General features: G+C 44.7%; 44 protein-coding genes and 1 pseudogene (1 of these 45 running past the window's edge). 18 read left to right on the plus strand and 27 right to left on the minus strand.

What is annotated here, in order from left to right:
* The 5 genes and pseudogenes from ACESPU_RS19995 to ACESPU_RS20015 form a co-directional block, all read right to left on the minus strand.
* Positions 1 to 143, minus strand: a pseudogene (locus tag ACESPU_RS19995) (polysaccharide export protein); the annotation flags it as partial.
* A gap of 49 nt (positions 144 to 192) precedes the next feature.
* Positions 193 to 621 (minus strand): BT0820 family HAD-type phosphatase, encoded by a 429-nt coding sequence (locus ACESPU_RS20000; protein WP_259010889.1) that lies wholly within the window; start codon positions 619 to 621, stop codon positions 193 to 195.
* Positions 622 to 645: 24 nt separating this feature from the next.
* Entirely contained in the window at positions 646 to 2,598 is a 1,953-nt protein-coding gene (locus ACESPU_RS20005) for a polysaccharide biosynthesis protein (protein ID WP_373133619.1), read from the minus strand.
* Between the two features lie 212 nt (positions 2,599 to 2,810).
* Positions 2,811 to 3,014: a hypothetical protein gene (locus tag ACESPU_RS20010; RefSeq protein ID WP_121961493.1), complete on the minus strand. Its 204-nt coding sequence runs from the start codon at positions 3,012 to 3,014 to the stop codon at positions 2,811 to 2,813.
* 131 nt (positions 3,015 to 3,145) lie between these two features.
* Positions 3,146 to 3,577 carry a hypothetical protein gene (locus tag ACESPU_RS20015; protein WP_005859229.1) on the minus strand — a complete coding sequence of 144 codons (432 nt, stop codon included), beginning with the start codon at positions 3,575 to 3,577 and terminating at the stop codon, positions 3,146 to 3,148.
* A gap of 132 nt (positions 3,578 to 3,709) precedes the next feature.
* Here ACESPU_RS20015 and ACESPU_RS20020 point away from each other — a divergent pair, with 132 nt between their 5' ends.
* Both ACESPU_RS20020 and ACESPU_RS20025 read left to right on the plus strand, forming a co-directional pair.
* Entirely contained in the window at positions 3,710 to 4,198 is a 489-nt protein-coding gene (locus ACESPU_RS20020; protein ID WP_005859232.1) for a hypothetical protein, read from the plus strand.
* 172 nt (positions 4,199 to 4,370) lie between these two features.
* Positions 4,371 to 4,781 (plus strand): N-acetylmuramoyl-L-alanine amidase, encoded by a 411-nt coding sequence (locus tag ACESPU_RS20025; RefSeq protein WP_121961494.1) that lies wholly within the window; start codon positions 4,371 to 4,373, stop codon positions 4,779 to 4,781.
* Here ACESPU_RS20025 and ACESPU_RS20030 read toward each other — a convergent pair.
* The 4 genes from ACESPU_RS20030 to secDF all read right to left on the minus strand — a co-directional run bounded on the left by ACESPU_RS20030 (position 4,778) and on the right by secDF (position 10,810).
* On the minus strand, positions 4,778 to 5,167 hold the full coding sequence (locus ACESPU_RS20030; RefSeq protein ID WP_121961495.1) for a hypothetical protein: 390 nt from the start codon (positions 5,165 to 5,167) through the stop codon (positions 4,778 to 4,780). The genes ACESPU_RS20025 and ACESPU_RS20030 overlap by 4 nt on opposite strands.
* A 13-nt stretch (positions 5,168 to 5,180) precedes the next feature.
* Positions 5,181 to 6,278: a transcriptional regulator gene (locus ACESPU_RS20035; RefSeq protein ID WP_121961496.1), complete on the minus strand. Its 1,098-nt coding sequence runs from the start codon at positions 6,276 to 6,278 to the stop codon at positions 5,181 to 5,183.
* A gap of 501 nt (positions 6,279 to 6,779) precedes the next feature.
* Entirely contained in the window at positions 6,780 to 7,712 is a 933-nt protein-coding gene (locus ACESPU_RS20040; RefSeq protein ID WP_121961497.1) for a site-specific integrase, read from the minus strand.
* A 98-nt stretch (positions 7,713 to 7,810) separates the two neighbouring features.
* Positions 7,811 to 10,810, minus strand: a complete 3,000-nt coding sequence (gene secDF / locus ACESPU_RS20045) for a protein translocase subunit SecDF (protein WP_005867669.1) — start codon at positions 10,808 to 10,810, stop codon at positions 7,811 to 7,813.
* Positions 10,811 to 10,982: 172 nt separating this feature from the next.
* Here secDF and ACESPU_RS20050 point away from each other — a divergent pair, with 172 nt between their 5' ends.
* Both ACESPU_RS20050 and ACESPU_RS20055 read left to right on the plus strand, forming a co-directional pair.
* Positions 10,983 to 11,957, plus strand: a complete 975-nt coding sequence (locus tag ACESPU_RS20050) for a DUF4468 domain-containing protein (protein ID WP_373133620.1) — start codon at positions 10,983 to 10,985, stop codon at positions 11,955 to 11,957.
* A gap of 20 nt (positions 11,958 to 11,977) precedes the next feature.
* Complete coding sequence (locus ACESPU_RS20055; RefSeq protein WP_005859247.1) at positions 11,978 to 12,532, plus strand: DUF4468 domain-containing protein; 555 nt, start codon at positions 11,978 to 11,980, stop codon at positions 12,530 to 12,532.
* A gap of 10 nt (positions 12,533 to 12,542) precedes the next feature.
* On the opposite strand, the gene ACESPU_RS20060 is transcribed toward ACESPU_RS20055, so the two are convergent.
* The 3 genes from ACESPU_RS20060 to ACESPU_RS20070 are packed head-to-tail and all read right to left on the minus strand — an operon-like array spanning position 12,543 to position 15,231.
* Positions 12,543 to 13,640 (minus strand): endonuclease/exonuclease/phosphatase family protein, encoded by a 1,098-nt coding sequence (locus ACESPU_RS20060; RefSeq protein WP_008779258.1) that lies wholly within the window; start codon positions 13,638 to 13,640, stop codon positions 12,543 to 12,545.
* 9 nt (positions 13,641 to 13,649) lie between these two features.
* Complete coding sequence (locus ACESPU_RS20065; RefSeq protein ID WP_234078348.1) at positions 13,650 to 14,528, minus strand: rhomboid family intramembrane serine protease; 879 nt, start codon at positions 14,526 to 14,528, stop codon at positions 13,650 to 13,652.
* Complete coding sequence (locus ACESPU_RS20070) at positions 14,509 to 15,231, minus strand: rhomboid family intramembrane serine protease (RefSeq protein ID WP_005867662.1); 723 nt, start codon at positions 15,229 to 15,231, stop codon at positions 14,509 to 14,511. Before ACESPU_RS20070 ends, ACESPU_RS20065 begins: the two co-directional genes overlap by 20 nt.
* Before the next feature lie 186 nt (positions 15,232 to 15,417).
* Here ACESPU_RS20070 and ACESPU_RS20075 point away from each other — a divergent pair, with 186 nt between their 5' ends.
* The 3 genes from ACESPU_RS20075 (at position 15,418) to ACESPU_RS20085 (ending at position 18,475) form a co-directional block, all read left to right on the plus strand.
* A complete protein-coding gene (locus tag ACESPU_RS20075; protein WP_005859256.1) occupies positions 15,418 to 15,690 on the plus strand; it encodes an HU family DNA-binding protein in 273 nt (90 codons plus the stop codon).
* A 103-nt stretch (positions 15,691 to 15,793) separates the two neighbouring features.
* A complete protein-coding gene (argS, locus tag ACESPU_RS20080; RefSeq protein WP_373133621.1) occupies positions 15,794 to 17,587 on the plus strand; it encodes an arginine--tRNA ligase in 1,794 nt (597 codons plus the stop codon).
* A 9-nt stretch (positions 17,588 to 17,596) separates the two neighbouring features.
* Entirely contained in the window at positions 17,597 to 18,475 is an 879-nt protein-coding gene (locus ACESPU_RS20085) for a VIT1/CCC1 transporter family protein (RefSeq protein ID WP_005867660.1), read from the plus strand.
* A gap of 77 nt (positions 18,476 to 18,552) precedes the next feature.
* Here the strand turns inward: ACESPU_RS20085 and topA are convergent, their stop codons facing one another.
* Positions 18,553 to 20,901 carry a type I DNA topoisomerase gene (gene topA / locus ACESPU_RS20090; protein WP_008777893.1) on the minus strand — a complete coding sequence of 783 codons (2,349 nt, stop codon included), beginning with the start codon at positions 20,899 to 20,901 and terminating at the stop codon, positions 18,553 to 18,555.
* Between the two features lie 161 nt (positions 20,902 to 21,062).
* Here topA and ACESPU_RS20095 point away from each other — a divergent pair, with 161 nt between their 5' ends.
* Complete coding sequence (locus tag ACESPU_RS20095) at positions 21,063 to 21,326, plus strand: tetratricopeptide repeat protein (RefSeq protein WP_005859264.1); 264 nt, start codon at positions 21,063 to 21,065, stop codon at positions 21,324 to 21,326.
* 284 nt (positions 21,327 to 21,610) lie between these two features.
* On the opposite strand, the gene ACESPU_RS20100 is transcribed toward ACESPU_RS20095, so the two are convergent.
* The 13 genes from ACESPU_RS20100 to ACESPU_RS20160 all read right to left on the minus strand — a co-directional run bounded on the left by ACESPU_RS20100 (position 21,611) and on the right by ACESPU_RS20160 (position 39,544).
* On the minus strand, positions 21,611 to 21,982 hold the full coding sequence (locus tag ACESPU_RS20100) for a hypothetical protein (protein ID WP_022192002.1): 372 nt from the start codon (positions 21,980 to 21,982) through the stop codon (positions 21,611 to 21,613).
* A gap of 37 nt (positions 21,983 to 22,019) precedes the next feature.
* Entirely contained in the window at positions 22,020 to 23,183 is a 1,164-nt protein-coding gene (locus ACESPU_RS20105) for a PP2C family protein-serine/threonine phosphatase (protein WP_022192001.1), read from the minus strand.
* An 11-nt stretch (positions 23,184 to 23,194) separates the two neighbouring features.
* The gene (locus ACESPU_RS20110) at positions 23,195 to 24,046 is read right to left on the minus strand and encodes a sensor histidine kinase (RefSeq protein ID WP_005859269.1); all 852 of its coding nucleotides are present in this window, start codon (positions 24,044 to 24,046) and stop codon (positions 23,195 to 23,197) included.
* 2 nt (positions 24,047 to 24,048) lie between these two features.
* Positions 24,049 to 25,179 carry a sensor histidine kinase gene (locus tag ACESPU_RS20115; RefSeq protein WP_008779247.1) on the minus strand — a complete coding sequence of 377 codons (1,131 nt, stop codon included), beginning with the start codon at positions 25,177 to 25,179 and terminating at the stop codon, positions 24,049 to 24,051.
* Between the two features lie 15 nt (positions 25,180 to 25,194).
* The gene (locus ACESPU_RS20120) at positions 25,195 to 26,295 is read right to left on the minus strand and encodes a sensor histidine kinase (protein WP_005867656.1); all 1,101 of its coding nucleotides are present in this window, start codon (positions 26,293 to 26,295) and stop codon (positions 25,195 to 25,197) included.
* 17 nt (positions 26,296 to 26,312) lie between these two features.
* Positions 26,313 to 28,112, minus strand: a complete 1,800-nt coding sequence (locus ACESPU_RS20125; protein ID WP_122368998.1) for a TonB-dependent receptor — start codon at positions 28,110 to 28,112, stop codon at positions 26,313 to 26,315.
* A 9-nt stretch (positions 28,113 to 28,121) separates the two neighbouring features.
* A complete protein-coding gene (locus ACESPU_RS20130) occupies positions 28,122 to 31,121 on the minus strand; it encodes a tetratricopeptide repeat protein (RefSeq protein ID WP_122368997.1) in 3,000 nt (999 codons plus the stop codon).
* A gap of 96 nt (positions 31,122 to 31,217) precedes the next feature.
* Positions 31,218 to 31,739 carry an NUDIX domain-containing protein gene (locus ACESPU_RS20135; protein ID WP_008772740.1) on the minus strand — a complete coding sequence of 174 codons (522 nt, stop codon included), beginning with the start codon at positions 31,737 to 31,739 and terminating at the stop codon, positions 31,218 to 31,220.
* 103 nt (positions 31,740 to 31,842) lie between these two features.
* A complete protein-coding gene (locus ACESPU_RS20140) occupies positions 31,843 to 32,829 on the minus strand; it encodes an ROK family protein (protein ID WP_005867650.1) in 987 nt (328 codons plus the stop codon).
* 168 nt (positions 32,830 to 32,997) lie between these two features.
* On the minus strand, positions 32,998 to 33,375 hold the full coding sequence (locus ACESPU_RS20145; protein WP_005867648.1) for a VOC family protein: 378 nt from the start codon (positions 33,373 to 33,375) through the stop codon (positions 32,998 to 33,000).
* Positions 33,376 to 33,423: 48 nt separating this feature from the next.
* Complete coding sequence (locus ACESPU_RS20150; RefSeq protein ID WP_057326178.1) at positions 33,424 to 34,146, minus strand: MBL fold metallo-hydrolase; 723 nt, start codon at positions 34,144 to 34,146, stop codon at positions 33,424 to 33,426.
* A 125-nt stretch (positions 34,147 to 34,271) separates the two neighbouring features.
* Positions 34,272 to 36,119 carry a RagB/SusD family nutrient uptake outer membrane protein gene (locus ACESPU_RS20155; RefSeq protein ID WP_057326179.1) on the minus strand — a complete coding sequence of 616 codons (1,848 nt, stop codon included), beginning with the start codon at positions 36,117 to 36,119 and terminating at the stop codon, positions 34,272 to 34,274.
* A gap of 44 nt (positions 36,120 to 36,163) precedes the next feature.
* Positions 36,164 to 39,544 carry a SusC/RagA family TonB-linked outer membrane protein gene (locus ACESPU_RS20160; protein ID WP_373133622.1) on the minus strand — a complete coding sequence of 1,127 codons (3,381 nt, stop codon included), beginning with the start codon at positions 39,542 to 39,544 and terminating at the stop codon, positions 36,164 to 36,166.
* A gap of 558 nt (positions 39,545 to 40,102) precedes the next feature.
* Here ACESPU_RS20160 and ACESPU_RS20165 point away from each other — a divergent pair.
* The 6 genes from ACESPU_RS20165 (at position 40,103) to ACESPU_RS20190 (ending at position 52,072) form a co-directional block, all read left to right on the plus strand.
* Positions 40,103 to 43,507, plus strand: coding sequence for a TonB-dependent receptor (locus tag ACESPU_RS20165; protein WP_270645558.1), 3,405 nt, complete (start codon positions 40,103 to 40,105; stop codon positions 43,505 to 43,507).
* A gap of 44 nt (positions 43,508 to 43,551) precedes the next feature.
* A complete protein-coding gene (locus tag ACESPU_RS20170) occupies positions 43,552 to 45,405 on the plus strand; it encodes a RagB/SusD family nutrient uptake outer membrane protein (protein ID WP_270645557.1) in 1,854 nt (617 codons plus the stop codon).
* Positions 45,406 to 45,558: 153 nt separating this feature from the next.
* Positions 45,559 to 47,298 (plus strand): DUF6057 family protein, encoded by a 1,740-nt coding sequence (locus tag ACESPU_RS20175; protein ID WP_048927180.1) that lies wholly within the window; start codon positions 45,559 to 45,561, stop codon positions 47,296 to 47,298.
* Between the two features lie 9 nt (positions 47,299 to 47,307).
* On the plus strand, positions 47,308 to 48,777 hold the full coding sequence (locus ACESPU_RS20180; RefSeq protein WP_036650643.1) for a PD40 domain-containing protein: 1,470 nt from the start codon (positions 47,308 to 47,310) through the stop codon (positions 48,775 to 48,777).
* Between the two features lie 36 nt (positions 48,778 to 48,813).
* Positions 48,814 to 50,586: a DUF6057 family protein gene (locus ACESPU_RS20185; RefSeq protein ID WP_373133623.1), complete on the plus strand. Its 1,773-nt coding sequence runs from the start codon at positions 48,814 to 48,816 to the stop codon at positions 50,584 to 50,586.
* 7 nt (positions 50,587 to 50,593) lie between these two features.
* Positions 50,594 to 52,072, plus strand: coding sequence for a hypothetical protein (locus ACESPU_RS20190; protein WP_373133624.1), 1,479 nt, complete (start codon positions 50,594 to 50,596; stop codon positions 52,070 to 52,072).
* Between the two features lie 354 nt (positions 52,073 to 52,426).
* On the opposite strand, the gene purT is transcribed toward ACESPU_RS20190, so the two are convergent.
* The gene (gene purT, locus ACESPU_RS20195) at positions 52,427 to 53,608 is read right to left on the minus strand and encodes a formate-dependent phosphoribosylglycinamide formyltransferase (RefSeq protein WP_195602735.1); all 1,182 of its coding nucleotides are present in this window, start codon (positions 53,606 to 53,608) and stop codon (positions 52,427 to 52,429) included.
* Between the two features lie 431 nt (positions 53,609 to 54,039).
* On the opposite strand from purT, the gene ACESPU_RS20200 reads away from it, so the two are divergent.
* The 4 genes in view from ACESPU_RS20200 to ACESPU_RS20215 are tightly spaced (at most 33 nt apart) and all read left to right on the plus strand, a layout consistent with a single transcriptional unit that may run on beyond the window.
* Positions 54,040 to 54,723, plus strand: a complete 684-nt coding sequence (locus tag ACESPU_RS20200; RefSeq protein WP_005867634.1) for an ABC transporter ATP-binding protein — start codon at positions 54,040 to 54,042, stop codon at positions 54,721 to 54,723.
* Positions 54,716 to 55,990: an ABC transporter permease gene (locus ACESPU_RS20205; protein ID WP_005867632.1), complete on the plus strand. Its 1,275-nt coding sequence runs from the start codon at positions 54,716 to 54,718 to the stop codon at positions 55,988 to 55,990. Before ACESPU_RS20200 ends, ACESPU_RS20205 begins: the two co-directional genes overlap by 8 nt.
* A 20-nt stretch (positions 55,991 to 56,010) precedes the next feature.
* Positions 56,011 to 57,270 carry an ABC transporter permease gene (locus ACESPU_RS20210; RefSeq protein ID WP_005867630.1) on the plus strand — a complete coding sequence of 420 codons (1,260 nt, stop codon included), beginning with the start codon at positions 56,011 to 56,013 and terminating at the stop codon, positions 57,268 to 57,270.
* Between the two features lie 33 nt (positions 57,271 to 57,303).
* Positions 57,304 to 57,671, plus strand: the 5' portion of a protein-coding gene (locus tag ACESPU_RS20215; RefSeq protein ID WP_005867627.1) for an efflux RND transporter periplasmic adaptor subunit. It continues 754 nt past the right edge of the window; only the first 368 of its 1,122 coding nucleotides appear in the window; its start codon is at positions 57,304 to 57,306; the stop codon falls past the right edge of the window.

The raw sequence follows: 57,671 nt of genomic DNA on the forward strand, positions 1-57,671 counted from the left end.
ATCTTGGCGTCATACAAAGGAAGTACCTCCTCGGAATCGTTCACTGCCTCTGGGTTTTGGAGGTATGGTACGTTCTTATAAGAGGTACAACTCGCTACCAATAGAGGTAGAGCTAATAAAAGTAGTAATCTTTTGATTTTCATATTATTTTGTTATCTTTTTTTATTTCATTGAACACAGAATGATATGGATTTAGCGAAACAAACGAGAGAAAAAGCCTTTCGGTTTCTCCGGTTCGTATTCCGACTCGTATTTCCGCATTAAATCCTCATAGGAAAGTCTTTTACTCACCATCTCGTAAATCATACCCCAGTCCGGGAGACCACCAAGATTACGATCATCGATAAAGAGATCTACTTTCAGTTTGCGGGAGAAATGGTTGTTCTGCCCTTTCTCCTCCTCCGGATAATCACGGTTTACGGCATAAAACTCCAAGCCACGGTCACGGCAGAAGGCAATAGCATCATCTAAAAGCTGGCCCTCACGTACACTCCATAAGATTAGCTTGTGGCGTTCCGATTGTAACTTTTTTAATGTCTCAATGGAGAAAGGAAGCTCCTTACCGATCGCAGGATATTTATGCTCAACGATCGTACCGTCAAAGTCTACCGCTATTAGCATGTCGATTGATTTTTGTTTTATGATTTATGATTCTTGATTTTCGGTGTCCAATTCCGAGAATTTGGAGTTTTGGCTCTTGAACTCGGGGACAAAAGATTTCATCTCCTTTACCATCGGAAGGATTTGGACACGAAGGGATAATTCTGCCAATAAATTGATATGCTCTACCACGTCCGTATAAGCGTACTCCCGGACCGCAGCCACACGAATCTTCTCATGAGGAGTCTCCTTCGTATTCTCTTTCTTGCTCAATAACTCCTCATATAATTTCTCTCCGGGACGAAGACCGGTATATTTGATCTCAATATCCTTATTCACCTGTAAACCAGATAATTCAATCATACGTCTTGCCAAATCCGCTATCTTCACAGGCTCCCCCATGTCAAAGATAAAGATCTCACCACCTTTACCTAGCGTACCGGCCTCCAGCACCAAACGGCAAGCCTCCGGGATCGTCATAAAGTAACGGATGATATCGGGATGGGTCACCGTAACAGGACCTCCCTGAGCGATCTGATCACGAAAACGGGGGATCACGGAACCGTTACTACCCAATACGTTGCCAAAACGGGTCGTGATGAATCTCGTATGACCACTCACCTCTCCTCTCCCGATCGCTATGCTTAAGCTCTGTACGTATATCTCGGCCAAGCGCTTGCTACATCCCATAATATTCGTGGGGTTAACCGCCTTGTCCGTACTGATCATCACGAACTTCTCGACACCATAAGCGACCGCAGCGTCCGCCATCACACGGGTACCAAATACGTTCGTTCGAATTGCCTCGCAAGGATTCTCCTCCATTAAAGGTACATGTTTGTAGGCCGCCGCATGAAACACCACTTGAGGAAGCCAATTACGGAACACATAATCCACACGATCCAAATTACGGACATCTCCGATCACCGGGACAAAATTCAAGTCCTTGAATTTCTCCTCCAATTCCAAACGGAGGTTATGCATCGGAGTCTCGGCTGAGTCGAAACAAACAAGCCTCTTTATCTGGAAATGAGCTAATTGGCGGCAGATCTCACTACCGATACTCCCTGCGGCTCCCGTGACAAGGACTGTCTTCCCTTTCAATAGATTACCGATCTCACCCAAATTAATATTGATCTCCTCACGCCCTAATAAATCCTCTATACGAATCTCACGAACAGAGCGTTTCATGTTTCCACCACGGAGTTCTTCCATCTCAGGAACAACTAACGTTTTCAGGGAAGTCTGCTCACAATAACGGATCAGACGATCACGTTCCTGCTGGATCACCTTTATATTAGGAAAGAGAATACCATCCAAATTGTTGCGTGGGATCAAGCGACACAAATCTTCCAAGCTTTCTATCTGGTAAACAGGCAACTCCGCAATTCGAATACTTTTCTTGAAACTTCCAAACGCAACAAAGCCCACTATACTATAATTTTGCATGAAGACATGACGATTCGCAGACGTAGCGATCATCACGCTCTCTTCCTCCGTACCAAAAACCAATACACGCTTACGTTTTTTACCGAGTTGCGACAGGACACTATTATAAACATTTATTACGAATACACGCAAGGTGATCAGCATCACAATTGTCAACGTACAGTCCGTGATTCCTCCCACCCAATATACGGAGGGGCTGAAATTGGCCTTTAAAGCCACAAGGATCAAAAACATAAAGATCGATTTGGAGATCGCCACGCCACCGATCCTCCACACTCCCCGCAGCGTGGAATGACGAATAACCCCATGATAGACCTTGAACGCAAGGAAAGAGGCAACACTGGCCACAAATGAGGCCATGCCTACTTTCAATACATTGGACTCCCCTATATGTATGCGCAGGAGAGAAAATAACCCAAGCACTCCCACCAACGACACACCAAGGGAAACAAATAGATCCGCACAAAAAATGACCCAACGGTTGATATACCGCAAATTTACCAGACGGCCCAAAGCCAAGCGCCATCTGCCCTTACGAAAGTTCATCATTTGTATTTATTTTTTCTTATATTTTACAGAGCATAAAAGTTTAGCGACCGAACCTACCAAAAGGCTGGAGTGGTATAAGCTAAAGCAAGAGTTTAGTCTATCGGTTAAAGAAAAAGGGCTTCTCCTCGCTACTAGAGATAGCTGACCCCTTGATCGATACCGGTCGCCTTATCCTTATATATTTATTAATCAAGGATATATAAATTTAGTATTCAAACTTTTCCCAACGGCGGTGCCTGTGACTCGTGGCGTCCCGAAGCGGCGGGCGTAATACAGCTTTCCGTCCGCAAGATCGTACCATCACCTTGGTGGATGATTTGGATCGCATGGGTTGCATTGGGCAGGATCTGCACATTACAACCGTAGATATGGAAGACGAAACGTGCTTGTTCCGCCCGCTCATGGTTTTCTGTCATATCGTAATTTTTTCAGTAAGGTTATCACTTTTCGTTTCCCTTGGAAAACGAGGTATATATGAATTGCCCTGTGAAATATATATCAATTGCCTAACGCAGTATATATCCTCGGGCATATGCAGTATATCTTCTCAAAAACGGCCAGTTGAGCGGTGTCTGAGACGACTGCTCCACGCATCGTTGATACGGGCACGGATGTTGCTGACGCTTTTACCCTTCGTGATTCGGGGGGTGATGGGTAGAAAGAGGCGGATGAAACGCTCTTTGACCATCTCCTCGGGGGTTATTTTCAGCTCGTTCTCTTGCATGACCAGAATGACTTGGGCCAACTCGGTAACTGTCCGGCACTCGACGATCTGCGCAAGATAGCGTTCCAGATCCTCTTCTTTATTTATATAGGCACGAAAACGGATCGTTTCAGGCATGAGACCGGATCTACCGTCCCCCTCTTCTAAGGAGGTCTCCCCGCAATATTCCCCCACATAGAAGTTCTGGATGGCTTCCGTAGCGTTGGGGAGTATCTGGTTATTGCCGCCGTGTATGGTAATTGTTATATCAGACATAAGGTATATATGAATCGTTTGTCAATGAAAAGTAAACAGTTTGTCAACGGTTATCAACGGATTTGATTTCGCTATCCGGGGGTTGTACTTTCGCATTGTCAACAATAAGTTTAATCTTTTAAAAAAAGAAGTATGATTAATTATTCAACTTACATGTGGAAAAGTCCACTGGATGAGACCGCAAAGGAACAGGCGTACGCCAAGAACCAAGTGACGAAAGTGATGAGTTTCGATGATTTCGTGAAGCACATCTCAGATCACAACGGTGTTTTCACACGCGGCACGGTAAAAGGCGTGGTAAGCGACACCTGCTCATGCCTAGTGGAACAATTGCTGAACGGCTACAAGGTACAATTCGGCGAACTAGGAATCTTTAGCATCTCCATTACCTGCGAGCCGGCCGCTACACTCAAGGACTTCTCCAGCGATAATATCAAGGCAGTGAACATTCTATTCAATCCGGGTATAGACTTCGAGAACCTACGTTCTAAGGCAGAATTCAACCTAGTAACCAGCCGTGCGATCCAAGCCGCCTCGCTGAAGGCGGTAAAGGAGAATAAAGACACGGTAGACTTGGCAGCGTTGAAGAAAGGAGACTCAGAATCTCCCGATGAGATCTAAATCCTACCATTGAGAAATACGGCTCTTAAACCATGACGCTTATTTTATTCATTTATTTAAAGACTACAAGTATGAAAAAAACAAATTGGAAGAGCGTCTTGCTCTACATCATCCGTATTGTCGAACTGGTCATCACCGGTGCCGCCGGTGGAGCCGCTAGCGGTTGGATCGGATGAGAACCATCACGCTGATTATCGTGCATTGCTCTGCCAATAGGCAGGGCAGCACTTTACGGATGATGGACATCGACCGCCTGCATCGCTCACTCGGCTGGAAAGGTTGCGGATATCACTTCGTTATCCCGACCGATGGTACGATCGAGACCGGTAGGCCCCTTGAACAAGTGGGCGCTCACTGTAAGAACCACAATCGGTACAGTATCGGGGTTTGCTATATCGGAGGACTCGCCAACGATGGAAAGACTCCCATGGATACCCGAACGGAAGCCCAACGAGAAGCCCTACAGGGTTTGCTTCGTGAATTGCATCAGCGATTCCCCAAAGCCCTAATCGTGGGACATCAAGACTTGGACCCGTCGAAATCCTGTCCCTGTTTTAATGTAGTGAGCGAGTTTTCCGATTAGTTTAACGCAGGGAGTCCCTTCACCTCCCTCGTATGCCATGCTTGGTAGGCGGGAGCGGAGAGTTCAGGTACAGTCAATAACTTGTAATCCGCCCCGTTCTGCTTTGCTATATGTTTTCGTTCATACAAACGAAGGGAACGATCCGTTACGGAAACCATGACAACCGGAAAAGGATAAGCGTACAGGAGCATCGGCGTGATCTCACTATCCGGAAAGGCACGACGCAATTGATAAGCGGAACGTTCGAACGCAACCCAATAAGATCCCGTACAATATAAATGGATCGAGGCCTGATTCGCACACTCACGATCCATGATCTCTCTCAAATGCCCTTTCAGCAATAGCATCAAACGGATACCGGAGGGAGTTTCGCTTTCCTTTCTCATGACAGTCTACTATTTAATGTTTTAGCCAAATATCGTAATCGTGTAAACGCTGTATCAACAAGGCCTTGCTTCTCTTAGGCGAAGGGTCATCCCGCCAGGGATCTACCAGCTCATGCGCCATACGGTAATACAGGTTGCTATTCGTGCAGCCGTAAAGCGTGACGAGCAGCAAGGCACGAGAATTCACAGCCTTAACCAATGGAAGCATATTGCGTAGGGTGGAATGCAAGCGTTCAAACTCCTCTTCTTGAGCCAACAGCTTATAGGCCGGAAGGAGTAATGAGTAAACCTTGCAACGCATCACGTCGGTCTCCACACGAAGGGAAGCATAGCCCTTCAGCACCTCACGAACCAGAAGTTCGTCTTCCTTTCCCAATTTGCCCGAGAGATAATAACGCCCCAACGCCTTGTGCATACCTTCCGATAAACGATCGTTATCCAAATGGGTATAAACGTGCTTGCCTTTCGTATTCAACTCGATCAGCTCATACTCGCCTTGCCTTACCTCAAATAGAGGAACCCACATACAGTCAAGGATACGTACCATGACATCCTTATGACCTCCACCCGGTTGCACCACCACCTCAGCCTCCATCCCCATGAAAGAACCCGAGGTGATACGTACACGGTCACCTTTCAGCAAGCGACCGCTATCCGGTACGTACACCGGAAGCTCATTGGAATAAGATTCTGCCATCCAGCGTAAGGTCTCCATCTCATGATCTGACAGGTAAGGGAAATAAGAGTGTTCGCCCACGGATACCCGAGGAAGAAGATTATATAAGGGCATGATACGTTTCAAACGGAAAATCTCATTCTCCGAAGCATGGATAAACACATAGTTGTATAAAAGAGGCTTCCTCGTATTGACCATCTTGCCTCCCACCTTGCGAGCCTCGACATACGAGGGGGCAAAGTACTCGAACAAGGGTTCCCCACAACGTTTACGACGGGAAAGCTCGGCATCTAATCCTTTTGACGAATAGATATTATCACGTCCCCCAACAGCGGTAGGAAGTGTCAATACATACCAGCGTACAGCCTCCTGACTACGGCGATTGCGTATATGCTTCATAGCTCTATCTGAGCTATTACTTGTCATGATATTCATTGAGGAAGATAATTCAGAGCCTTATCAAGATATCCTTGTAATACCCTGATAAATAAACACTTATATGAAAACGAAAAGGAATTACTGAAAATTTGCATCCCTTCAATACTCATGCTACTTGGCGAGTAGCGTTCATTTCATGCCGCAAATGTAGTAAAAAATAACATAACACAAGCAAACATTAGGCTTTGTTTGTGTTTCAACCTTGATTCTCTTTAAATCTTCGTTCTTATTTCTGATGTATAGACATGGCAATAGAAACGAAATGGCCTCGTATTCCCGAAATCATCACGTTATCCGAAGTAAATTCTACATACATCATGTAGAGACGGAGCGTGCTCCGTCTCCCACCGCCTGATAGTAACTTAAAATACCATTTTGAGAGGATGAGACGGAGCACGCTCCGTCTCTACAACTAAGGGATATCCTTTTACTCCTCTTGTTAAGGCTACTCGCCAAGTAGCAGTCAGTTTGGCTACTCGCCAAGTAGCGTACTTTTCTTCACCCTACTTTCGGCGCATAATTATACACACTCTCGAAACAAAGTTTGTTTACGGTCGAGAGCTTTTCTAAAGAGAAACTCTTCAAGTATATTTGCGTAGTCTTGATAGATTTATGCCCTAACAGTTCACTGATCATCTCAATCGGTACGTTTTGCTCCTTCAAGGTCGTGGCGAAAGAGTGACGAATCGTGTATGAGGTAACCCGAGTACGAATACCGATGGATTCCGACAGTGTTTTCAATCTGCGGTTAAAACCTCCTAATACGGTATTATATTCCTTATAGGCATCCTCACCGGTCTTCATTCCCTCTAAAAATGGAAACAGATAGGGCGAATCCTCGGTTGTATCGGCTGCCAACTCATTCAGCAGCCCTTGTGCCTCCACTGGAATCTCCACCTGTATAAGGGATCCGCTTTTCTGCCGATAATAAGACAAGATCCCTTCCTTGATATCCTCCTTTCGCAAATGCGCCAAATCTACGAAAGCCATCCCGCAAAACAAAAACATCAGGCAAAAGGCTGATTGGGTCCTCTTCTGTTGCGGATCTGTCACCGGGCTTGTCATCAGCAAGCGTAAGCTTTCCGAAGGCAACGCCTTTTTACGTTTACTCTCAACCCCCGTAAACACATTCTTAAACAAATGAGGGATATAGGTAGCCTCACCCACCTCTACGGCTAAATTATAGATGTGACGAATCCGGCGCATATAAGTAGATACCGTGTTACGAGAACATCCCTTGGCCAACAGCCAAGATTGATAACGCAAAAGTGTATCCCGATTAATATACGCATAAGGAATCTCTTCCCGGCCACAAAAACATTTAAACGACCTCAACGCATCTTGATAACTCTTCGCCGTGGAATAACGCTTTTTCTCACGCAGGCAGGTGATATACGTAAGTACACCCACCACAAAATCATTCTCATTCATACTTTATCTCCTTAAGAATTAATACATAAAAAAATCCTCTATCTCTCCGTTTACACGGGAAAGATAGAGGATCTTCATAAAATCCTTAAAGAAATATATTATTTTCCGGCTTTCTCAGCAGCAGCTTTCTTATTGATCTTCTTCTTCTGCAACTCGTAAGCGATCGGAGTAGCGACGAACAAAGTAGAGTATGTACCGATAATGATACCTAATAAAATAGCGAACGTAAAGCTTCGGATCGTGCTACCGCCCAAGATGAAGATACACAATACAACCACCAATGTAGTCAATGATGTATTAAATGTACGACACAAGGTAGAGTTCAACGCATCATTGATCACTTGATAACGATCACGCTTCGGATACAAAGCGATTGTCTCACGGATACGGTCGAATACAACCACGGTATCATTGATAGAGTAACCGATAATCGTCAAGATAGCTGCGATAAACGTCTGGTCTACCTCCATTGAGAACGGAAGAACCTTCCATAACAAGGTATAGAAAGAAATGATACACAATGTAGTCGTAGCAACAGAGGCGAACGCACCAACAGAGAATGACACATCACGGAAACGAAGCAGGATATAAGCGGCCATACAGATCATAGCGAAGATTACCGCTAAGATAGCGCTATTCTTGATATCGTCTGCCATGCTAGGGCCTACCTTCTGCGAACTCTGTATGAAAGTAGTCGTGAACTCATCTAATGTAGTTCCTTCCGGAAGTAAGGACTTCACGCCCTCAAACAATTTATTCTCGATCTCTTGATCTACCGTAGGATCATTGTCTTCGATCTTATAGTTGGTGGACACACGTACTTGATCCGCTGTACCGATCTGGATAACACTAACAGAACCGTCTAACTGAGCATCCAGCATATTACGAACATCGTCAGTCTTCACCTCTTGATTAAAACGAATCACGTAGTTACGTCCACCCGTGAAATCGATACCGTTATTCAAACCGATCGTCATCATAGAAATAGCACCCAATACGATAATAGCGGCCGGAATCAAATAACCGACTTTGCGAGCACCCAAGAAATTGATCTTCGGGTTTGTCAGCAAGTCTTTCGTCAGAGAAGTCGTGAATGTCACGTTCTTCAATTTATCTTTCGCTAACAATGCCTCATAAACGATACGAGTCAAGAACACGGCTGTAAGGAAGGAAGCGAACAAACCGATGATCATCGTCGTAGCGAAACCACGGATAGGACCCGTACCGAAATAGAACAATACGATACCGGTAATGATAGATGTCAAGTTTGAGTCGAAGATAGCGGAGAACGCATTGCTGTAACCGTCGGCGATCGCCTTTCCTAAAGACTTACCGGCGCGAAGTTCCTCTTTCGTACGCTCATAGATCAATACGTTCGCATCGACTGCCATACCTAGCGTCAACACCATACCGGCAATACCCGGCAAGGTAAGAACCGCTTGGAAAGAAGCAAGGATACCCATCGTGAAGAAAATGTTCAATACCAAAGCACCATCGGCGATCAATCCCGGTACCAATCCATAGAATGCGCACATATAGATCATCAACAGCACCAATGCCAACACGAAAGAGATCACACCGGCATTGATAGCCTCTTGTCCTAATGACGGACCAACGACATCTTCTTGAACGATATGTACGGAAGCAGCCATCTTACCCGATTTCAATACGTTCGCTAAGTCCTTCGCCTCTTCCGGTGTAAAGTGACCGGTGATTTGTGAACGACCTCCCGTGATCTCATCGTTTACGTTCGGAGCGGAATAAACCATCTCATCCAAAACGATAGCGATCTGGCGACCGATATTCTCTTTCGTCAAACGAGCCCAAGCCTTAGAGCCTTCGGCATTCATAACCATGTTAACCATTTGCTCTGAACGACCGGCTTGTTGCATAAAGTCAGCGTTAGCATCTGTTACTACGTCACCACCTAAAGCGGGACTTCCGTCACGGTTCGTTACCTTCAAGGCATATAACTCAAAGAACTGCTCTTTATCATCGATCGCCTTTACACCCCATTTTAAAGCCAAGTTACGAGGCAATACCTCTTTCACTTGTTTCATGTTCAGGTATTCGCTGATCTTCTCCATATCTTTTGCTTGAGCGATACCTACCGTCGAACCCGGAGACAACTGACCGTTGTACTGGCTAATCTGCAATAAAGCAAATAATGGATGTTGCTTAGCGAACTCTTCCATGCTTTGATTAGCTTCCGTATCTTTTTTATCTTGACCAAGCTCAGCCAACAAAGAATCGGCCTCACTTACATTCGCATCAGCGGCATCAGCGATTTTCTCAACATTATCGGTAGCTACAGAATCAGCGGAAGCCTCCTTACTTAGGATAGTAGCCAATACATTATCAGCGGCAACCAATTGTTGATAGATTTCCGGCAACTTATAAGTTTCCCAGAATTCCAAGTTAGCGCTACCTTGAAGCAACTTACGAACACGTTCCGGTTCTTTCACACCCGGCAACTCAACCAAGATACGACCCGCTGTCTCCAAACGTTGGATGTTCGGAGAAACCACACCGAAACGGTCGATACGAGTACGCAATACGTTGAATGAGTTATCAATCGCACTTTGCAACTCTTGTTTCAAAACAGAAACAACCTGAGCGTCTGAACTCTGGGGCGTGATTTTATCTTTTAACTCGAATGTACTGAAAATAGCGGAAAGACGTGCGCCGCTATCCAACTTCTTATACTCCTCAGCGAAAAGGTCGATGAAATCTTTTTGGCTAGTCGCTTGATGCGCGTAAGCTAAATCCAACGCCTTGTTGAAATTCTCGTCTTGGTTGTTGTTAGACAACGAACGGATTACATCCGCCACGTTCAACTCAAGGACAACGTTCATACCGCCCTTTAAGTCAAGACCTAAACTAATTTCCATTTCACGGCATTGCTTAAGCGTATAGCCTAACCATACCTTCTGAGTAGATAGTGAGTCTAAATAAGCACTCTCTTTCGCAGGATCTCCACCCGCATACTCAGCGGCTTTACTGTTGTAATGTTGCGTCACGAACGAGAACGACAAATAGAACAAACAGACAAGCGTAAGTAACACCGCGAAGACCTTTACAAATCCTTTGTTTTGCATCTGAATCTTAGGTTTATGTTATTACATTATTTATATTCGTTTTTTCACAGGGTGCAAATATAGACTTTTTTTCTTTGATAAAGAGCAATTAGTATAATTATTTGTCACGCTCATAGTTTATTTCAAACGCAAATGTATATCTTTGGGGCTAAAATAATAAGGAAAATATACCATGAAACAGTTATTATTCGCTCTGTTATTTATCCCCGCCCTGCTATTCGCGCAAGAGGATCAACACTATCTGGCAGGGGCCGTTCCGGTTGCAGACGGTAAAGTCGTTTTTACCCGAGAGATTAATGCCCCCTCTTTAAGCAAGGCACAAATCTACCAACAACTATTAAAATGGGGACAAGAAAATTTTAACACAAAGGAAAGTAGAGTAGCTTATCAAAATGAGGCAAAAGGCGAGATCGCCATTATCGGAGAAGAATATATAGTATTCTCCAGCACAGCTTTATCCCTCGATCAGGCGATGATGAAATACCGTATTATCATTGAATGCAAGGAACATGCTTGTACCCTGCAACTTGCGGGCATCCGATATGAATATAACGTGTCTTACCAGAACGAGCCGGAGAAATACCTAGCCGAGGAATGGATCACGGACGAGTATGCCTTGAATAAGAGCAAGACGAAATTGAACCGTATCAGCGGTAAGTTCCGTAAGGCCACGATTGACTTCGCGGATAAGACGTTTGATAGCGCAGCCAACGCATTAGGCGCACAGTTGCTGACAGCCGCACCGGTAGAACCAGTATCCGCTCCGCAACGGGAAACACGACCTGTGGCACCGATGGAAGGTTTCGTAGCGTTCCAAGCGGACAAAATACCTAGCACGATCCTCCAGATGTTACCGGACAACGCTTTACAGATCAAAGCCGTAAAAGGAAATACGACCGACGCAAACGTTGAATGGGAAGGCATAGGCAATATGTTCGGTAAAACGATCAGTACAATCTCCATATCCAAAGATAGTCCTGCTTATAAAGCGATTGGCAATAACGACGTATATCGATTATCCTTCTCCAAGCCCGGCACATCTGCCGATGCGCCATGGATTATTATCGAGTGCCGTAAACAAGGCGAGACCTCCGAAGGACAGCAAACGATGTTAATCGGCGAGATTACGAATGTATGGATCAAATAACGATAAAGAGAGTTGCATTTATGAAAAAGATTCTATTATTAATATATATGATGTTCCCTGTGCTAGTCATGGCGCAGGGGCATAAAGGCGAGGTAGACGAATGCGCCCCCATGAAAAACGGGAAGGTATGCTATAGCGATGATGTAGAGATCGAGAATACCTCTAAACTAGAAATATTCAACGCTATTAACGCATGGGCTAAGAAATCTTATGGAAAAGATGTCTTCTTATCCAACGTAAACTCGAACAAGAACAAAGGGACCATCTTCGTAAGCTCTAAGGTTGAATTATTGTTGAATGATACAGACAAGACCATCATTAAATATAAAATGCGTATCACCTGCTTCGACAACCGGTACACGATCGAGGCGAGCGATATCGTATATCAATACGATCCGCTAAACGATAAAAAGTACAAGACCTATAAAGCGGAAGATGTGATCGCCAATAATGGGGATAGCAATACGATAGCGCTGATCAAAGATCCTAAGCTATTCTGTAACGCTACCTTCTTCTTTGTCGAGAACTTGTTCGCCGACGTATTTGACGCTGCGCAGAACGCAGAATCCGAGTGATGAAGCCCTTTTATTCAAGTTTCAGATAACACCATAACGGGTAGTGGTCTGAATAAGCGACCTTATCCACGGAACAATTCATAGAGGTCATGTTCGGGGAATGCAGGATATTATCGATACGGAACCAGAAGAAATTTTGATTATAGGTAATACCCATTCCCCGGCCAGACTCGGCAAAGGCATCCGTCAAATCCCCTTGGATCGTACGGTGCGCATAAGAAATAGGCGTATCATTAAAGTCACCGCATACCAAGACATAATCTCCTTTCGCGTTCTTAATCTCTTCTGATACCGCTTCCGCTTGCTTAGCCCGAATCCGGAAAGCAGGTCCTAGCTTTTGCTCGAACGCTCCTTTCAAATCGTCCAACCCATCCGAGCTAAAGCTCTTTATAAGGGATGAATAACGGGTCCGGTCCTCCATCGTCAGCTTAAAGGATTCCAAATGGTTATTAATCAAGGTCAACTTCTTTCCCTTGATGTTCACTTCATGTACGGAAGAGCCGTTATAATCCGAATCGTATTTCACCATCCGGGAATTCGACAGCGGATATTTGGAGAACACAGCGATGCCGAAACTCTGGAATTTCGTGGAGCTTTGATAAAATACGGAACGATAAGGATACATGCTCAACGCATCATAGATCTTAGAGGCAGTAAGGCTCTTCTCTGACTTAGCCGTGGCATATTCCTGCAAACAAACAATATCCGCGTCCGAGTTAGCGATATATTGGATAATCTTGTTCGGAGCTATCTTCGTATGATTCTTGTACCCAAAAGCCATCACATTATAAGTCAGCACCTTCAGCACCTCTTCCCGAGGAACATCCTTATGCGAGTGAAACGGAAAATAGCGTTTCACGGGACCCCAACATAACAAGAAGGAGAATATGCCGATCAATAAGAACTTCCATTCCCATAAGAACAGCCAATAGATAATAAAGCAAAGATTGACTACACATAAGACTGGAAAGGCTAATCCCAGATAAGATAACGTCATACTCGTCTCAGGAGACACCCGATCCGAATAAGCCGAGACTATCAACAATACGACAGCCACCACATTCGCTACGACGAATAAGAATTGAAGAAAAATCCGTAGAGTTTTCATAAGTATCTGTTATTTCTTACTGGCGTCGAAAAGTCGCTTTTTCTCTTCAGCGGAAAGGCTCTCATAACCGGAACGTTTCAATTTATCCAGTATAGTATCTAGATCCACCGACTCCTGATGTTTACGTGCGTTATACTCATAATCCGTCTCGTTACGTTTATAAGTCACACGCATCTTCGGTTTCCGTTTGCCCAAATTCACGAACCAGTCGATCAACCGATTCATTGGAGCGGTCAAGTCCTTTCCATTACGAATACGGGAAGCGAACCACATACCAAACAAAGCCCCGCCGATATGGGCGATATGTCCTCCCGCATTATCAGAAGTCATCGCCAACAAATCGATTACCAGCGTAAAGATAGCCAAATAAATTAATTTGATCCTTCCGATCAAGAATAAATTAATCTCCAAATCCTTCCGGTAAAACGACACGGCGAAAACGATCGCCATAACAGATGCCGAAGCCCCCATCAAATAGCTAAAAGAAGCCACATTCTGGAAATAAGGGAAAATATTATAAGCAAGGACAAACAATATCGCACCGGCAAGACCTCCCAATATATACAAGCCTCCCAACTGCCGCTCACTGAAGAAATTCAAGAACAATCCCCCGAACCAATACAACCAAAGCATATTGAACAAGATATGCAAGAAGTCAAAATGAGTGAACATATAAGTAAACAACGTCCACGGACGGAAGAGCAAAAGTTCCGGAGAAGCCGGTAACTGCAAATACTGCAAGAAAGGCACCCCTTGCACATTAAAGAGCATAAACAATACGCTGGCCAAACGTATCAAGATAAACAAGCCTACATTTATATATATCAGTTTCGACAGGATATTACCCGACTGAAACGTACGCTTCAAATTAGTAAAAATACCGTCCATTGTCTGCATCTTTCTTTTTCCAATAACGAATTAGGAAATAACCGAATAACATACCCCCCAAATGAGCGAAATGCGCTACCGTATCGCCACCAAAACTAGCCACACCCATAAATAGTTCGGCAAGACCATAAAATATTACGAAATATTTGGCTTTAATCGGGATCGGTATGAACATCAAGTACAAAGGAACATTCGGGAAGATCATCGCGAATGCCAACAAGATTCCGAATACGGCACCCGAAGCGCCAATGGTCACGAAATAATTCAAGAACTCGCTTTTGCTGATAATCTGGGCTCCATTCAAGTTTATCATGTCTTGGCTAGCGAAGATCACATCCCGCAAATTAAAGAACCATACCACCTCTTGTACCAAACCGGCGCCTATACCCGTCACGAAGTAAAAAATCAAGAAACGTTTGGGCCCCCATACGTTCTCCAATACCCGGCCGAACATATAAACGGCGAACATATTAAAAAACACATGCGCAAACGAATGGGTATCGTGCATGAACATATAAGAAACGATCTGATAAGCCTTGAAGTCGGTAGCACCCGGGACGTGAAGCCCTAATAAATCCACTAAATCGACGCCGACTTTCGGCAGTGCAAGGCTGGCTACCCAAAATAGCAAGTTTATAATGATAAGATTTTTCGTTACCGGCGGGATACTATTTAAGAACCCCGAATTTGTCTGATTCATCATATACTACGTTAATTTAGCGGCAAAGGTAAATATATTTTAGCCGTTTTTGCCCATAATAATACTAAAACATATGTAAATCGGTAAAAAAAGTAGGTTTTTCTTTTGTGATATTTCAAAATAAAACTACATTTGGAGCCGTCTATCGGTTATCATAGTTTTGTTTAATATATTAACAGTCAAACCATCATGAACAAATCAGAATTTATTAGTGCAGTCGCTGAAAAATCAGGTCTCAGCAAAGTGGATGCTAAAAAGGCAGTAGAAGCTTTTGTTGACACAGTTTCTAACGAATTAAAAGAAGGCGGTAAAGTCGCTCTACTTGGCTTCGGTTCATTCTCTGTGTCAGAGAAGGCCGCTCGTAAAGGTGTTAACCCGAAAACTAAAGAAACCATTGAAATCGCAGCTCGCAAGGCCGTGAAGTTCAAGGCTGGTGCTGAATTGAACGAGCTAATCAAATAAGAAACACCATTATTCTCTATAGAAGAAGGATACGATGCAAATTGTATCCTTTTTTTGTGTACCTTCGCGTACAAAATAAAATCCGAATTATAGTTAGACGAATATGGTTATCGAACAACAGATTACCGGGGCTATCATAGCCGGCATCAAAGAGCTGTACGGAGCGGATGTCACCGCTAGCCAAGTGCAGTTACAAAAAACGAAAAAAGAATTCAAGGGGCACTTGACCCTAGTCGTATTCCCATTCCTTCGCATGTCGAAGAAATCTCCGGAGCAGACCGCTCAGGAAATCGGTGAGTACTTGTTGAGAAACGAGCCAGCGGTAGCTGAATTTAATGTAATCAAAGGATTCCTTAACCTGACGGTCGCTTGCTCTTGCTGGATCGATTTACTGAACTCGATCAATGAGCAGCCTGCTTACGGTATCATTCCAGTTACCGAGCAGTCGCCTTTGGTTATGATCGAATATTCCTCTCCCAATACAAATAAACCGCTTCACTTGGGCCATGTCCGCAATAACTTATTAGGATACAGCTTATCGAAGATCATGAAAGCGAACGGTAACCAGATCGTAAAGACGAATATCGTAAACGATCGTGGTATCCATATCTGTAAATCCATGTTGGCTTGGCAGAAATGGGGAAATGGAGCTACCCCAGAGTCTACCGGAAAGAAGGGTGACCATCTGATCGGTGACTTTTACGTATTATTCAGCAACAAATTAAAAGAGGAAACCCATGCGTTAGAAGCGAAAGGCCTTACCAAGGAAGAAGCTGAGGCTCAATCCACCTTGATGGCGGAAGCCCGTGAGATGCTTCGTAAATGGGAAGCCGGAGACAAAGAGGTGCGTGCGCTTTGGGAAATGATGAATAATTGGGTATACGCCGGGTTCAACGAGACCTATAAGATGATGGGCGTAGATTTCGATAAGATTTATTACGAGTCTCAAACCTATCTGGAAGGAAAAGGCAAGGTGATGGAAGGCCTAGAGAAAGGGATTTTCTATCGCCGTGAAGACGGCTCCGTATGGGCTGATTTGACGAAAGACGGGCTGGATGAGAAATTATTGCTTCGTGCGGATGGAACTTCCGTCTATATGACGCAGGATATCGGTACCGCCAAGCTGCGCTTCGATGATTACCCGATCAATAAGATGATCTATGTGGTAGGGAACGAGCAGAATTATCACTTCCAAGTATTATCGATCTTATTGGATAAGTTAGGCTTCGAGTTTGGCAAGGGATTGGTCCACTTCTCCTACGGAATGGTAGAGCTACCGGAAGGTAAGATGAAGAGCCGTGAGGGAACGGTCGTAGACGCCGATGATTTGATGGCCGAGATGATCAGTACCGCACGCGAGATTTCCCAAGAATTAGGGAAATTGGACGAGATGACTCCGGAAGAGGCTGAGAATATCGCCCGTATCGTAGGTCTTGGCTCCTTGAAATATTTCATATTAAAGGTAGACCCTCGCAAGAATATGACGTTCAATCCGAAAGAGTCTATCGACTTCAACGGAAATACGGGACCATTCATCCAATATACCTACGCCCGTATCCATTCCGTATTGCGCAAAGCAGCGGAACAGGGCATCGCATTACCGGAGCAGTTACCGCTTACTTTCGCCATTTCCGAGAAAGAAGAGAACCTGATCCAAATGATCGCCGATTATGCGGAGATCGTGAAAGAGGCAGGTAAGCTATACAGCCCGGCCTGTGTCGCCAACTATATTTATGATCTGGTAAAGGAATACAATCAATTCTATCACGATTTCTCCATCCTTCGCGAAGAGAATCCGGAATTGAAGAACTTCCGTTTAGTCTTATCCGCCAATGTAGCTAAGATCGTGAAATCCGGTATGGATTTATTAGGCATCGAGGTTCCGGAAAGAATGTAACGATAGAAGATGAACATAAACGAGAAAACAAGAAAGGCTCTCCTTCGATTTCAACAAAATGAAATCACGGAGAGCCTTCTCTATACGCAACTCGCCGCTATCGAGAAAGATCCAAGCAACAAGGAAGTATTACTACAGATAGCGAATGACGAGAAAGGACATTATACGATCCTGAAAAAGTATACGGGGCAAGAGATCTCCCCGAATAAATTACGTGTCACTAAATACTACTGGTTGGCACGTATCTTGGGGATTACTTTCGCCATTAAGCTAATGGAAGGTAGCGAGGAAAGCGCCAAGAATGATTACGCCTCTTATGATGAGTATCCGGATTTGCAACAAATCGCACGTGACGAGGATGAGCATGAGCAGAGGTTGATCGCCTTGATCAATGAGGAACGGTTGGAATATATGGGTTCTGTCGTACTGGGGCTAAATGACGCTTTAGTAGAATTTACAGGTGCTTTAGCTGGCTTTACCCTTGCCTTGAGCGACTCTAGATTAATAGCGTTGACCGGAAGCATCACTGGAATAGCCGCCGCATTATCCATGGCTTCCTCCGAATATCTATCTACCAAGTCCGAGAATGGAAATGAAAACGGGAAACATCCTGTTAAGGCATCGATCTATACGGGAATAGCTTATATCTTTACGGTAGTCGCCTTGGTCGCTCCATTTATCTTTATATCGAACGTATTAATGGCTTTAGGGCTTATGCTCATCATAGCGTTAAGCATCATCGCCCTTTTCAACTATTATTATTCCATAGCGAGAAGCGAGAGTTTCCGGAAGCGTTTTACCGAGATGGCAGTACTTAGTTTTAGCGTGGCCGCATTAAGCTTCTTGATCGGATATGCGTTAAAAGAATTTACGGGCATCGATGTCTAAAAAAATCATAGTTATGTTTTGAAAAATTCATAGTTATGAGTTTAGTAAATCATAACTATGAATTTTTAGAGCTATAATCAAGCCTTTTTCCGTGTCGTACGTTTCTTCGTCGCAGCAGGTTTTTCTCCCGCCTCGGCGATTATCTTCTGGCATTCCTCCAAGGTCAAGTTCTCTGGTTTCTCTATCGTCTTAGGAATTCTGTAATTCTTTTTCTTATAAGAGATATAAGGGCCGAAGCGACCATTCAAGATTTCCATTTCCGGATCCTCATCGAACTTCTTGATAAATCGTTGCTCATCTTTTTGTTTTTTTGCCTCGATCAACTCGATAGCTTCCTCGGCTGTTATCGACAAAGGATTCAAGCCCTTCGGTATGGATACGAACTTTCCGTCATGACGGATAAATGGGCCAAAACGTCCGACAGCGGCAACCATGACCTTACCTTCATATTCACCGATCGTACGGGGTAGATCAAACAATTTCAAGGCTTCTTCCAAAGTAATCGTCTCGATAGACTGCCCCTTCATCAAGGTAGCGAATTGAGGTTTAGGAGCCTCTTTATCCTCTGGGTGCGCCTGCCCGATCTGTACGACTGGGCCATAACGACCGATCTTCACGAAAACAGGTTTGCCGCTCTTCGGATCGATACCCAATTCACGCTCACCCACTTTATGCTCCGTACGGACAGAGGCTGCCTCTTCCACGATCGGATGGAATAGTTTATAGAATTTATCGATCGCGTCCGTCCATACCATCTCGCCTTCCGCTACGGCATCGAATTCCTTCTCCACGCTCGCCGTGAAGTTATAATCCATAACACCCGGGAAATACTCCATCAAGAAATCATTCACGACCGTACCGATATCGGTTGGCATCAACTTATTCCGGTCCGCTCCTACGATCTCCGTCTTTTGGACTTCCTTGATCGTATGCTGAGCCAAGGTTATGATATTATAAGTACGCTCCGTTCCTTCCTTATCCCCTTTCACGACATACTCCCGATTCTGGATCGTCTGGATCGTAGGCGCATAGGTAGAAGGACGACCGATTCCCAATTCCTCCAAACGGCGAACCAAACTTGCTTCCGTATAGCGGGGAGGACGTTGCGTGAAACGTTCGGTAGCGACGATGTCCTTCATACTCAATACCTCGTTCAAGGTAACCGGAGGAAGAAGGCCGTTTTCCTGTTCCTTCTCATTCTCGTCATCAAAACTCTCGCGGTACACCTGAAGGAAACCGTCGAAAGTAATGACCTCACCGGTAGCCACGAACTTCTCTTTCTTGCCGCCGATGCCTACGGAGATCGTCGTACGCTCCAACTCGGCGTCCGCCATCTGGCAAGCGATCGTACGTTTGCGGATCAATTCGTATAATCTCTTTTCCTGAGCGGTCCCGCTTATCTCATCATGGCTGATATAGGTCGGACGAATCGCCTCGTGCGCTTCTTGCGCTCCCTTGCTCTTGGTATGATATTGACGGAATTTATAATATTTCTCACCGTAGGTATCCAAGATAGCTTCTTTTGCCGTCCCCAAAGCCAAATCACTTAAGTTCACGGAGTCAGTACGCATATACGTGATCAATCCGGACTCATACAGGCGTTGGGCGATCATCATGGTCTGCGAGACCGAATACCCCAACTTACGGGCGGCCTCCTGCTGCAAGGTAGATGTCGTAAAAGGAGGGGCTGGTGTCTTACGCACCGGCTTTTTCGAGATATCATCGATCGTGAAAGAAGCGTCCTTGCAAGATTCAAGGAATGCCTCCACCTCTTCCTTATCTTTCAAACGACGGTTCAGCTCCGCCTTGAGGATTGTCGTACCATCCGGCAAGATAAAGCTAGCGATCACACGGTAGGCGGCCTCCGAGACAAACTCGTTGATCTCTCGCTCCCGCTCTACGATCAGACGTACGGCAACCGATTGCACGCGCCCCGCGGATAAAGCCGGCTTCACCTTACGCCAAAGAATGGGGGATAGCTCGAAACCCACGATACGGTCTAAGATACGACGGGCTTGCTGCGCGTTCACCAAATCGATATTGATATCTCTCGGCGTCTCGATCGCATGTAATATAGCGTTCTTGGTAATTTCATGAAAAACGATACGTTTCGTATTCTCAGGTTTCAATCCTAATACCTCATATAAATGCCAAGAGATGGCCTCTCCCTCCCGGTCCTCATCGGAAGCCAACCAAACCTGCTCGGCTTTCTTCGCTTCGTTCTTCAATTCGGTCACGAGTTTCTTCTTGTCAGAGGGAATCACGTATTCCGGGGCATAATTGTGTTCGAGGTCTATACTGAAATCTTTCGTTTTCAAGTCGCGGATATGACCATAGCTAGACATAACCTTATAGTCCTTTCCGAGGAACTTCTCGATGGTTTTTGCCTTGGCGGGTGACTCCACTATTACCAAATTCTTTTGCATATCTATTTTTTGCTGGTTAGAAATCGGGTGCAAACTTACACAAATAATTAACGTACGCGGTATATCGGTCACTAAAAAAGCGTTTTTTCCTATACATTATATATATAGTCACTCGTTTCTATTTACCTTCGCGAGACAAAATCAAAAGGTTATTCAAAAATATGGAAGAGATAAAGCGACTTATTTCAGAGAATAAACTAGAAGAAGCGATCCGGCTCTTGGACGCTTACCTCACGGAGCAACCGAGATCCGACGAGGCTTGGTTTCTCCTCGGAAAAGCTCATTATAAACTAGGCAACGTACGCCTAGCCCTCAACAGCTACCTACAAGCGATAGAGATCAATCCGGAAAGCCCGGCACAAGCGGCCTACGATATGGCGATCAAGGTGCTGGATTTTTATAATAAGGATATGTACAACCATTAAGAAGACAGAGCACCCGTACCCAAATAAATTCTAGAAGTACAAGTAACTCGACTTTATGCATTTATGAAGTTAGTTGTTATTGATATAGCGTTTATTTGTATAATGCTCATTTACAACCTATAACGTAAGCTCTTCATAATAGGCATCGTTAAAGGCTTACAATGGGCATTATAAAGTGCTTATAATGGGCAATGTTAGGTGCTAAGAATGCCCATCGTAATTTGTAGAGACGGGGCGTGCCCCGTCTCTACAAGATATACAATGAATTTATGTTTCTTTAGATTTCAATCTTCCATGGGAGTAATCGTATAGTCATGCAGACAGAAGAATTCCTCTGTCAACATAGTAGGTGGAATCTTTCCCTCTTCCAAGGAATAGCCCACTCCACTGAAACGAACATTCAGCCCCTCCTGCTGATAAGCCATCGGCATATCCTCCACATAGTAATTACCCACGAAATCGATTGGTTTGGAACAAACTATGGCCCATAGATTCACCCGATCGTCCCAACGAATACGACCAAACTCATCAACTAGATCCGTCCTTCGCCCATGCTCATGCTTATCCTCATGCTCATCATCACCGCAAGCGGTAAAGCCTAGCATGGTAATAGTACACAGGCAAAATGATAAAAATACAGAAAATGCTTTTTTCATATAAGTAAACTTTAAGAAATTACCTTTATCCAGATGATTATCCTTTATAAGTCAGCGCCAACATCGTAATATCATCGCTCTGCGTAGCGCCGTTCACGAATGAATGGACGGATTCGGATATACCTTCGATCATGGATTTGGGGGATTGGTTCTTTACGGAGCTACAAGCCTCTACCAAACGGATATCTCCATATTGCTCATTCCGCAGGTTCATCGCCTCACTGATTCCATCCGTATAGAGGAACAAGCTGTCTCCCGCCTCCAGTTTCAAGGATTGTTCTTTATAAGCTAATCCCGGCACGACTCCCAAGGCCATCCCACCAGTCATCGGCAAAAGAGATACCTTATCGTTCTTACGAATCCAAACCGGACGATTATGCCCCCCATTGCAATAAACCACGTCGCCCGTATGGATATTCAAGATCGCATAAAAAGTAGTGACAAACATCCCATTGACACTCTCACGGCACAATAGATCATTCGATTCCTTCATGCAGACCGCCGGGGAAAGCTGCCTAAGCGCCGTAGCACGGATCACCGTACGGCTGATCGCCATGAAAATAGCGGCGGGAATCCCCTTATCCGACACGTCAGCGATCGTAAAACCCAGATGATTATCGTCCACCAAGAAGAAATCATAGAAATCACCCCCCACGGCTTTCGCCGCACTCATGGTCGCATAAAGATCGAATTGCTTATATTGCGGGAACGGAGGGAACTGCTTCGGCAAGATCGATTGCTGTATCTCACGTGCCACGTTCAAGTCGTATTGTATCTCCTCTAGCTGATGATGTTCCTTTTGGGCCTCCTTGATAAAAGAAATCTGCTCGACCGCCTTCTCGATCGTACGTTCCAGATCCTCCATATCGATCGGCTTGGTAGCGAAGTCGAAAGCACCATGGTTCATGGCGGTACGAATATTCTCCATATCCCCGTAAGCCGATACGATGATACATTTCAAGGCCGGGTTACGCATCTCGTTAATCTTCGTCAGCAATGTCAAACCATCCATCTCCGGCATATTGATATCGCTCAATATGATATCAAAGTCCGGATGGTCCAACATCATCCTCAACGCCTCCAAGCCATTATGGGCAAAGGAGAACTCATACTCTCCCTTACGGATCTTCCGACGGAAATATTGGGTTAGCAACGCTTCCAGATCCTGTTCGTCGTCTACGCTTAATATCTTGATCGCCATAATTCTTCTGTTTATTTCGTTAATGGAATAAGGAATATGAAACGGGTAAACTCACCCTCTTTCGATTCCACCTCTATCTTCCCGTCATGCTTCTCCTCTATAATGGATCGAGTGATAGATAGCCCCAAGCCAGTTCCCTCTCCCACCGGTTTCGTGGTGAAAAACGCGGAGAATATCTGCTCCCGGATATTCTCCGGCATACCGATACCATTATCCTCGATACTTAATCTTAAAGAATCTCCCTCCTTCCGTAGATCCACGGATATAACCGGCTCATACCCGATCGGCGAGAGCTTGGATTTACTATAGACCGCATAGCAAGCGTTATTCATGACATTCAATACCGCACGGCTCAAATCCTGCGGGATCACTTTCAGCATCGGAAGCCCCTCCTCGTAATGCTCCCGGATCGCAATATTGAAACCTTTATAGTTCGCTCGCATCGAATGATAAGCCAGCCAAACATATTCCTTCACCAGATTCTTGATATCCGTAGGGATGTACTCGTCATCCTTCCCTCTGGAATAAAGCAAGATACCCCGGATGATACTTGTCGCCCGGTTTCCATGTTCCTCGATCTTCTTCAAGTTACCATGCAAATCGTTAACGATCTCGCTAAACTCCTCATGCAAGGCGGTCAGCTTCTCCCAAGATTCCGGAGGTAAGACATCTTTCTCTTCTTCTAATATATCTTCCAAGTCATCCACTAACTTAGAGGACAGCTTACTGAAATTGATGACAAAGTTGAGCGGATTCTGGATCTCATGCGCAATCCCGGCACTCAACATACCTAAAGAAGATAATTTCTCTAAGTTCTTCACTTGCAAACGTAGCCGTTCTATTTCCTTACTCTGGTCTTCCATATCTATTCCTCCTCTTTAGGCGGTGTAATTGTTTTCGGTTGATATACAGGGATCGTAATTAGAAACTGGGTATATTCTCCTTTCTTACTCTCCACCTCGATGGTTCCCCGATGGTTTTGCACGATCTCACGGCATAGGTAAAGCCCTACGCCGGCCGCTTCCCCCGTTGTCTTTGTCGTGAAGAAAGGAGCGAATATCTTATCTTTTATATTCTCGTCGATACCGGACCCGTTATCCCGGATCGTTATTTCCAGCATATCCTTATTGACTTTCAATCCAAGGAATATCTCCGGACTAAAAGTCACGGTCTCCGATTTCTTCAACAGGGCATACATGGAATTTTTCAATATCCCGGCCAGAACCTTACTGAACTGCTCCACGTTTACCTCCATCATCAAAGACAGCGTCAAATTATCGAAAACAATCCGGATATTCTTCTCTTGAATATCCTGCTCATACGTTTTCTTCAATTTATCCAAGGCGATCCGGCATAATCCGTTTATGTTGGTAAGCGTAAGATTACCTCTTCGGTCTTTCAGCAATTCCTCCATCGCCTTAACGATACGGACCGTATTGAAACCATGCTCAGAGATCTTCTCCAAATTACTGGTCATCATATTCAGCAAATCTACCGAGTCATCATACACATCCGGTTTCAGATGCTCTTTCTGACTATCCAGATTTTCCCGGAGATCCTTGGCCAGCCCCGATGTCAGATTCGCGAAGTTATTGATATAATTCAGTGGGTTCAAGATACGGTCCACCAAACCTTGGGTCAATTGCCCTACGGTAGCCATCCGTTCCTTACGGACCAGCTCGTCCTGCGCCTCACCCAAGGCTTTCAAAGCCGCCGCCAATTTCTCGGATTCCTCTTGGATCGCGTCTTTCTCCGAACGGATCTCCTGCGTACGCTCCTCTACCTCTTTTACCAAATACTCTTTTTGTTTGAGTTTCCGCTTGAAAACCAACTTAGAGATCTGGCAAAACAGAATCAAGAAAAGCAATCCGATCCATTCTTGATGACCGAACTTCACAGATACACAAATACCGACCAAGCTACCCAGCGTAACCCGCTCGCAAAGTTTAATCCGCCTTTTTAACCGATCGATCTCAGTATGTAAATCCTGTATCATGATGAACCTCCTTTCCTAACTATAAATAGGCAACGTAATCGTAACTTCCGTATATTTATCTTTCTCCGACTCGATAGCGATCGTACCCTTATGGTTCAACACGACCTCCCGACTCAAGTAAAGACCTGTTCCTGCCGCTTCCGCGGTCGGTTTGGTGGTAAAGAACGGAGAAAAGACTTTCGTCTTTATCGTTTCTTCTATACCGACGCCATTATCACGGATAACCACTTGCAACTTATCCGCTTGAATACGCAATACCAACGAGACAGAAGGCTGATATCCCGGCTCTCCGGCCTTTTTCAAGACCGCATATATACTATTATCCAATATCTGCGACAAGGCTTTTCCCATCTGATCGATATTCACCTCGATTGTCAACGGTACGGAAAGCCCGGAGAATGATAGATCTACTTGATTCTTCTCGATCTCCTTCGCGTAATTCTTTCGCAAGATATCCAGATTGACCCTACATAAATCATTAATATCCACGCAGGTTCGATTCGCCGAATGATCTTTCAGCAATTCTTCCATCGCTTTTACGATTCGCACCGTGTTATCACCATGCTTGGCGATCTTATCCAGATTGCCGGTCAAAAGAACCAGCAGTTCTTGCGTATCATTATAATTATCGTGTTTACCGGTCTCTTCGTCCTCATCGATATTCTGCTTGATATCTTTCGCTAATGCGGCAGACAAATGAGCGAAGTTATTGATATAATTCAAGGGATTCAAGATACGATCCACCAGACCTTTCGTTAATTGGCCGATCGATGCCAGACGTTCCTTACGAACCAACTCGTCCTGAGCGTCCGCCAAAGCAGAAAGGGCACGGGATAGTTTCTCCGACTCCGCTTGCATCGCATCCCGCTGGAAACGCAATTCCATCGTCCGCTGCTCCACGAGATTAGAGACGAACTGTCTTTTTCGCAGACGGAATTGCGTATAATACTTTAACAGGAATAGAAGGACTACGGCTCCCACCAAATAATAAACCAGTTCTTCCTTCTTCTGGTAAACCGCCAAGGCGATCCACGCCGTCCCGATCACGGTCAGCGTCTCGATCACCCGCATCCTCCAGCGAAGGCTTTCCAGTTGTTTGATATTTATGTCACCCATCCTTCCTATTTTAAGTGTTAGAAATTGATATTCACGCCAATCATCGCACTAAAGCTTTGCAAAGGATATCCGTAATATACCTCATACTTCTGGCAAAGGATATTATTCAACTTAGCGTAAACACCAAAGGTATCGTTGAAGGTATAGGTACCTGTTAGGTTTAGCTCGTTGATGTTGTTCATCTTATACTCGCCCGCTCCACCTAATTGGGTATAACGTCCAGTAGCCAAATAATAGTCCAGCAATACGGAGACATTCTTTACCGGACGAACCGTCAAGCCTGCCGTCACTTCCATCTCAGGTTTGCCCCAAGCATGGGCTAGTTCCCCGTTAGCTTCCCCACCAATCCATGTATCACCAAAATTCGCTTTCCAATTATTATATACTCCCTTTAAAGACACATCGAACAATTGTTGATAACTATACTTCAAGTTAGCGCCAATAAAAAGCTGTTTCGTATCGATATCAGACATAGCCTCGCTGAAATTCCCGAAGTGATCTCTATCATAAATTCTCGACGGCAAGAAAAGCACATCGCTGCTCGTTATCTTATAACCGGCGAATACATCGAACCAAAATCCCGGAGCCACGCCACTCTTTATACCTAAAGTAGCATCCAACCAATTACGGGAGGGGGCGATCTCTTTTGTAGGATTTACATAACGATTCACCAAAGAGGTCTCATACATACTATTGGAATATAACTTACCACCAGCGTTTAAGTAAAGCAAGGTCTTATCTGCCACCTCTATGTCTGCCGCAATATTGGGTGAAGCCATGAACTTACTATTATCACCGGTCACCAACATCACATTAGCACCCAATTTCAAGTTCCAGCTATCCCCCTCTACCTTATAATATGGGGAAAGGATTACTTCCGCATGATTCTCGAACTCATAAGTATAATAGGTACCTGATGTAGTTTCTTTTTTTCCGGGTAAACTATAGTTGAAATACTCTACCTGTCCACCCAAGCCAATCCGCATATTCCCGTTAAAACCGGCATTCAAATCGAATTTAGCGTCAAAAGTATGTTCTGTAGGACCATCCGCTGGTTTGCCCAGCCCGTATTTATGGGAGAAATTTATATAGCCCAAATCCAGTAAGTACCCGAACGGCGCATCTTCCTTCGACTCAAATCCGATATTAGCAGCTATCGTCTGGTTTACTTGGTTTGTTTCCCGATCCACTCTATCCAAACTACCCTCTGCCATCATAGACCAAGCATCCGCAATAGGCAGTCCATAATAATTAAACGCCGAATATCCGTACTTCGCACCAATACTAAATATCGTCTTATCAAAAACATGCTTGAAATTGATGCCTCCCAGATTATCGTTGATCTTCGCCTTCACCTTCTCATCGTCCATCTGAATATATTTCACCTTTCCATTCGTAGAACGATGTGAATACCAAATATTCAACTTATCCTTCTCGGTACTCAAGATATGATATCCCAAATCACCGTTTATATTCAGATATGTGCCTACACCGAAGTTAAAATATCCCCGGCGCTTGTTGTTATCCATCTGCGTCATGATATTTCCGGAAGGCAACAAACTAATCTCTTTCTGCGGATCGGCGGCGATCGTATAATTCGAGTAATCGATCGGGATCTTACGAACCTCCGGCTCTTTCACCACGGGAAGCGTATTTACCTTGCTGGCGTCCTGCACGGAAGGATCATACTCCCGTTCAAGCGTCATCTCTCGGTTCAGGTTCTTTTCTTTCGTAACATCCTCTTGCGCACTCGCAGCAGCAGCCGAACCCAGCAAAGCTACCACACACAACGCCTTTACATTATATATAGTCTTCATCGCTTTCTTTTATTTCTTTAGTTTACCCAATCTGTCTTCGATCATCGCGGCGATCTCATCATCGCCCTTGTAGTTGTTTTGCAAACTGGTCAGATATTGACGAGCTTGAAAATCATCACCTTGGCGGATATAAATATCAGCCAACAAGATAAAGCCCCGTGCCAACCAATATTGGTGAGGCGTACCGTTCTCGATGAAGTTCATCAAGACAGTCTCGGCATTCTTATCATCCTTATTATCATAATACAATTGAGCCAATAGATATTTAGCCTCCGCCCCGTGTATCGTACGGGTATCCTTGCTGATCTCTTTCAAGTCGGCCAACGCCTTGTTCTCCTGCTTCAAGCTGATATAAGCCTTCGCACGGACATAACGGGCCTCGGACATAATCTCGGGAGATAGCTTCGGTTCCTTCAGTAAATCGTTGGCGGCAAGCAAAGCCTCTTGCGGCTGACCGGTCAACTCGGCGCAACGCATCAAGCCCAATTTAGCGGCCTCCTTATTCTCCGGATTCTCCGCTACCGCCTGTAGGTGTTTGAAACTTTCCATAGCGGCGGCGTAATCCTTATCCAGATACTCGATCTCAGCTTTACGAGCCCAAGACTCTTCCCTGAATTTCGTATCACCGCTCTCCAATACCAACGAGAACAGACGTTTCGCCTCCTCCAGATCTTTCTTGGCAAAAGCGATACTTGCCAAATAGAAATTAGCGTTCGAGCTAAACGCTCCCTGCGGGAAGGTTTGCAAATAATTCGTCAAGCTACGACGAGCGCCCTCATTATCGCCTCGCATAAATAACTTCTCGGCTGCCAAATAGGTCAAGGAGTCTTGCTCACTCACCTCGAAACGAACATTTCCACCTAATGAATTCGCATAGGCGGCAAACGAATTGATATCGTTCAACTCGATATATACGGACTTCAAGTCTTGCAAGGCCACTTTCGCCTCCTCGCTACCCGGATAATTGCTAATCACGCTCTTATAAGCCTCGGCCGCTTTCTCCGGCTGATTGTCGTTGAAGTAAATCAAACCAAGCTGTACGCCGGCCTTACGAGCCAGACTGCTTTGCGGGAAATCACGCATCAATTGCTCAAAGCTTGCCGCAGCCGCTTGATTATTATCCAATAACACGTAAGAACGTCCTTTCTCGAACAAGGCATCATCCACATATTGTGATTCCGGGAAATCACGGATCAAACGATCCATTACGCTGATCTTTCCCTTATAATCTTTCTGTAACCCAAGCAAGAAACCCTTCTGATACACCGAATAATCTCCGGCGGACGGTTGCAATTGCGCCGCACGGGTATAATTCTCTTCCGCCATAGCGAACTGACGGTTGTGGAATAAACAATCGCCGATACGATTATAAGCGTCCGCATAAGCCGGAGTCTGCTGATTGCTTTCCAGATTCACGTATTGACGGAAGCGGTTCAACGCCTCTCCATACTCTTTCAATTTGAAGTAGCTGTAACCTAAGTTATAATGTGCCAAGGCATACATATCCGTATTACGTTGGCGGGTATTATTCAAATAGGTACGATAATCGGAAATCGCCTTATTATACTCACCTTGACGATAATAAGATTCCCCACGCCAGAAATAAGCGTCGTTACGAGATTCCAGATTATAAGCGCCCAGTGAGATCGCACGGCTGAAAAGATCGACCGCCTTATCCAATTCCATATTCGTGAACGCCTGCGTTCCCAACTGGAATAAGATATCTTGTTTCGCCTCCAAGATCTTCGTACTCGGATGCTTGATCTTATCGATAGAGTTCAGAGCCGCTTGATAGTTCTTGGTAGTCAAATAAACCTCCACCAGATAATCGTTTACCTTATCGGCATATTTGGAATTCGGGAAATCATTCAAGAAATCCTCGAAGATTGTCACCGACTCGCCAAAGCCCGTGAAAGCGGTCTCGTGGATCAATAAAGCGTAATTATACATAGCCGCCTCTTTCACTTGCTTATCGAAAGAAGAAGTCGCGGCAGCCTCGAAGGCCATACGGGCGTTATTCTTATCTTTTAATTTCAGATAACTTTGCCCCAGATACAGATAAGCGTTCTGCGAAAGGGCGTCGTTCTCACGAACGGTCCGTCCCAAAGCGTTCACGGCACTACTGTAATTACCCTTATTGTAATAACATACGCCCAAGATATATAAATCGCCCCTCAACGGGCTATCCGTCGAGGATACATATTTACTCAGCATATTAATCGCTTGATCCTCATTTCCCAGATGATAGTAGGCGTTACCCATGATACGGTAAACCTCGCTATTGTTCTCGCTATCCGGATAAGAGGCTAACAATTCCTTGCCTTCGCTGATCACTTTCTCGTATTTATTCTGTATAAAATAAATTTGCGTGATATAGTACAAAGATCGCTCCTTATAATCAGGCAAGTCCTTCAAGCGGGTAAATTCCACCAAGGCATTGTTGTATTTACCGGTCGCGTAATCGATATAAGCGACATAATAGGTAGATGCTTCCCGGTACTTCGTTCCGATCTGCTCGATCCGTGCGAAATAACCACGGGCCTTCTCCATATCCCCGGTTTGCAACAAGGAATAAGCCAAACGGAAACAATAAGCCTCCTGTTGTTCCGGACTTAGCATATCAATGTTCGATTCGTTAAACCAAAAGATAGCTTTCTGATACTCTCCCAGTCCGAAATGGGCGGAACCGATCAAGAAGTTCACCTCGTCCGCATGACGGGAAGCCGGGTACACATCCAGATAATCTTTCAATAACTCAACGGCATTGGGACGACCTTGCTCATAAGCAGAGTAGACCAACATATAATCGGCTTCTTGAATCAAGTCGGCATCCGTGGAATGCTGTTTATACGCCTCCAGTTTATCGATGCAACCTGAATAATTCTTCAAACTAAACAACTCCTTGCCTTCGACAAACAAACGGTTCGGCGCATCAAATTGATACGATCTCTGCCCGCTTGCCATGTGGCTGCCTACTACCAGACACAGCGGAATAAGTATTCTTTTCATCACTCATTTGCTTTTTAATACAAGCACTTACTTCAGTGCCTATTCGTTCTAATTCGCAAATATAAGTAATATGCGCCAAACAGCAGGCAAGTTCTATCAATATTTACCAAGATAGATCGGTACCGCCTTTCGGATAGAGTCTAAACCGAAGTCTTCCGGATTCACATCCTCCGGGTGAAGGATCACGATCTCGGCGGCATCATCTTCCGCATGCACGTTATTGAAATCATCTACCAAACACTCATAAAACATATCCAGCGTATGCACCTCAAAGCCGGAATACATATATAAATTAGGCAAGGAAAACAAATAACGACAATTCTGGATATGCAACCCCGTCTCCTCCCTTACTTCCCGGCGAGCGGCCTCCTCCCCCGACTCAAACATATCGACGAAGCCACCGGGCAAATCCAATGTACCCTTAGCCGGCTCTTTTCCTCGGCGAACCAGCAATAACTCCCCCTTAGCGTTCTTTATGAAACAAGCGACAGCCGACGACGGGTTGAAATAATAAACAAAACCGCACGCCATACATTTTTTCGCTTTCTCGTTATGTTCCACGAAAGCTTTTGCCCCGCAAACCGGGCAAAACTGAAATTGATACAACGGATGTCTCATACTTTATGATTTATAATTCAATTAAAAACAACAAGCCGCACCTAAATATAGATGCGGCTTGCCTTATTTCGCAAATGTCTTTTCGTTATACGCAAAACCGGATTTAGACTTCCAAACCAGCGCTTTGGTCTCTTACTTCCCAACCCAAAGCACTTGCTCCTAATACGGCAGCATCGCTCTCTTTCAATTGAGAGAATAATAATTTAGTCTTACCTGCGTAAACTTTCAACATATTTTTCTCCATTGAACGTTTAATCGGGTTCATGATCAAATCACCAGCTTTCGTAAGACCGCCAAACAAAATGATAGCCTCCGGGCTAGAGAATGCTACGAAATCAGCGAAAGCCTCTCCCAACATAGAGCCGGTAGCCTCGAAAATCTCAAGAGCGATCTTATCATTCTTCATAGCTGCGTCGTATACGTCTTTTGAAGTGATTTCATCCGGATCCAAGTCGCGAAGAACACTCTCGTCCTTACGGATTTCCAGATATTCACGAGCCGTACGAGCCACACCGGTAGCTGAAGCATAAGCCTCCAGACATCCTTGGCGACCGCAACCGCACTGACGACCATTGTTACGACGCATGATAACGTGGCCCAACTCGCCGGCAAAACCGTCATGTCCGTATACCAAGTTACCACCGATTACGATACCGCTACCCACGCCAGTACCCAAAGTGATCACGATAAAATCTTTCATACCGCGAGCGGCTCCATAAGTCATCTCACCGATAGCGGCAGCGTTGGCGTCGTTTGTTAAAGCAACAGGAATACCATCGATCTGTTCGCTGATCAATTGAGCCAAAGGAATCTTACCTTTCCAAGGCAAGTTCGGAGCGAATTCGATACATCCGTTGAAAAAGTTTCCGTTCGGAGCACCTACACCCACACCTTTAATCTTATCCGGACCACCAGCCTGATCAATAACAGACTTCAGACCTTTAGCAAGTTCCGCTACATAGTCATTAACGTCTGCATATTTACCAGTCTTAATTGATCCACTATACAAGATTGTTCCTCTTGCGTCAACTACACCAAAAACAGTGTTGGTACCACCTATATCGATACCTACTACATAAGGCTTCTCCATGATTTTATATTTAGGATTAATAATGATTTTCCTCTTTCTGGGTAGCAAATATAAGAGGTTTAACACAAGTTGCAATACGATTTGAAGAAAATTTTACAGATTCCTGTCATTTTATCTTCTTTTTTCGAAAACTTATGTTAAGCAACATTGTTATATAATAATGGAGAATTATCGCAACGGTAATATCTCGATCCAATAGTCATCCGGATCATTAATAAAATACAATCCCATCTTGGTATTCTCGAAGCAAACCGCTCCCATTTCCTTGTGGTATTTACGTACCTCCTCATAATCGCCGGCTACCCGGAAACAAAGATGGCTCTCATTGTCGCCTAGCTCATAAGGTTCTTTCCGGTCACGCAGCCAAGTCAGCTCCATCAAGAAACCGGTTTGCTCATCCGTTAAATAAACCAATATAAAAGAACCGTCTTCTGCGACCTTTCGATGATGCTCTTTCAATCCCAACGCTTTGTTATAAAAAGCGATACTTTTCTCCAAATCCAATACGTTAATATTGAAATGGTCAAATCTGCCTTTAACTTCCATACCTAAATAAATTTATATGTTTTCTAAAACCTATACATTAATAATATATTATATATCGGTACCCTCACCCGGTACAGAAAGGACAACATACCGGCAACCTTTCGATTCGGCATACGGGGCAAAAGCCATGACCTCCGCCGGACGTTCCCAGAAATGCATCGGCACAAAGATACCGGTCTTTATCCGGTCGATGAATTGTTGGGCACCTCGCATAAAATCGGTCCCTAAGCGGGGATCTACCGGAAACATGACAACATCCATCGCCTGCGTATATTTCGCTATTATATCCAGTTCTTTCAGGTAATTCCCTTCCGCCTCCGCAACTTCCTGTGGAGTAGACTCATCTTTCCAATGCCAATTATTCAAGTCTCCGGCATGAAAAATCAGTTTACCTTGCGCCTCGATCAAAAAAGAGATACCGACATCGGTCGATCCGAACGCCCTAATCGTTAAATGCTCATCTTGGTACACATCTCCCTTCTTCATATAAAAAGCGTCCTCGGCTTTTGCCCGGCGGCGTTTCAAGATATCCTTGGAGAAAATATATTTGATATCGTCTTTCTCCTCTTTCCATTTCAACACGTCCGGATTAAAATGATCCGGATGGAAATGTGATGCCAAGACGTACAACGTCCCCGGACGTTTTAATAGCTCCCCACGCACAAACCCCTTCGCCGGGCCCGGATTCGTATCTTTGAAATAATCGATCAAGATGGAGAAGCCTTCCGCCTCTACAACAAACCCGCTATGATAAATATACACCAGTCTCATCCTATTCTCTTTATTTGTTTATTAAAAAACACCGAAACCCTCCGGGTTGTTGACTTCATGCCGCAAATATACAAAACGGTCAGACATATCACATGCCTGACCGATACAGATTATTAACCTACGATTTATTTCCAATTCTCATTCTGGACTAAAACGCCTTCCATGGTCACGATTTGATCATTCGGGATCGGAAGAGTTACCCATTTAGCGTTATAAACGCAGTTGGCAAACTTTCCGAGATGCCTCTTCTCGTAAGTGATATAATTACTTATCTCATCGTACGCTATTCCCCAACGAGCTAAGTCGTACCAGCGATGACCTTCCATCGCCAACTCTAATTTACGCTCGAAACGTAAAGCGGCTAAAGCACCATCCTTGCTGTTGAATTGCGAATCCGGATACAAACCTACACGATAATTAGCCGCAGCGTTCGAATCCAACTTCCCATTCACTTTATCATCCAAGACATAAGATGTAGAAGTGGGCAACATCGTGGCAGCATCAACGCCCTTCACATACGAGTTTGCCGCACGGGCACGTACCTCATTTATATACTTCCCGGCCTCCTTATAATTTCCGTCGTGAATCAAGACTTCGGCATACCAAAGTAAAACATCCGCATAACGGATCAAATGGTAATTCTTGGCTGTAGAACTCGTCTCCGTAGATACGCTCGTACCGCCTTTATCCGCTTTTTTCGGTTGCCGCTTCTTATTCATATAAGGACCACCATTCGCGATATCACGTACCCACCCATCCAAGATAGAAGGAACCGTCCAGTCCCAATAAGGGACATCAAAACGACCGGTACTGATATCCAGACGAGGATCGGTAAAAACCTCTAAATCCGTATGTGGAATATTATCTGTCAAGGTAGTCAACGCCGGTTTATCTTGATATGATTTATCCAGATACGGCAAACCACTCTCGTCTACGATATGTGAGTTTACCAACTCATAGGAAGGTTGATAGAAACCCCATCCGGATGTACCCATACCTCCCGGAGGAGCCGTATGCCATGAACCTTCGATAGAGTTCGTGATTACCTGAGAACCAGAGATAGTCCGCTGTATATCGAACACGGACTCACCGCTCCAATCGGCACTACCTGCCGTAAACAAATCCTCATAAGTATCCGCTAGTTTGAATTTCGTGCCATTATTATCCTGCCCATTCGCGATAATAGCCTCCAATAAAGCCTTGGCATCCGCCCAATGATCGGAAGTACCATTCGTACCGTTATAGGGTGAAGACTGATACAGCCTCAATTTTGCCAAGAAAGCGGCGGCGGCCCATTTATTGACACGCCCTTTATCGCTCGCCCAAATATCCGGCAAGTTATCATAAGCGAACTGTAAATCCTCAGCCACCTTATCCCATATGTAAATATAATTGCCAGACTCATCCACATTGGAAACTTTTGGGTTTACATCGCTAGCGAACTCCTCGCTTCCCACGTAAGGAATAGCGGCACCAAATAATTTCATTCCCTCAAAATGCCAGAATCCGCGGAAGAATCGGGCTTGGGCGATCGCTTCGGTATAAAAATCCTTTGATACGCCTTTTACGGAGGAAAGCTCGTCCTTGATTTTATCGATCATATTAATCACGTTGTTCGCACGATAGACACCTTCATAAACCACTTTCCATTTGGTATTCAAATATCCGTTGTCCGTAGTGATCGCATACGTTTCCAAGTTCGTAAAGTCAGACTGGTCCGTAAACGTAGACCCTTTATTCGCGCTTCCACCCAGTACATCGCCATAGGCATAATTTGTCAAAGGAGCCGCAAAATACTCCTGTGTAAGCATCGATGAATACATTCCTGTAATCGCATAATTTACGCCTTCCTGATTCAGTAACTCTTCTTCACTGACCGCACCCACCGGCTTCACATCCAAGAAGTCAGAGCAAGAGGTCATCGCTCCTAATGAAGACGCCACTAACATTGAATATATAAATAGTCTTTTCATACTGTTTTTTTTAATCGTTATCAATATCCTTATCGAAAATCCTTTTAGAAAGAAATATTCACGCCTAAAATGAACTGGCGTGGCATACCATAAGAACCGTAGTCGATACCTTTCATCATATCGTTACTGCTATCTTCATTATTGCTACGAACCTCCGGATCCAAACCTGAATAGCCTGTTAATGTAAACACATTGGAAACCTGACCGTAAACACGAATCTTCTCAAATTTGATCTTATTCAAGATACTCTTTGGCAACGTATAACCGAGCGTCAATGTCTGCATACGCAAGTATGAACCGTCTTCTATATAAGTAGAATTGGATTCATTAGCCGCCTCCGTACCTTCATTAGATGTACCAGCCCATAATGGATAGATACCATCCGGGTTTGTAACGGGATCCCAAGAGTTTTCCAAGCGATCTTTAGAGAAGTTACTTTGTAATGCCCCGAAATGCGTATAATACTGATAATGTTTATACAAGTCGTTACCTACAGAGAAATAAAGGAATGTACTCAAATCAAAACCTTTCCAACCAACACTAAGGTTCACACCTCCCGTGAAGTCCGGATGCGGATTACCGATAATCGTACGGTCTTCCGCCCCAATCTTTCCATCTCCGTTCACGTCACGAATCTTATAACGACCTACCCATGATTGAGGATTCAAGCTGGCCTCGTCCGCCACGGCATACGGTAAAATCGTTTTTCCATCCGCGGTCTTATAGTTCAGCACATCTTGTTCACTCGTATAGATTCCGTCCACTTGATAACCGTAGAACATCGCTACCGGTTGACCAACCGTGGTGATGTTTACCTTACTCAAACGCGTATTCGTAAATAGATCCGAGGAACCTAATTGGGTAACCTTATTCTTATAGGTTGAGATATTGGCGTTTACCGAGTAACTAAAATCACCGACTTTATCTCTCCAGCCCACACTGAAATCAAGACCTTTATTCTGCATATCGCCAATATTGATCTTTGGCTTAGTAGCGTTACCGGCCAAAGCGGACCAGTTAGCGTTCACCAACAAATCTGAAGTCTTCTTAATATAATAATCGATACTTCCGGTCAAACGATTATTCAACGCCGTTACGTCTAAACCGACGTTAAACATCTTGGTTGTTTCCCACTTAGCATTCACATCACCCAGATTTGAGATCGCATAGCCCGGAGACGCCCCTGAATCCGCACCTGTGATTCCATATAAATAATCATTTCCGGTCGCATATTGAAACGCATAATTATAGGCTCCGATATTAGAGTTACCGGTCGTTCCATAACCCGCACGCACCTTTAAATCATCCAACCACGTACGTGTCTTTTCCATAAAGACCTCATCCGACATACGCCAGCCTAAAGAAAGAGAAGGGAATGTACCCCAGCGGTTATCCTCGCCAAACCGGGAAGAAGCATCCCGACGAACCGTTACAGTTGCCAAGTATTTACCTTTATAGGAATAATCGCCACGGAAGAACAAGCCGAACATCGTACTTTTATCAAACATTTTTCCTTCATTCTTCATATTGTCGGAAGAACCATTGTTTAATATCCATGTATTGGGATTATTCTCGAAGATATAATCATAGCGAATGGCTTTCATACTTCGTCCCACACCAAATTTCATAGCTTCCGTACCGATCATAAATGTCACGTCATGATCTTCATTGAATTTCGTCTTATAAGTCGCCGTATTGGTCCACTGATAATCCAACCTCCAATTCGCGTTTTCCTCCAGATAATTTTGAGATTGCCCCTCTTTATTGGTAGCGATCGTCTTCTCACTCAACGCTTGGCTCCACATACCCATCAAACGAACGCTGAACTGCGTACGAAGACTCAGGCCTTTGATCGGTTTCAACTCGGCGAAAGCCGCACTTTGCAATCGCATGAAACGAGTCCAATCATCCTGTTGATTCATGGCTGTCTGATAAGCCGTATTCGCACGTCCACCTTCCGAGGCCTGTGATCCCGCATAATCGCCACCTACATTATAAACAGGTACCCATGGCTGGATCGTATATGTTTGGGCGAATACGCTCGCATCGCCTTGACGACCCCGCTCACCGCCCATCTCCATTACGGCGATATTGGAATTCTGGCCTATCGTGAAATATTTATTCGCATTATAAGTAGAGTTGGCACGCAGTGAATAACGTTTAAAGAAAGAAGAGATAATCGTTCCTTCCCGATTAGTATAGCCTAAAGAGGCTGAGTAAGTTCCTTTCTCTCCGCCTCCTAATAAAGAGATCTGATGATCCTGTACTTTACCCGTACGAGTCACCATATCATACCAATTCGTTCCTTTCTGGGCCTCCGCTTCCGAATATCCATCTTCCAACATCTGATAATAAGCGGAACGTGACCACGAATTACTACCATCCGGTTTATAGGAAGCCACCCACGCATCGATACTACCAAACTGCGAGATTACTTGATCTTTTGATAAACCGGCCGGTTTAATCGCATAAGGCATCGTCAATTCATCTTTATCGTTCAACGATCCGAATTGAGGATGAGCGGTAGGTGTTTGTCCACGATAATCCCGCACGTTTCTCATACCTTGTGCTTGCCATTCCATCGCCTCCCATCCATTCAACAAATCATAACCACTATTCGCCATCTTCGCCACACCAAAGTAACCATCATAAGATACTCGTACCCGGCCGCTTTTAGTTCCTTGCTTTGTCGTGATAATGATTACACCATTCGCTCCTTGCGCACCGTAAATCGCAGTAGCGGAAGCATCTTTCAAGACTTGCAAAGACTCGATATCATTCGGATTGACCGCGTCGATATCCACATTCGAGACACCGTCCACAACAATCAATGGGTCTGAACCATTCAACGAGCCGACACCACGGATACGGATAGTCGTCTCACCACTAGGTCCACCCGAGTTCGAGATATACACACCGGAAGCCTTTCCCTGCAAGGCTTCTGAGAATGTCGCTACCGGAGTCTCCTTCAACTCTTCCGTAGATACGACAGCGACAGACCCCGTAATATCTTTCTTCGCTTGGGTACCATAACCGACAACAACGACCTCATCCAAGGCTTGTGTGTCTTCCGCTAATTTTACTTTGATATTGTTCTGGCTATTCTTCAGAGAGATCTCTTGAGTTACATAGCCAATGTAAGATACCACCAATATGGCATTATCCGGCACACCATCAAGTATGACACGTCCGTCCATATCGGAAATATTTCCGATAGTTGTCCCTTTAACAAGGACATTCGCTCCAACAATTGGTCCTGCTTTGTCTGAAATAACGCAAGTGACTCTACGTCCATCTTGTTGCAGGGCATTGCCCCTTACGTCTGGTGTTAAATCGCCTACTTCAGTGGCCATGACTGGACTTGCGCCACATAAGAATAAAGAGGCTCCTAGAAACACCTGTTTCCATAATACTACATTATTCATACAACATTAGATTTTAAGGTATAAATCAATAAAAAACACAATCTAACAGCAAAATGATCTTTCCATATACAACAACATTCTAGATTTCAGTAAATTTCTGAATACTTATGGTCTAAATGTTTTTTCATAAACGACTAGTCTAAACGATCGTTTAAATCTTGCGTTTTTGAAAAGAGGAAATGATGATTTGAAAAAGAAAAGCTTTTTTTAGATCGATGAAGGGTTATCTCTCCCATTAGCAATGGGATAAAATAAAAAAAATCAACAAAAAGTTGCACGTGTCGAAAAAAAAACAGACCTTTACAAACGACTAATAGAAACGATCGTTTAGACTAGTCGTTTTTTTAGTATTATGAAAGAAAGCAAGAAGCGGCTTTTATCATTAAAGACATGAGAATGAAGAAGCTACACAAATGAAGTTGAGAAGAAGAGAATGATGTTTGCCTATTTTGAGATGTAAACAGATGTAACATACCCTAGAGGTATGGCAGAGTAGTGAATTCATTTTGTTAAAAGTCTGTGTTTTTTATTTTATTATACCTTAAATTCTAAATTTGTATGAGAAATGTTGTATCATGGAAGCCATTAGTCTTAGGAGCTTCTTTTCTTCTGTACGGAGCCGGAACAGCTTTTGCTACAGAAACAGATTATTTGTATCCAACATCCAGTACAGGACTTATGAGCGTACAGCAAGATGGACGACAAGTTAACTGTACCATCGTAGACAAATCTGGCCCTATCCTCGGAGCTAATGTAGTCGTAAAAGGGACTACTATCGGAAACATCTCGGACATGGACGGTCGTGCTATAATCGACAATGTGCCCGCAAACGCAGTCTTAGTAGTATCTTACATCGGATACGTAACTCAAGAAGTGCATCTTAAAGATAACCAGACCTCTATCAAGATTACATTAGTAGAAGACTCCCAAGCCTTGGACGAGGTAGTCGTAACGGGTTATAGTACCCAAGCGAAGAAAGACATTACCGGATCCGTGGCCGTAGTCTCTACAGATGACTTGAAAGAGACTCCAGTATCCAACTTCGCCGAGGCCTTGCAAGGTAAGGCAGCCGGTGTATTCGTACAGGCTGGTGGCGGTCCGTTGGGTGAGACTACGATCCGTATCCGTGGTGTAGGCTCCGTGAATGGTTCCGACCCGTTAGTGATCGTGGATGGTGTATCCGGTGTAGATATTGATGCCGTGAACCCGAACGATATCGAGTCCATGCAGATCTTGAAGGATGCCGCCGCCGCCGCCATCTATGGAGCGAAAGGAGCGAATGGCGTTATCATCATCACCACCAAACAAGGAAAGAAAGATGACCGTGTAAAGGTTTCTTACAACGGTTATTTCGGTGTGGCCAAGATGGCTAATAACGGTTATGATCTATTGGACGCATGGGAAGCGATGGAATTCCAAGAAGAAGGTCAACGTAACTTATTGAAATATCGCGGTTTGACCACGACTCACGCACAGTTCGGCTCAATCGGAGCAGATGGTTCAGGCCATTTAACAATGCCTTACGCACTGAAACCTGCTGGTTATAGTAAGGATCAAGTCATTCAAGAGTTTGGTTCAATCGACGCATGGATAAAATCCTATAAGGATGACGGAACAAACACATGGTCTCGTTCCGCTTACTACCAAATGCTGGAAGATGGTTATTCAGAAGAAGAAGCTCGTAAAGGTACAAACTGGTACGACGAGGTAGTACAGACCGGTAAGGTGCAGAACCACGAGATCTCAGTAACAGGTGGTGGCGAAAAGGCAACCTACTCGGTAGGTTTAGGCTACATGAACCGTGAGGGTACGATCAAAGAGTCTTGGTTCCGCCGTTATTCTTTGCGTGCAAACACCAACTTCTTCGTGAACAAGTGGTTCAACATCGGACAAAATACAAATATCGCCGTAATAGAGAACTCCGGTGAGCGAGGACGCCAAGGTGATGACAACACATTCGGTAAGACTTACTCCATCCAGCCGTGGGTACCTATTTATACGGTAGGTGGAGACTATGCGGGATCCGTGAACAATGAGGGTGGACGTGCGGAAAGTGCCGTGATGTCTGTTAATCACGGTAAGGATAACCGCCGTCGCTTCTTGCGTGCGCAATCCGCTATCTATGCGGAGATCATGCCACTGGAAAGCATCGGTGAGAATTTGAAGATCCGTACTCAGTTCAGTGCCCGTTTGAACGGTTCTTGGGATTATTGGATGAATAAGCGTACCATCATGACCAACAAGGAGGGACGTAATAATAATGAGTTCTATGAGAATGCCGGTTACTGGTTAGGTTATCAATGGACAAACACGGCTACATACAGCAAGACCATTAACGACGATCATCAAATCAACGTTGTATTAGGAACGGAAGCTATCCGTGAGAACTTAGGCCGTTGGATCCAAGCCGGACGTATCGATTACGCGTTCGAGAATGATCCGAACACATGGCAAATAAGCAACGGCTCCGCCGCCAACTTATCAAATGATGGAGATATACGTTCCGTCAGCACTATGTTCGGTATCTTCGGGCGTGCCGACTATTCCTACCAAGGAAAGTATCTGGCAACCGTGACTATCCGTAGAGACGCGTCCTCCAGATTCTCCGAGAAGAACCGTTGGGGTACATTCCCGTCAATCTCCTTGGGTTGGCGTATGTCTGACGAGAAGTTTATGGAATCTACAAAGAAATGGATGGATGACTTCAAGTTACGCGCTGGTTACGGTACGACTGGTAACTCCAATATTGATGCTTATAACTGGGCTTTCCAATATGGTACAGGTAATACCTATCTCTATAGCATCTCAGGTAGCGATTCTGACGTGAAAACAGGTTACGGTGTAACCAACCTCGGTGATATCGACGCAAAGTGGGAGACTTCAAAAATGTTGAACGTAGGTTTCGACGCAACAGTATTGGATCAACGTTTAAGCGTTAATTTTGATTGGTATTTGAAGAAGACCTCCGACATGTTGATCGACGCAAACTGGTCGGCTTTGGCTGGTAACGCCAGCAAGCCTAAGGTAAATATCGGCGACATGGAGAACAAGGGTGTTGACTTGAACATGACATGGCGAGACAAGGTAGGAGATTTCGACTACTCGATTGGCGTGAACCTTTCTCACTATAAGAACAAACTGACAGAGATCGGTACCGAAGCCGGTATCTTTGAGGGAACTCGTATCTCCAACATGAATGTCATGATGAAGGGGTATGCTGTTGGTATGTTCCACGGTTATCAATTGGATGGTATCTACAAGAGCGAGGAGGATGTTCGCAGCTATAAGAACGACGCTGGAGGCGCCGTATTACCATACGGTACGGCAGACGCCGCCTCGTTAAATCCATCTCAATATGTAGGTCAATACAAGGTGAAAGATGTTAACAACGATGGTAAGATCGACGCATCCGACCGTACTTTCATCGGTAATCCACATCCGGACTTGACCGGAGGTGTAAATCTTAGTTTAGGATGGAGGAACTGGGATTTGAGTACTTATTTGTATTTTTCTGTAGGTAATGACATTTTCGCGATGTATAAATACTATACACATTTCGGTTCTTTGCAATCCGCTTATTCAAGAGATCGTCGTGACAACTCTTGGAGTCCAGAAAACCCGGACGGTATTTATCCGATGTGGGCAACAGCTACGGGAGAGAGTACGATCGCTGCCAACGAATCTAACTCCGGCTACATAGAGGATGGCTCATTCTTACGTATGCAGACATTAACGTTGGGCTACACCTTGCCGAAAGCATGGCTGAACAAGATCAAATTCGATAAGATCCGTATCTATGGCCAGATCTCTAACGTATTCACGTTGACCGGTTATTCAGGATTGGATCCTCAAGTTCGTACGGATGATGGTTCCGGTAACTCTAAAGACCGTAACATGGGCACGGACTATGGTTCATATGGTATGCCTCGCCAGTTTATCGTTGGTGTGAACGTAACTTTCTAATCTTAAAGAATGGTTCTATTATTAACTATTAAGTATTGACAAACATGAAAAAGCTATTTATATATTCCGCAATTACGGCAGTATTGGCGTTAGGAAGTACATCCTGCTCCGATTTTCTTGAGGTAAAGCCTGTTGGAGCGGTAACAGAGAACGACTTCGCAAATCCGACCGGCATCGATCAGTTAGTGACCGGCATGTACGCTAAGATGCATGACAACTCCTATTTCGAGGCTACATTAAGTAACTATGTATATGGTGACGTTATGGGCGGTAGTGCCAATAAAGGATCCACGTTCCAAGATCAGCCAGACTTCACCAGTTTGGAAACCTACACATTTACCACAGATAATGGTTACTTAAATACGAAGTGGAAGAAATCCTACAATGGTGTCTTCGTTGCCAACAACGTGATTAAGGTGGCAGGTATGGCACAAGAAGAGCTTTCCGCTATCAACGGTGAATCCAAGGATCTATATACGGAAACGATCGCACAGGCACGTTTCTTCCGTGCTTTCTGGCACTTCGAAGTTGTGAAATTGTTTGGTGCCGCCGTTCCTTTCGTAGACGATGCGGCGATGATGGAGAACGTAAACCCACAGGTTTCTAACGTAGACGAGAGTGGTAACTACATCTATATCTGGAACAAGATCGTGGACGATTTGCAATTTGCGTACGATAATCTTCCTAGCAAATGGGCTTCGGACAAAGGTCGTGTAAACAAATGGGCAGCAGGTGCCTTATTGGCAAAGGTGAAAATGTATCAATCCTCTCCATACGATGGTAAGAACGGTACGGAAAACCATTGGTCTGAAGTGAAAACAATCTTGGAGGATGTCATCGCTAACGGACAAGATAACAACGGCACGAAGTTCAAATTAGCTGACACCTACGAGGAACTTTACATCGCTGGCGAATCTGACTGGACAGGCGAGTCTGTATTTGATATCCAAATGGCAATCACTGGTACAGTGGAAGAAACTTCCAGCATCAACGGACCGTGGCACATCGGTTTTAACGGTGCGTTAGGTACAGGAGGTTGGGGATTCTATCAGCCCTCCAACGAATTGGTAAACTCACATATCGTTGACGCAAACGGTCTGCCGATGATGGATGGTCAGTATAAAAACAGCCCTGCGCTTACAACGCTAGACGCAAACAACATTCCTCATACGGATCTAACGGTTTACACCGACCCGCGTCTGGATGTTTCAGCCGGACGTTTCAACACTCCGTTCTGGGATTGGACAGTTCCTTCATCTTTGGATGGTTGGGTACGTGATTACAGTAATGGTGGCTTGTACCTGAACAAGAAGAACATCCCGCGTAAGGCAGACAAGGGAAGCTTGTCTATCGTAACGGTAACGAACTCTTCAGCGAAGAACTTCCACCTGATCCGTTATGCAGACGTATTGCTATGGTACGCTGAGGCGTTGATTGAAACAGGCAACCATAAGGAGGCCGGTAAATATATCAATCAAGTCCGTGCCCGTGCCGCCAACGGATATGTAAAGGCTGCCGATCCGAATAATGGTATGGCAGAGACTACGTCCTCATACGTATTAGAGGACAAGGTAAACGGGAAGACTCAATCGAATGCCGCGGCTAACTACCGTATCGGCTTATATCCCGATTCTCAATTCGCTTCCAAAGCATCTGCGACGCAAGCGTTACGTTGGGAACGTAAGATCGAGATGGCTCTTGAAGGCCACCGCTGGTATGATTTGGCTCGTTGGGGTATCATCGCCGATGAGTTGAACAGCTACACTTCTTATGAGAAGAAATTCTTACTGAAATATGCGAATAGTATTTACAACGCAAAATGGTGCGTATTGCCTATTCCATTGAATGAGATTCAAAAGATGGACGGCCTCTTGGTTCAAAATGAAAATTGGAAATAAACAAGTGGGTTAACATTAATATCGGGTAACCAGGCATGTGATATGTGTGGTTACCCCCTCACAAAAGCGAAAAGCGAATGCTTATTCGCTTTTTTCATTTTAAATATATATCTTTGTTTGACTTTAAATCATAATGAAACGTATACTCTAGCCATGAGATATAAACAAATACTCTTCGGTTTGATACTGTTTGCCATATTAGGGGTTTTCTTGCAAATAACCAGCAAGTTTCATTTCTTTTATATCGAGCAGCTTCAACTATTCCAATTTTCCGGAGACTATCTTGCGGATAAAATCAGTTATCCGGGAGGTTTATCTTCGGTCATCGGGGAATTTTTGACACAATTTTTTATCACCCCTTATCTCGGTCCCTTTATCTTTGCCGCATTGCTCACTGGCATAGGGCTTACCATGAGGGCTGTCGTAAGACAAATCACCCCGGAAAAAGAGTTGTATCTGATTTACTTACTCCCCGTCTTATCCTTATTATTGGCTCAATACGATTTCAATTACTTACTACAAGGAACAGTGGCCTTTTTAATTTGCCTACTTTGTTTGAATGGGTGGATACGGATCAATAACTTTCGATTCCGATTATTTACGGCCCTACTTATCACACCTCTACTTTTCTGGATAGGAGGGCCTATAGCCGGATTATTCACGGTCTGCGCATTCATCAAGGAATTATTCGGCCAATTCAAACAAGGAGTTGTCTTCTTGGTGATCCCCATCGAGTTTACACTCATAGCGACCAGTTGCGTATGGGCGACAGTCATCACCGATTATCATTTCGCGTTCCTACCGGATGCCTATTATCATCCGATCTTACAAGCTCCGAATGTCATATATTTTTCCTGGGTCAGTTTGCCGCTTTCGCTGATCTTCGCATTTACATGGCCTAAAGGCACTTCGAAAAAGAGAGATTGGATAGAGATCTCCGTACAACTTATCATAATTCTCGCACTTTGCAGGTTCGGGATACCAAGATATAATGATCAAAAATCTTATCAACTAAAGGAACTAGATTATTATGCCCGAAACGGACAATGGGATCAAATCATCCGGAACTGCCAAGGTCCGATCAAGAATTACTTATACTTGACTTACCTAAACAACGCCCTTGCTGAGAAAGGCGAGTTAGGAAACCGGATGTTCGCGTTCGATCAACACGGGCCTCAAGGATTATTAGCCTCTTGGAATAAGACTTCTTCCGTATCGACCTTACTTAGCGACGCCTATTTTACGCTTGGAGAAATCGCCTTATCGCAAGAGATGGCATTTGAAGGATATGTCACCGTGATTGGGGCCGGTAATCCCCGGAACCTACAACGTCTAGTCCAAACCAACTTGATTTACGGTACATATCCAATCGCAGAGAAGTACATCGATATATTAGAGAAGACTTACGCTTATCACGACTGGGCAAAACGACATAGGGAATTTCTATATAATGATAAAGCCATAGAAGAAGATCCGGTACTGGGGATTAAACGAAAAGGACTTCCTCTTCGTAACAACCTTTCCGGTGTAAATGGGTTAGAACATGATTTATTGATCCGGGCAGAACAAAACCCGGAGAATCAGATTCCCATCCAATTTGTCGGAGCCATCTATCTTTTATCCAAGGATATGAAATCTTTCCAGACATTCATTGAGAAATATTACGGTACATCTACACTTCCTTCCCTTCCGACGAGTTTCCAGGAAGCGGTTATTTTACTAGCCGAGAAAGACTCGGATTATTGGAGACGGTTCAACGTGTCCGAAAATGTCATCCGGAAATTCACAGGTTACAGGAATCTTGTATTGCAGAACCGGAATAACCCACAGCTACCCCAATTGATAAAAAACTCTTTTGGAGACACCTATTGGTCTTATTACCTTCTTAAATGATTCATTGCCATGAAAAAGCACTATCTATATATTATATGTGTATGTTTTATCGTACTGGGGATATTTTCATGTTCAGACACGGTTCCGGTAAGCAAGGAAACCTCTGAGAAACCGATATTATACCCAGATTACGCAGATGTAACGATACCGAATAATATCGCTCCCCTGAATTTTAAAATACAGAATGCACATACGGAAGCGTTCGCTGTTTTCTGTTTTGAGGAAGTGAAGTTGCAGGTGAAAGAAAAAAAGGGGCAATTCCATATTCCTGCCGCCAACTGGAAAAAGCTACTTAGGAAAGCGACAGGCAAAACGATACAAGTAAAACTTTATGCTAAGGATAAGGAATGGCTGAGCTATCCGGAATTCTCGTTGTTTATCGCACAGGAACCTATGGATTCCTATCTAGCCTACCGTCTGATAGAGCCCGGATATGAACTTTGGAACCAGATGGGTATTTACCAACGGAGCCTGGAAACCTACGAACAAAGTCCCATTATGGAAAATAAACACAGTGGACAAAATTGCATGAATTGCCATTCATTTTGTATGCAAAACCCCAACAAGATGTTATTCCACATGAGAGATAAATACGCCGGGACTTATTTGATAGACGGAGATAAAATAGAGAAATTAAATACGAAAACGGAGCAAACGATTTCCCCCTTGGTTTATCCCTCTTGGCATCCTTCCGGGAAATACGTTGCATTCTCGGTAAACCAAACGAGCCAGAGCTTTCATTCCAATGACAAAAACAGGGTCGAGGTTTTCGATAGCCAATCGGATGTAGTGGTGTACGATACCGAGAAACATGAGATCATCAGTACTCCCGCCATTCGTACGAAAGAGGCTTTTGAGACATTCCCTACCTTTTCCCCCGACGGAAGAACGCTTTATTTCTGTACCGCCGAGGCACGTTCGATGCCCCACGAGTATTCGGAGGTAAAGTATAATCTTTGCTCCATAGCGTTTGATCCGGTAACAAGGAGTTTCGCATCAGAGATAGACACATTATATAATGTACGAGAGAATGGGAAAAGTGTCTCTTTTCCCCGTGTCTCTCCCGACGGGAAATTCTTGTTATTCACCTTATCGGGCTACGGGAACTTCTCTATCTGGCATAAAGACGCTGATTTATATATTCTGGATATCGAGAGTGGTTTTTTCCATCCCTTACGAAACGCGAACAGCACAGACACGGAGAGTTATCATTCATGGAGTAGCAACAGCCGGTGGATCGTTTTCAGCAGCCGAAGAATCGACGGATTATATACCCGACCTTATTTCGCCTATATCGACGAGAGCGGGAATGCCTCCAAACCGTTCCTATTACCACAGAAAGATACGGATTTCTATCATCGGTTCATGAAATCATATAACATACCCGAGTTTATCACAGGAAAAGTATCATCTAATATACGGAAAATCAGTAAACTTGCCAAAGGAAGTAAGGGGATTGACGTTACTTATCATAAATAAATCGAATCTGGGAAACATACATAAAGTAAAAAGAACATGAATAACTTAAGCAAAAAGATCATACCTATTCTTCTGCTCTTATTATGCACCAGCCTTCTAGGGTTACATTTACAAACCACTCAAGAAGCAACCTTCTTTTACCGGGAACAACAGCAGATTTTCCTGTTCGATACCGAATATGTATTGAATATACTTAAGACAATTGGAGGATTGGCTACGATTTGCTCCCAATTTATTATACAGTTTTTCAAGGTGCCGCTGATCGGATCGCTGGTGACCGCCTTGATCGGTGGAATCTCCGGTTGGTTATTCTGGCTGACCTTACGAAAAATACATCCGGCATTGTATCTTCTGCCCTTGGCCTTTCTCCCCATCTTATTCCAATATCTTTACCTAATGAAAGATAGCTATCATTATGAAGGGCTGATAGCCATGCTATTTTGGTCATTGGCTCTTAGCCAGTACAGTTACGGGGCACGAAAATTCAATTGGACATACCGTACCTTAATCGGTTGCTTGCTGGCGACCGGATTGTTTTACACGATGGGATCTGTAGCTATATTATTCGCCCTTAGCATCTTACTATTTGATGTATTACAAAAAAGCGAACGCTGGTACGCAAGCTTCATCCCGTTGATCCTGCTGCTTATCGTAGGTTCTCTATGCGTTCTAGGGGGCAGTAAACCCGATTATGACTATGTATTTTGGATGAAAGATTACGTAGAGTATTTCATTGAGCTGGAACCATTCTACGGCTTCTCTTGGCAAGTAGCGCTACTCGTTATGCTTCTATTCTTCCTATCACGTTATTTAGATCACATAAAAACCTATTTAAAAGCTTTAGTAGCCGTAGCATTACTTGCCTTATCCGGTATGTATTATACGCAAACGGCTCTTCAACAGAGGAATAAAGATTTCTATACGTTGATGCAAATGTTTCATTACATAGATACCGAGCAATGGGACGCCATAATCTCGTCCACCGATCTGAACTATAATAACTATTTACACCTGAATTGCTTAAACCTTGCCTTATCCCATAAGGGTGTCATGCAGACTGATTTATTCAAATATCCGCAAAGCGGAATACAATCTTTGGTCTCAAAATACCAAGCGCATATAGAGGAAAGTTTCCTGTTCAGCCAGATATACTACCATGTAGGAATCACGTCCTTGGCATACAATTTCGCTTTTGGTACCTCGGTAGGAATTACATACGGCAGTCCCGTCATGACTAAATTATTAATAAAATCCCATTTGATATACGGACAGTATCCCGCGGCCGAGAAGTTTATATCCTTATTGGAAAAGACATGGGCCTATCACGAATGGGCCTCCTCGCAACGAAAGTTCTTATATAATGACCAAGCGGTGGAGAGCGACCCGGAATTAGGTACAAAAAGAAAAAGCCTATCCAGCGACAAAGACCTTTTCGCCAATATAATCGGATTGTTTGATAACCTAATGATTATATTGGAAGAGAATCCCCTGAATAAAGCCGCATTGGATTATACGATCGGTACGTTATTATTATCGAAAGACCTGCCCGCTATAAAAACGTTTGTTGAAAGATTCAGTGGGACGGAAGTACTCCCTGTATTACCCGAACCCTTGCAACAAGCCGTGATCTCTTATGCGGAGCATGATCCGGAATATTGCCGCAAGTATGGGGTAACCGATAAAATCCTGTCCGAGTTCTCGATATTCAAGCAACGTGTATTGGGACTAAGGCATGCCCGACAAAATGTAGCGACTGGAATAGCCGACTATCAACCTACTTTCTGGTACTATTTGATACTCTCTAAATAAAACACATATGGAAAGACAGACTTACACAAATACAAACCGATATCTTTTCCTTTTTCTCATCGCCTTGATGGTTTCATGCTCCAAAAGCGACGTACAGATCGCCAAGAGTCTAAACAAGGAAATCGCCATTTATCCGGATTACAAGGATGTGACCATCCCTGTGAACATCGCCCCGCTCAATTTCTCTATCGCCGATAGCAGTGAGCACTGTCTTATCATTAAAGGGGAAAAGACTCAATTCCAAGTTTATAGTGATGAGGGGCTCTTTGAGATCCCACAAAAAAGATGGAAAGCCTTATTGAAAGAGAATGCCGGAAACCAAATAGAATTGACCATCGCTAAACGCATACAGGGCGAATGGAACGCCTATACGCCTTTTCATATGGACATCGTAAATGATTCCATTGATAAATATATAGCCTATCGGTTATTAGCCTTGAGCAATGATATGTGGAACAGGATGGGTATCTATCAACGAAACTTGGAGAATTATGACCAAAGCGTGATTTATGAGAATAGCCTAACCGACTATAACTGCGTAAACTGCCACACGTTTTCCTCCGGGAACCCAGATAAAATGATTTTCCATATGCGAGGCAAACACGCCGGTTCCGTACTGATTGATGGAAAGAAAATCACCAAGCTAAATACAAAGACTCCCGAGACCGTCTCAAACTTTGTCTACATGTATTGGCATCCGAATGGTAACTATCTGGCGGCCACCGTATGCGATACCTACCAAAACTTCTTCATCAATAATCCCAATACGCTGGAAGTATTGGATCATAACTCCGATATCGTGATCTACGACGTGAAGAAGAACGAGGTATTCTCTTGCGAAGCGTTAAATTCCAAAGACGCATGGCAAATATTCCCTGCGTTCTCTCCCGATGGGAAGAGCCTCTATTTCAGTTCGACCGCCGCCGTAGATTCTATTTCTAAGAATTTCAGACAAATGACCTACAGCCTATGCCGTGTCGACTTTGACCCGGAAACCCGCACCCTAGGCCAGCAAGTAGATACTTTATACAATGGCCGGGCCAACCACAAAAGCGTATCCTTCCCTAGAATCTCACCGGATGGTAAATATCTGGCTTTTACCCTACAGGAATATGGCGGTTTCGGGGTTTGGCATAAAGACGCTGAATTATATATGATCCGCCTATCCGACGGAAAGACGTACCCGCTGAGCGAGGCGAACAGTACCGAAGGAGAAAGCTACCATTCATGGAGCCGCAACAATCGTTGGCTGGTATTTAGCAGTCGCAGGTTGGATGGATTATACACACGCCCGTTCTTTAGCTATATCGATGATAAAGGCACGGCCCATAAACCATTCCTCCTGCCACAAAGAAATCCCGTAAAATATTATAAAGACTTGTTGTGGACTTACAACCTCCCGGAGTTTATACAAGAAAAGGTCCAAGTAGACACTCATGCCGTGATGGAAACAATGAGAAATACAAAAGGAATCCATGTAAAATAAGAACAATAGCTAGGGTGGGTGAAAGGAGATAAGGATGTCTGTTTGGTTAAATCTACCCACCCTTAGCTATTGATCTGTTTGCTCACTCTTTTATCTTCACCGAGAATAGAAATAGAGCGTTTCAAATCAACGCCCATATTTCCATTTGTCGTATTCATAAAATAAGTACAAACTTTCGGCAATCAGATTTCACTCTTTAGTGAAACAAACATATGTAATCTGCGTTTATAGATTATCAAATGTCTCTTTAAAAACTTGAGACAAAAATAAACTATTTTGATAGAAAAATAGGTCTGTAAATATTCACATTTTATTCACAACACACACCAAAACGTTCATTTATCCTAGGAAGCATCACAATTTAACATTTAACCGCTCCATCATCACTCCGGTCTTCTCCCTTGCCTCCGTCACATCCAAACCACGAGCCAGCAAGACGGCCATACGGCGATGTCCATGAACTTCCGGTTTTCCAAAGAAACGCATCTGCGTATCGGGTTGTTCCAAGACCTTATCCAGATTCCCCAAAGACAACCGGTCACTGTCCCCTTCCACTACGACGGCACGGGAAGCTCCCGCTCCATGAAACGCGATATTAGGGATCGGCAAGCCAAGCACCGCACGGGCGTGCAAAGCGAATTGAGACAAATCTTGCGTAATCATCGTCACCATTCCGGTATCGTGCGGACGGGGGGAAACCTCGCTGAATATGACATCGTCTCCTTTAATGAATAATTCCACGCCAAAAATACCACGTCCGCCTAAAGCCTCGGTGATCTTACCGGCGATCTCACGGGCTTTCGCTTTAGCGGCAAGGCTCATGGCTTGCGGTTGCCAAGACTCCCGGTAATCACCATCCACTTGAACATGTCCCACGGGTTCCAAGAAAGACGTTCCTCCGATATGCCGAACCGTCAGCTGGGTAATCTCATAGTCGAAATCCACGAAACCTTCCACGATCACCTTACCCGCTCCAGCACGTCCGCCTTCTTGGGCGTACTGCCAAGCACGATCGATATCCTTTTCCTCACGAACCACGCTCTGTCCGTGTCCGCTCGAGCTCATGATCGGCTTCACCACGCAAGGCATACCGATTACCTTCACCGCTTCCTTAAATTCCTCCTCGGTCTCGGCGAAACGATACGGCGAGGTAGGCAAGCCCAGTTCCTCGGCCGCCAAGCGGCGGATTCCCTCACGGTTCATCGTCAGCCAAGTGGCACGGGCGGTAGGAATCACATGGTATCCCTCTTCCTCCAGTTCCATCAAGGTACGGGTAGCGATCGCCTCCACCTCCGGCACGATATAATCCGGTTTCTCTTTCTCGATGATCTCCCGCAAGGCATCGCCATCCAGCATGGAGACCACATAGGAACGATGCGCCACTTGCATGGCCGGAGCGTCCGGATACTTATCCAAGGCGATTACCTCCACGCCATAACGCTGCAACTCTATTACAAACTCTTTCCCCAATTCGCCCGAGCCACAAAGCACGACTTTAGTTGCCGTAGCCGATTTGGGCGTACCAATTGTTACCATAAATCTTTCTGCTATTTGAATTTCGCCGCAAAGGTAAGGGTTTAGATAAAGATAGCCTAGGGCTTTTTTCTTTATCTATTAAGTGGAAGAAGCAGAGAGATTCATTATCTATCAGTTGTTGGACGATCATACACCAACTGTTGGATGATCGTCTACCAATTGGTGCATGATCGTCCAACGGATGGTAGAAGATGTATACATATAGTACCGGCACGTAAAGTTACCGCACGTACAAGTTAATAGATATAGATGGTAGAGCTAAACCTTTTCGATCAAAACCTTTTGTTAATATTACATAATTATAAGTACCTTGCGATACAAGGTATCTTAGTAAAGCATATATTTGTGACCAAATGATAAAAGTGTTCACCAACAGTGTAACTTATTTAGCAAACTGTACGTCTAATATATTAAAGTAACTACATAATATGATGATTCAACTGAGAGGAATAAACAAAACGTACTTTAATGGAGCCCCACTGCACGTTTTGAAAGGTATCGACCTAGATATAGAGAAGGGAGAGATGGTATCCATCATGGGAGCCTCCGGTTCCGGTAAGTCAACCTTATTGAATATCTTAGGGATATTAGATACGTACGACACGGGCACCTATCAATTAAACGGGCAGTTGATTCAGAATCTCAGCGAAAGTCGTGCCGCCGAGCTCCGGAACCGAATGATCGGCTTCATTTTTCAATCTTTTAACTTAATCTCATTCAAGAACGCCATGGAGAACGTTGCCCTCCCACTCTATTATCAAGGGGTCAGCCGGAAAAAGAGGAATGCCATGGCGCTGGAATACTTGGACATGGTGGGATTGAAAGATTGGGCGGAGCATATGCCGAATGAGATGTCCGGTGGACAGAAGCAACGGGTAGCGATCGCCCGGGCCTTGATAGCGAAACCCCAAGTCATATTGGCCGACGAGCCGACCGGAGCGTTGGATAGCAAAACGACCGTGGAGGTAATGGAACTACTACGCAAGGTAAACCTAGAAGGGATGACCATGGTGATCGTTACCCACGAACCCTCCGTAGCGGAGGCTACAGACCGGATTATCCGGGTAAAGGACGGGTTGATTGAACGTATCGAAAAAGAAGAGAATCATGTTTGACTTTGATAATTTCAGGGAAATATGGAGCACCATCAAAAAGAATAAGCTCCGTACCTTCTTGACCGGCTTCTCGGTCTCATGGGGTATTTTCATGTTGATCGTGTTACTGGGGGCGGGAAACGGGTTGCGCAATGGCATCATGTACAACTTCAGGAATATGTCTACCAACCGGGTCGAGGTATGGACACGCTATACCACCAAGCCTTGGAAAGGTATGCAATCCAACCGCAGCATCAGTTTCAAGGAAGAGGACCTAGGCGCCTTGAAGAGAGACTTCAAGGAGGTGGATCTTTGCTCGGCTACTATCTCCCACAATGACACGATCACTTACAACGAGGAATATGTGACGGGACAAACCAATGGCGTATATCCGGATCATGCCCCGATCAATTACGTGAATGTAGAGACGCATAACGGCCGCTTCATCAATGAGCAGGACATGAGGGACCGAAGAAAAGTAATCGTGATCAGTCCCCGTATGGCGGAGGTCTTGTTTCGTGACGAGAAGCCGCTGGGTAAATACGTGAAATGCGGGAATATGATGTATCAAGTAGTCGGCGTGTACAACGATGATGACAAAAGCAATAACGCTCCCGCTTACATCCCATTCTCCGTAGCCCAATTGCTATATAATAAAGGATACGGCTTCGGATCGCTAACGTTTACCTTGAAAGGGGTGACTACCGAAGAGGAGAATGAGGCTTTCGAGGAAAGTTTCCGGGAATGGATGGCACGCCGCCACCAATTCGACCCGACAGACAAGAACGCTATCGGTATGTGGAACATGGCGAATGAGTTCTTGATGTGGAATAATATAATGAACGGGATTACCTTGTTTATCTGGATTATCGGTATCGGAACGTTGATGGCAGGAATCGTGGGAGTTAGCAACATCATGCTGATCACCGTACGGGAACGGACCCGGGAGTTCGGCATACGCAAGGCATTGGGAGCTAAACCCGGCTCGATCTTGGCATTAGTAATCGCCGAGTCCATCCTCGTAACAGCCGTTTTCGGCTATGTCGGGATGATCATGGGGATCGGGCTTACGGAGCTAATCAATCACGCGATGGAAATGGCCCAAGCCGGAGCCCAATCCGGTGGGAATATCGGAGAAGACACGACGGTCTTCCGTAACCCGACCGTCAATCTGGCGATAGCTAGCTCCGCTACGGTATTGATCATCGCGGCCGGTGTATTGGCGGGTTATTTCCCGGCACGCAAGGCGGTGAAAGTCACGGCTATCGAAGCCATGAGAACGGAATAATCATAAAAAAGAAAAGAACCATGTTTGACATAGACAGATGGGTAGAGATATGGGTGACGATCACCCGAAACAAGACACGCAGCTTGTTGACCTGCTTCGGCGTATTCTGGGGAATCTTGATGTTGGTGATTCTATTGGGAGCCGGAAACGGGATGAAGAACGCTATGTTCTCGAATATCAACGGATTCGCCACGAACTCCGCCTTCTTTTTCTCCGACCGGACCAGCGAGTCGTACAAAGGCTTTAACAAGGGGCGTCAATGGGACATGCGAAACCGGGACGTGGAGAGCATCCGGAAACAGGTGAAGGACATCGAGGCCGTCTCCCCCATCATCTGGGGAAATCGCTCGGACAAGAATATCGTTTTCGGCCAATTAAGCGGTACTTATAACGTAAAAGGCGTGCAGCCCGATTATTTCAAGATCGAGACCCAGCAGCTTTATTACGGACGGTTACTAAACGAGATCGACGAGATCGAGAAACGTAAGGTTTGCTTGATCGGCGCTAAGGTGAACGAGGTATTGTTCAAGGGAAATGATCCCTGCGGGAAATATATCCGGGTAAACGGGATTTACTACCAAGTGGTAGGCGTCACGAAGCAACGAGCCTCTAGCGTCAATATCGGCGGACGGGCCGAGGAAAGCGTATTCCTCCCTTTCAGTACCATGCAACAGACGCTGAACCAAGGGGATATCATTCACTTCTTGTGCGTGAGCGCCAAACCCGGCTATAAGATCGATCCGGTGATCACGCAGATCAAGGATATTGTAAAGAGCCAGAACCAGATCTCTCCTACCGACCCGCAGGCCGTGACGGTGATCAACTTGGCGGCTCAGTTCGAGACTTTCAATATGCTATTTATCGGTATCGATATCTTGATCTGGCTCGTGGGTATGGGTACGTTATTGGCGGGTATTATCGGTGTAAGTAATATCATGATGGTAACGGTTAAGGAGCGTACCCGGGAAATCGGCGTACGCAGGGCCTTGGGAGCGAAGCCTTGGAACATCATCTCGCAGATCATGAGCGAGAGTCTGCTACTTACGGCCTTAGCGGGTTTGTTGGGGTTAAGCGCCGGGGTATTCCTGCTCGATCTTGTAGATAAGATCATGAGTGCCCAGCCGGCTTCCAACGGAACCATGATGGAGCATCCGGAGGTAAGCATCCAGATCGCGGTAGCGGCCACGGTGATCTTATTATTCAGCGGTCTGCTGGCCGGGCTGATCCCCGCATGGCGAGCTATGCAGATCAAGGCGATAGATGCCATACGAGAAGAATAAACAACAATTGTCAATTAATAAAACTATATAATCATGAAGAATCGCATTGTAAAAAAGATCCTGCGTATCATCTTATTAGTACTTGTGGGAGCAGCGGTAATCGGTACATTCTATTTCTTATGGAAGAAAGCGCAACCGGTCATCACCGTTTATGAGATCGTAACCCCTGAAAAAGGGGATGTGGAAACCAAGACGGTCGCTACCGGAAACGTAGAGCCTCGTTTCGAGGTGGAGATCAAGCCGCAGATATCCGGTATCATCTCCGAGCTGAAGAAAGAAGCGGGGCAGATGGTCCAAGCGGGAGAGATTATCGCCATTATCAAGGTAATCCCCGAGATGGTACAGCTCAACAGCGCCGAATCGCGCGTGAACCTCGCCAATATCTCTTTGAAGCAAGTGGA

The organism is Parabacteroides sp. 20_3, from assembly GCF_964238835.1.
GTDB lineage: Bacteria > Bacteroidota > Bacteroidia > Bacteroidales > Tannerellaceae > Parabacteroides > Parabacteroides distasonis.

Excerpts from the sequence above, each read along its gene's own strand:
- ACESPU_RS20065 (WP_234078348.1), bottom strand. The coding sequence starts at position 14,528 with ATGGACGGTATTTTTACTAATTTGAAGCGTACGTTTCAGTCGGGTAAT.
- ACESPU_RS20070 (WP_005867662.1), bottom strand. The coding sequence starts at position 15,231 with ATGATGAATCAGACAAATTCGGGGTTCTTAAATAGTATCCCGCCGGTA.
- ACESPU_RS20105 (WP_022192001.1), bottom strand. The coding sequence starts at position 23,183 with ATGGCGATCAAGATATTAAGCGTAGACGACGAACAGGATCTGGAAGCG.
- ACESPU_RS20060 (WP_008779258.1), bottom strand. The coding sequence starts at position 13,640 with ATGAAAACTCTACGGATTTTTCTTCAATTCTTATTCGTCGTAGCGAAT.
- ACESPU_RS20015 (WP_005859229.1), bottom strand. The coding sequence starts at position 3,577 with ATGTCTGATATAACAATTACCATACACGGCGGCAATAACCAGATACTC.
- ACESPU_RS20155 (WP_057326179.1), bottom strand. The coding sequence starts at position 36,119 with ATGAAAAGACTATTTATATATTCAATGTTAGTGGCGTCTTCATTAGGA.
- ACESPU_RS20150 (WP_057326178.1), bottom strand. The coding sequence starts at position 34,146 with ATGAGACTGGTGTATATTTATCATAGCGGGTTTGTTGTAGAGGCGGAA.
- ACESPU_RS20180 (WP_036650643.1), top strand. The coding sequence starts at position 47,308 with ATGAAAAAGCACTATCTATATATTATATGTGTATGTTTTATCGTACTG.
- ACESPU_RS20170 (WP_270645557.1), top strand. The coding sequence starts at position 43,552 with ATGAAAAAGCTATTTATATATTCCGCAATTACGGCAGTATTGGCGTTA.
- argS (WP_373133621.1), top strand. The coding sequence starts at position 15,794 with ATGGTTATCGAACAACAGATTACCGGGGCTATCATAGCCGGCATCAAA.
- ACESPU_RS20095 (WP_005859264.1), top strand. The coding sequence starts at position 21,063 with ATGGAAGAGATAAAGCGACTTATTTCAGAGAATAAACTAGAAGAAGCG.
- ACESPU_RS20005 (WP_373133619.1), bottom strand. The coding sequence starts at position 2,598 with ATGATGAACTTTCGTAAGGGCAGATGGCGCTTGGCTTTGGGCCGTCTG.
- ACESPU_RS20020 (WP_005859232.1), top strand. The coding sequence starts at position 3,710 with ATGATTAATTATTCAACTTACATGTGGAAAAGTCCACTGGATGAGACC.
- ACESPU_RS20190 (WP_373133624.1), top strand. The coding sequence starts at position 50,594 with ATGGAAAGACAGACTTACACAAATACAAACCGATATCTTTTCCTTTTT.
- ACESPU_RS20145 (WP_005867648.1), bottom strand. The coding sequence starts at position 33,375 with ATGGAAGTTAAAGGCAGATTTGACCATTTCAATATTAACGTATTGGAT.
- ACESPU_RS20130 (WP_122368997.1), bottom strand. The coding sequence starts at position 31,121 with ATGAAAAGAATACTTATTCCGCTGTGTCTGGTAGTAGGCAGCCACATG.
- ACESPU_RS20040 (WP_121961497.1), bottom strand. The coding sequence starts at position 7,712 with ATGAATGAGAATGATTTTGTGGTGGGTGTACTTACGTATATCACCTGC.
- ACESPU_RS20110 (WP_005859269.1), bottom strand. The coding sequence starts at position 24,046 with ATGGAAGACCAGAGTAAGGAAATAGAACGGCTACGTTTGCAAGTGAAG.
- ACESPU_RS20010 (WP_121961493.1), bottom strand. The coding sequence starts at position 3,014 with ATGACAGAAAACCATGAGCGGGCGGAACAAGCACGTTTCGTCTTCCAT.
- ACESPU_RS20140 (WP_005867650.1), bottom strand. The coding sequence starts at position 32,829 with ATGGAGAAGCCTTATGTAGTAGGTATCGATATAGGTGGTACCAACACT.
- ACESPU_RS20035 (WP_121961496.1), bottom strand. The coding sequence starts at position 6,278 with ATGAATATCATGACAAGTAATAGCTCAGATAGAGCTATGAAGCATATA.
- ACESPU_RS20205 (WP_005867632.1), top strand. The coding sequence starts at position 54,716 with ATGTTTGACTTTGATAATTTCAGGGAAATATGGAGCACCATCAAAAAG.
- ACESPU_RS20185 (WP_373133623.1), top strand. The coding sequence starts at position 48,814 with ATGAATAACTTAAGCAAAAAGATCATACCTATTCTTCTGCTCTTATTA.
- ACESPU_RS20120 (WP_005867656.1), bottom strand. The coding sequence starts at position 26,295 with ATGGGTGACATAAATATCAAACAACTGGAAAGCCTTCGCTGGAGGATG.
- ACESPU_RS20125 (WP_122368998.1), bottom strand. The coding sequence starts at position 28,112 with ATGAAGACTATATATAATGTAAAGGCGTTGTGTGTGGTAGCTTTGCTG.
- ACESPU_RS20075 (WP_005859256.1), top strand. The coding sequence starts at position 15,418 with ATGAACAAATCAGAATTTATTAGTGCAGTCGCTGAAAAATCAGGTCTC.
- ACESPU_RS20160 (WP_373133622.1), bottom strand. The coding sequence starts at position 39,544 with ATGAATAATGTAGTATTATGGAAACAGGTGTTTCTAGGAGCCTCTTTA.
- ACESPU_RS20135 (WP_008772740.1), bottom strand. The coding sequence starts at position 31,739 with ATGAGACATCCGTTGTATCAATTTCAGTTTTGCCCGGTTTGCGGGGCA.
- ACESPU_RS20025 (WP_121961494.1), top strand. The coding sequence starts at position 4,371 with ATGAGAACCATCACGCTGATTATCGTGCATTGCTCTGCCAATAGGCAG.
- secDF (WP_005867669.1), bottom strand. The coding sequence starts at position 10,810 with ATGCAAAACAAAGGATTTGTAAAGGTCTTCGCGGTGTTACTTACGCTT.
- ACESPU_RS20055 (WP_005859247.1), top strand. The coding sequence starts at position 11,978 with ATGAAAAAGATTCTATTATTAATATATATGATGTTCCCTGTGCTAGTC.
- ACESPU_RS20100 (WP_022192002.1), bottom strand. The coding sequence starts at position 21,982 with ATGAAAAAAGCATTTTCTGTATTTTTATCATTTTGCCTGTGTACTATT.
- ACESPU_RS20200 (WP_005867634.1), top strand. The coding sequence starts at position 54,040 with ATGATTCAACTGAGAGGAATAAACAAAACGTACTTTAATGGAGCCCCA.
- topA (WP_008777893.1), bottom strand. The coding sequence starts at position 20,901 with ATGCAAAAGAATTTGGTAATAGTGGAGTCACCCGCCAAGGCAAAAACC.
- ACESPU_RS20050 (WP_373133620.1), top strand. The coding sequence starts at position 10,983 with ATGAAACAGTTATTATTCGCTCTGTTATTTATCCCCGCCCTGCTATTC.
- ACESPU_RS20165 (WP_270645558.1), top strand. The coding sequence starts at position 40,103 with ATGAGAAATGTTGTATCATGGAAGCCATTAGTCTTAGGAGCTTCTTTT.
- ACESPU_RS20115 (WP_008779247.1), bottom strand. The coding sequence starts at position 25,179 with ATGATACAGGATTTACATACTGAGATCGATCGGTTAAAAAGGCGGATT.
- purT (WP_195602735.1), bottom strand. The coding sequence starts at position 53,608 with ATGGTAACAATTGGTACGCCCAAATCGGCTACGGCAACTAAAGTCGTG.
- ACESPU_RS20000 (WP_259010889.1), bottom strand. The coding sequence starts at position 621 with ATGCTAATAGCGGTAGACTTTGACGGTACGATCGTTGAGCATAAATAT.
- ACESPU_RS20085 (WP_005867660.1), top strand. The coding sequence starts at position 17,597 with ATGAACATAAACGAGAAAACAAGAAAGGCTCTCCTTCGATTTCAACAA.
- ACESPU_RS20030 (WP_121961495.1), bottom strand. The coding sequence starts at position 5,167 with ATGAGAAAGGAAAGCGAAACTCCCTCCGGTATCCGTTTGATGCTATTG.
- ACESPU_RS20210 (WP_005867630.1), top strand. The coding sequence starts at position 56,011 with ATGTTTGACATAGACAGATGGGTAGAGATATGGGTGACGATCACCCGA.
- ACESPU_RS20175 (WP_048927180.1), top strand. The coding sequence starts at position 45,559 with ATGAGATATAAACAAATACTCTTCGGTTTGATACTGTTTGCCATATTA.